Here is a 56,660-nt window from a genome sequence, read left to right as displayed (position 1 = left end):
GAGGCCGAACGGATCCTGGCGGCCCTGCGGTGACCGACGGTAGGGGCTCTAGGTGTTCTGCCCGGCCGGGTAGACGCGGACGTAGTCGACCACCATCTCCTGCGGCAGTACCTCGTCGTGCGGCCTACCCGGCCAGTCGCCGCCCACCGCGACGTTCAGCAGCAGGTAGAACGGCTGCTGATCGAAGACCCAGGTGGCACCGGCCGGAATGTTGCGCGGCGTGACGGTCTTGTAGACCGCGCCGTCCAGCAGGAAGTCGATCCGGTCCGGGGCCCAGTCGATCGCGTACGTGTGGAAGTCCGCCGACAGCTCCGAGCCGATGGTCTTCTCGCCGCCGCGACCCGTGGTGTCGTCCTCCGCATAGCCGGGACCGTGAATGGTGCCGTACACGGTCCGGGGATGGTCGCCGACGTTCTCCATGACGTCGATCTCGCCGTTGACCGGCCAGTCGCCCCGATTGCCCATCATCCAGAAGGCCGGCAGCAGCCCCGGACCCCGCGGGATCTTGATGCGCGCCTCGAATCGGCCGTACCTCTGGCTGAAAAGTCCTTCGGTCTTGATCCGGCCCGAGGTGTATTTACCGCCGGATTCCTTGCGCGCCGTAATGACCAGGTGACCCTCGCCGTCCAGCCGCACATTGTCGGTGCTGTCGGTGTAGGTCTGGTACTCATTGTTGCCCCAGACCTCGCCGTATCCGAGGTCGTAGGCCCATTTGCCGGCGTCCACCCCGCGTCCGGCCGGACCGTCGAATTCGTCGGCCCAGACGGGTTCCGCGGCGCCCGGGGGCTCGGCGGCGGAAGCGGAACCCAGCATCGGAACGACCACGGCAATGGTGGCGACCAGCCCGACCCCGAGTGCGGTCGCAACGGCAACGGTGCGTTTCCTGGGCATGGCACGCCTCCTCGGATTCGTACGATCGACCAGAACCGTTGTAGCGGATCACGGCAGCGCCGTCCCGCCGGAGAGTGCGAAGGCGCAGCAGTCCTGCCCCTTGAGCGTCGTCGGCCGCGACGTGGTGGCTCGGTGAGCCCGCTGGGTCTACCGGATGTTGTTGATCGTGCTCATCGCAGTCTGATGGCGCACTGACTGACGTTGCGAAAGATCGGTTCCCGGGAGGAGTTCTTCCTCCATTCGATCCTGGAGTTGACGGGTGGCCAGTTCTCGGGGATCGAGTTCGGTGGGTTGCGGCTTCAGCGACACCACGTCCGGTGGCCGGTCACCGGACGAATCTCCGGTCCTGATCGCGCACGAGCAGACTGTGCTTGTCGCCGTTCCCTCAGCTTCAGCTGCCGCAGGGCGACGACCATGCTGGGAATGGCGACGGCGAGCGCCACGGCGGAGACCACCACACCGGTCGCCCGGTCCCACGACCGGCGCAGTGATGCACCTCGCACTGCTTGCCCCTCACGTCAACGTCAGGTTTTAGCGTGGTGACATGCAGATCAACGGCACAAAAGCTCTCGTCACCGGCGCCAACCGCGGCCTCGGCAAGGCATTCGCCGAGGCTCTCCTCGCCCGCGGCGCCACCACCGTCTACGCCACCGCCCGCCGCCCCGACCGGATCACCATCCCCGGCGTGGTACCCCTCCGACTGGACATCACGGACCCGGCATCCATCGAGACCGCGGCGGCCGAGGTAGGCGACCTCGACATCCTGATCAACAACGCCGGCATCTCCACCGACGCCCCGCTGCTCGGCCCCTCCACGGACAACATCCGCCGCGAATTCGACACCAACTTCTGGGGCACCCTCAACGTCACCCGCGCCTTCGCCCCCAAACTTCCCGGCGGCGCCATCCTCAACGTCATCTCGGCGCTGAGCTGGTACGCCTTCGCCCCCGCCAGCAACGGCTACGCCGCGTCCAAGGCCGCGGAATGGTCTCTCACCAACGGCATCCGCCTCGAACTGGCCGACCAGAAGACCCAGGTCACCGCGCTGGCCCTGGCGATCGCCGACACCGACATGATGGCCGCCTACGACATCCCCAAACTCCCACCCCACGAGGTGGTCGCCATGGCCCTGGACGGCCTGGAAGCCGGCAAGCTCGAGGTGATCGCCGACGCTCCCACCGCCAACGTCAAGGCCTCCCTCTCCCGCGACCCCGCCCTGTTCTACGCCGACATCCCCGGTGCCCTCTTCGGCTGAGACGCACGCGGTGGGCGCGGCAGGGTGAGGCAGCCGGCCGGCCCCTGAGGAGAGAAGGCCATGGCAGCGCTCGGCGTCCGAGACGCGGTGCGGGGCTGCGGGTCACTCCCGGTGCCGGCCCAGGGGCGACCTGTCGCCGACGGACCACCTGTGGCCGAACGGATCGGTGAAGCCACCTTGGCGGTGCGTTCCCCACACCACGCGGTGATCCTCGACGCCCGACCCGGCGGTGGCGCCGGCGGCGACGGCGCGTTCGACGATGTGGTCGGGGTCGTCGGTGAACATCTCGACGCGGACACTCGTGACGCCCGCCCGGTCGGGACTGGTCTCCGTGGCGTTGCGCGGGTTGACCTCATGGAGGAAGAAGGGGGCGCCGGCAATCTCGAGGCCGACCACCCCACCCAGGTTCCACAGCTCGGTCGCGCCCAATGCCGTCTGGTACCAGGCCGCCGCCGCCTCGGCGTCCGGAACGATGAGCATCACCGAGATCACCAGCGGTACGGCGGGCGCACCGCCGCCGGACAGGACGGAACGATCGTCGGTCATGGGCACAGCATGCCGGAGATGATCGGTGACGTCCGACGTGGTCCGATCGCTCGAGTCGGCGACTGCCGTGGCCTCGGTCCTTCTGACCGGAGTCGCCGATCGACCTTAACCACCGGTAACTTCTTTGATGGCTCTCGATCTTGCAGCCGGTCTCCGCTAGGCTCACGACCCGTGCAAGATCAACGCTCAGTCCGACGCGGACGTCGAACAATATTGAAGCACGGCAACATCGCGCTTCTGCCGCTCCTCGCAGCCGTATTCGCGGCGGAGCCCGCCTTCCAGGCCCTTGCCTGGCGTTGCATTAGCCCATGGTAATCGCACTATCTCTACTCTGAGTGAGATTCCGGGGCTGCGGCAAGCCATCGCCTCGCAGCCCCGGACATTGTCCGGTGACCAGTAGTCGTGTGACTACATTAGCACGTGCGGGGCCGCGCGGGAAGCAGTCACCTCAAGCGGTCCAGAAGCGGCGGCGCATCGGGTCCGGACAGCTCCATGGCGATCGTCCGGCCCTCGGCCCTGACGCGAGCCGCTTCCGCCGTCCTTCCCGCCCCGTCGAGCGCGTCCGCCAGCACCGCCAACGCCTCAGCCCGGCGGAATGAGTCGCCGAGCTCCGTGCACGCGGCCAGCGCGGTCCGGGCATGCGCCACCGCGGTGGCCGGATCGCGGACGCGGACGATGTCAGCGTGGATGACCAGCGTGTCGCAGCGGCCGGGAGCATCGTGGATCCGCTCGTGGATGGTCATCGCAGCGGAGCAATGGCGCTCCGCCAGGTCCCACTCGGCCGCGGCGAGGTGGAACCGGCTCAGTGCGTTGTGGCTCTGCGCCTGCGCGCGCTCCGACGCGAGCTTCTCCCTGATCTCGAGCGATTGCCGGTACGCGCCCAGGGCGAGATCGGAACACCCGTCCTTCCGGTACGCATCGCCCAGCCGATGCAGCGTCGCGGCCTCGGCGAAGGCGTACCCCAGTCGTTGGAACGCCGCACGGGCCTCGTGGAACAGGGCGATCGCACGGCCGGTGTCGCCGAGGTTCAACAAAGCGCAGCCATGGTTGTGGACACACAGGTACTCGGCGTCCTGGTGCCCTGATTCCGCGGCACGGGCGCGTCCGGCGGTCAGCGGGGCGATGGCCCGGTCGTACTGGTGCAGCCCGAAAAGTGCATAGCCGAGGTTGGATAGGTTCGCTATCTCTCCGTAGGCGTGGCCGTCGCGACGAGCCTCCTCCGCGCCGAGCTGGTTCATCTGCACCAGATCCTCGTAGCCGCCGGCGCGGGTGAACAGGTCGTGCACCGCCGCCGGGATCTGCCACGCGTGACGGTGCAGGCCGTGGCGAGCCGCCATCCGCGCGGCTGTCGCGAGGTTCAGCCGCTCCGACCGGCACCAGGCGAACGCGGCGTCCTCCGTCGCGAACTCCATCACGTGCGGCGGCGCAGGCGGGAGATCCGGCACCGGCGGCAGCTGCGGCGCCAGGACGGCCGCGGCATTCGTGGCCGAACGCAAGAACCAGGTGAGCACCGCCGCCCGCGCCGCCGCGACGTCCAGCGGGTCCTCGGCCTCGCCGACCGCTTCGGCATACTGGCGTAGCAGGTCATGCAGACGGTAGCTCCGCGCGGTGTCGTAATCCACCAGGTTGGCCCGGGCGAGCACGTCGAGGATCCGCTCGGTTTCGGCGACGCCGGAGCCGGCCAGCGCGGTTGCGGCGTCCAGGCTGATGCGCGTGCCCGGGTGCAGGGCGAGGCGGCGGAACAGGCGCGCGGCGTCCGGCGTCAGAGCGCGGTACGACCAGCTGAAAACCACCCGCAGCGAGTCATCTTCGGCGTCCGCCCACAACAGGCGGTCGTGCAACTCGTCGACCAGCTCCGCGATCCCGGCGCGTGGACGTTCCGCCACCCGTACCCCGATGATCCGCAGGGCGAGCGGCAGGCCGGCGGCCAACCCGGTGAGCCGGCGCACCGCCTCGGGCTCGGCGGCGGCGCGCCGCTCGCCGATGATCTCGGTCAGCAAACTGGCCGCCTCGTCGTCGGTGAGCGGCTCACCCACCAGTTGGCGCACACCGTCGCGCACGGTCAGGCCGCTGAGCCGGTCACGGCTGGTGATGACGGTCAGGCAGGAGGACACGGCCGGGATCAGCGGGCGCACCTGGGCCGGCTCGGCGGCGTTGTCGATGACCAGCAGCACGCGCCGCCCCGCGAGCAACTCGTTGACGCGATGGCGCCGATCGTCGACATTCTCCGGGATGCGGTCGGGAGGCACGCCGAGCGCGTGTAGGAAGCGGGCCAGCGCCTCGCGCGGCGCGACCGGATCACCCGCACCGAACCCGCCTGCGTCGAGGTAGAGCTGCCCGTCGGGGAAGAGGCCCACATGGCGGTTTCCCCAGTGGACGGCCAGCGTCGTCTTGCCGATGCCGGGCATGCCGGTGATAACGACGGCGCGCGGGCGGCCGAGGCCCGGTTCGGCCAGCCGATCGAGCTCCGCGAGCAGACCGGCGCGGCCGACGAAGCCGGGGATGCCATACGGGAGCTGTCGCGGGCGCAAGTCGGGCGGGTGATTCCATTCGGCGCGGACGGCGTCGAGTTCGATGTCGGGGTCGGCGCGCATCTCCCGTCGATAGCGCTTGCGGAACTCGGCGAGATGCCGGCGTGCCGCGTTCTCTCGGCCGGCGGCGCACAGCGCGCCGATCCACAGCCGGACCAGGGCCTCGTCCAAATCGTATTCGTTCACCAGATCCTCGAGCTGCAGCAGCACGGCGTGGTGCCGTCCGATCCGCAGGCGGGCGCCGGCCAACTGGGTGTGTGCGTCGATCAGCGCATCGGTGAGCTGCCGCCGCAGGTGCTCCGCCGGTGCTCCGCGCAGGTCGGCCAGGGCGTCGCCACGCCACAGCTCGACCGCCCGTTCGAGGTCGGGCACCGCCGCGGCGGCGTCCCCGGCCATCAGTGCCGCGCGTCCTTGGTCGACCAGCGTGCGGAACCGGTGGAGATCTATCGACCGGGGGTCCACGTCCAGCCGGTAGCCGATTTCGGTCCGAGCCAGCTCGTGGTCGACACCGCTGCGGTCCAGGGCGGCCCGCAACCTGGCGACCAAGGGATAGAGCGCCGGTCGGCGGTCGGCCGTGCCGCCATCCGGCCACAGCAGTTCGATCAACCGGTCGACGCGCACCGGCCTGCCGACGTACAACAGCAGGAGCGCGAGCAGACCCCGTTGCTTGGCCGCGCCCAGCGGGATCGACGTGTCACCGTCGATCAGCTCGGTCCGGCCGAGAATGGCGAACCGCAACGCACACCCCCAGAGTGATGTGTCAAACACTCAGCGTGTTCATTGACATAAGCTTGCGTCAATATGGGATATCGCGCTGTGCGATACCGGACACGCCACCGCGAGTTCTGGTGCCATGGAGCCCCCCGCGGTCCTACGCGCACCCGCTCACGGCCTGGTCACGACGTCGTCCGCCTGGTCGGATGCGTGGCGATGAACATCAATGGACCGATGTGCCAATCGGGTCGACCGACAAGCGAGCAAGCCGCGGTGAATGCCGCACCGTGCCGGCGGTCGGACCGCACGGCGGTCCATCTCCGGTAGGCAGGCTGGTAGTTTTCGGGCCAGGCTGGATCGATGGAGATAAGAGATCATTCGTGGGTGGTCTCCCGTAACGATCTTGGAGCCGCGCTCCGACGCTGGCGTGAGCGCGCGTCCCCGCCGAGCGGGTTGCGTTCGGCCGCACGCCGGCGTACGCCCGGGATGCGCCGAGACGAGCTGGCCGCCATGGCCGGTGTGTCCGCCGAGTACGTCAAGCGCCTCGAGCAAGGGCACGGAAGACCGTCCGCCCAGGTGCTGTACTCGCTCGCCCGGGCCCTGCGCCTGTCCAGCACCGAATACGAGTACCTCTGCTCGGTCGCCGGGCACGTGCCGTCGCGCGCGGGCCGAGTACCGCATGAGGTGGGTTCCGGCGCGCGGCACCTGCTCGACCGGCTCGGTGACGTACCGATTCTGGTTCTGGACGCCGCCTGGACACTGCTCGCCTGGAACGCGGCCTGTGAGGCAATGTGCTACGTCTCGATGTCGGTTGACGGCCGGGATCGCAACATGGCCTGGCGCGCCTTCACCGGCATGGAGGGGTGGACCCGGGCGGGGTCTGCCGCGGAAGCGCGTTTTCAGCAGGCGATTGTCGCCGACCTGCGGGCGACCGCCCTGCGGTATCCGGACGACGACTGGGTCGCGGACCTGGTCGCCGACCTGAGGGCGGTGAGCGAACCGTTCGCCGCCATGTGGGAGTCGCCCGCGGACCACGAGGATCGGCGCCATCGGCTCACCCGACGCCATCCCGTCGTGGGGGAGATCACGGTCGACTGCGACATCATGACGATCCACGAGGGTGACCTCCGTGCGGTCGTGTACACCGCGGAGCCCGGCTCGGTCGACGCCGTACGACTGGCCGCCACCCGCACTCGGCGGGCCCATCCGGGCTGACGCTGCTCCTCACGCAAAGGACAAGTTCGCTGCCATGAACGAATCGCTGCTGGATGCTGCCCGCAAGACGGTGCCGACGCTGCGGGAGAACGCGGAGCGTACCGAACGCGACCTGACGCCGGCGCCGGACAGCGTGGCGGCGGTGCGGGCCGCCGGACTGTTCGCCCTCACCGTGCCGAGCGCGGCGGGCGGATCAGAGGCGGATCTACGTACGCAGGTGGAGGTGCTCGCCGAACTCGGACGCGGATGCCCCTCCATCGCGTGGGTCGTCGGCCTGAACGCCGCGAACAAGGGCGTGGCCCGGCTACTGCTGCCGGATGCCGCTCAGGAAGCCGTCCTCGCCGACCCGGACGCGGTGTTCTGCGCCACCCAGGTGGTGTCGCGCGAGAGCAGCGGCGTGCGGGTCCCCGGCGGTCTGCGGGTCTCCGGACGGTGGGCGATGGCGTCCGGCTCGGAGCTGGCGTCCCTGGCCATGGTCGCGGTGCCGCTGCCGGACGCTGCGACACCGGTGCCGGCCATGGCCCTGGTGCCGCTCTCCGACCTGTCGGTGGATCGGACCTGGCGCGCGGCCGGTCTCGGCGGTACGAGCAGCCATACCCTGGTGGCCGAGGACGTTTTCGTGCCGGACGGTTTCGTCACCTTCCCCGACGCTTTCCGGCCGATCCCGCCGGAAGCGATGTTCGCGGGCGGCCTGACGGTGCTCGCCCCGATGATCGGGGCGACCCGTGGGGCGCTGGACCTGGTCGCGGACGCGATCGCCGGCGGCCGGGCGCCGTACATGACCACCTACGCCCGGGTGGCGGACTCCCCGCTCGGGCGGTACTGGTACACCGAGGCGCGGCAGCGCGCCGATACGGCGATGCGGCGCACGGTCCGGGTAGCCGACGTCGTCGACGGGCTGCCGCCGGGCAGCGATCTGCCGGTGACCGAGCGGGCCGAGCTGCGGATCGAGCTGTCGACGGCGGCCCGCGAGTGCCGCGAGGCGATGGAGTTGCTGCTCGACCTGCACGGGGCGAGCGGGTTCGTGGAAGACAACCCGCTGCAACGATTGTGGCGGGACGTCGCCGTCGGCACCCGGCATCCGTTCTTCACGCCGTACATCCTGGCCGAGGACTACGGCCGGCTCTCGTTCGACGTGCTGCCGACCGCGTCGCTCGCCCTCTGAGGATCCGACCCCAGGAGGAGCTGACCGTGTGCCGGGATGCCACACGCGGAGTTGGTCGGCCGGCTGGTTGAGCAGGCCCGCTGCGCGGGCCTGCTCATGACCGGCGAAGGCGGTCTGCGGCAGAGGGGATCAGCAGGCGCCGGTCCGCCACTTCACCCTCGTCACGGAGAGGGGCACGTAGTAGAACGACTCGCCGGGGCGGGCGCAGTCCGTGCCGGTGAACGTCCTTCCGTCATAGAAGTAGGACCAGGTGATGTCGACGTTCCGGGATGTGTAGTTGTAGTAGTTGAACGCGGTGACGCTGCCGGACCAGTCGCTGTCGGTCATCAGAGACGGAGTCGCCGTCGGACCCTGCGGCGGGTGATCCGTGTTGGGCCAGATGCAGAGCATGCCCTGTGGGCAGTTGCCCGGCCCCCAGTATTCAACCGATGCTCTGGTGGTTGCCGCCGCGGCGGCGGGAGCGGTGGCGAGCACAGCGGTGACGGACGCGGCGACGGCGACGGATCTCAGCAGCATGGCACACCCACTTCGATGGACATCGATGACTTGCTCCGACATTATGGGTAGAAGGTTGAAGTGTCAACCTCCAGAATGGACCGTGCCCAGACGGCTCAACCGACCTGCCCATCCCGGCGGCGCGACGGCCTTCGTAGCCGAACGACTTACCGGCGGTCCCACGGCGACGTCTTGACCCGTTGGCGCCCGGCACCATCGGCCGGCCCCACACGACCTGGCCACGGACGCAGTCCTCGACCTGCCGGCGCACCGTCACCCTGGGGACGGTCGTGATCGCCGACGGGCTCTTCCGGCATCGGGACGAGATCGGCGAGGCCGGGGACCTGTCGGTGTTCCTGGAAGTCCCCTCGGCGTCACCGCCGGACGGATGGCGTACCGCGACGGCACGAACCCCGATCCGGAACACCCGCGCATGCGGCGCTACGCCGAAGCCTGCATACAAGATCAAAGTGGGCCGCCGGGGACTCGAACCCCGAACCTATGGATTAAAAGTCCACAGCTCTGCCATTGAGCTAGCAGCCCGCGGTAGAAGGGTACCTGTTTGGGCTTGCGAGAGCCTCAGCCGTCTGGCCTGTGCCGCTATTTGCCCTGGTCAGTGCTGTTCCCCAGCCGTGGGACACCACCACGCGCGACGGACGCCGGCGGTCCACCGAAACGGCGCCAGACCGTCCCCGCGCCGGCCGGACGCCACGCCTTCGCTCGGGTGGGCGGCTCGCTCCAGGCGGAGCCCTCGACGGTCGAGGTGCAGGACCACGCATAGGGTCCCCTGGTGACCGCGCAGCGACCGCTCGACAGCGAAGAACTGGCCAGCACCGCGCCGGAGCGGGAGGTTCTCGAGGCCTTCCTGGATGCCTATCGGGCCGAACTGGCCGGCGCACTCCGCGGTGTGTCGGAGGAGCAGGCCCGGCGACGGCTGGTTCCGTCCCGGACCACTCTCGTCGGCCTCGTCAAACATGCCGCCGCGGTGGAGCGGAACTGGTTCTTCCATACGCTGGCGCGGCTGCCCCGGGAGCAGATCGCCGGCAACTCCACCGGCGACGACGCCAGCTGGGACGTTCGCCCCACCGAAACGCTCGCGGACGTCGTGGCGGAGTACGAGGACGTCTGCCGGCAGTCGAGGCGCCTGGCGGCGGACGTCGACCTTGGTGACACCGTGCCTCATCCGCGGCTGGGCATGGTGTCGCTGCGTTACGTGTACGTGCACCTGATCCGAGAGCTGGCACGGCACTGCGGTCACGCCGACATCCTGCGCGAACAGCTCGGTGTCACCGCACAGGGCTAGCGACGCTCTCTCGGAGCACGGCAGCGGCCAGGGTGTCAGGGCGCCCGGAGGACGTCCGCGAGGCGCTGTTCGAGTCGGCTCCGGGCGAGATCGTCGCTGATCTCCACCCCGTGGTCACGCCATGGTTGGACGACCTTCACCGGGTCCGGCAGATGGCCGACGATGTCCATGACGTTCCAGTACCGGGCCTGGTCCTCGGCCGACCCGTCGTCAGCGTGGCGGCGGTATGCGTGGGTCCATTCGGCCGCCGCCGCGCAGCCGTGCAACATGGCCAGGTAGGTGGCGGTGTGCGCGACGTCCAGGTCCGCCGGGCCCCATGATGTCTCGACCCAGTCGACGACGCCGCTGATCCGGTCCGCCGACCACAGCACGTTCCCGGGGTGGAAGTCCCGGTGCAGGAATCTGCCGGCGTACCCCGGCGCGGTTTGCTCCAGCAGCTCGAACGCCTGATCCCACAGCGCCGGCCGGCGCGCCCACGGCGGCCTGACCCGTTTGCTCGGCGGCGCCCAGGATTGGTAGTCCCGGGGCCTGTCCGGTCCGGGGTCGAAGCGGTGGATTTCCGCGAGCGTCCGCGCCAAGGGTTCCACGACGTCGTCCGCGGCGGAGTCCAGGCGCAGGCTTCCGGGCAGCCAGGACATGAGATGGGCCGGCGCCCCGGCGGTGTCCCCGGACAGATCGAGGGCAATGCTGCGTGGCACCGGGATCCGGGATCCGGCCAGTTGGCGCTGCACGGTCGACTCCCTGGCGAGCAGCCCGGCCGCGTGCCGGCGCCAGGGCTCCTTCGTCATCAGCCGGAGAACAGCCTGCTCCCCGTCGTCTCCGGTCAGGGCCAGCATGGTCGAGGTCCAGCCGCCGGTGAGAGTTCGTACCCGGACTATCCGACGTTGCCAGGCCGCCTCGGCCCAGCCGATCTGATTCCCGGTAGCGGCAGTGGTCACGCCACCATCCTGCCGCCGCCGGTCCGGCCGCCGCACCGATCTGTCGTACCGGCGCAGTAACCTGCGCCGCATGAGTGGCCCGCCGACCCACCTCCAGGAGGACTCCGACGGGGACCGGAGCCCCGGCCTGCCGCCCGGGCGGACGGTGCACGAGACCCGGGACGGTGGGCCGGCCGAGCCTCTACTGTGGATCAGCGACGATCCGCCCGCGGCGGGTCTGTGGGGTGCCCTGCACGCCGTCCACGGACAGACCGGCCGGTGGCCGCTGATCCTGGGAAGTAGTCCGTACTCGCCGGGTAGCCCGTGGACGACCGGCGACCTCGACCGCAGCCTGGTCGAGACCGGGCCCGGCGATCACGACGCCGCCGCGCTGTTGGCCGGGTGGTGGGTGACGTACGCGACGGCGGAGGAGGACGAGGACGCCATCACCGCGTCGGAGCAGGTGGACGTCACGGCGCCGTTCGGGGACCGGTGGCCGGGGCTCGCGCCGCCCGGCACGCCGCAGGAGGATCCGGCGGTTCGGGCGGGCGAGTTCGCGGACCATCTGGTGGCTGATTCCTGGCTGACCGCACCGCGTCTGGGGCTGTGCGTCAGCGCACGCGGTGCCGACGCGGCGGCCGATCTCGGGTGGGGCGGCGCGTTGAACTACGACAACGACACGGCGAAGTTCAGCACCGTCCTGCGCAGCTGGGAGGGCCGGTTCGGGGCCCGGGTGGTCGGCATCGGCCCGGCCGAGCTCTACCTCAGCGTCGCGGCTCCGCCCACCGACCCGGACCATGCGCTGCTGGTCGCCGCGGAACACTTCGCGTTCTGCCCGGACAACGTGTGGCAGTCCGACCTGAACACCCTCGTCCGGTACGCCGGAAGCATCACTGACCGCGCCTGGTGGTCGTTCTGGTGGGACTGAGCCGCGACCGCCGAGCCTACTTCTCCACGTACTTGCGGAACGTCTCGTACAGCTGCCGTTCGTCGACCCCGCTGTAGATCGTGCGGTCACCGCGCAGCATGACCATGAACGGGCATTCGTCCTGTTCGCCGGCGACCTTCTTCTCGGCGAGTCTCTTGCCGGTCGCCACCTCGTACAGCGACAGGCGGTAGATGCCCTCGCGCATCGGCACGGTGGTCTTGGGCTCGTCGAACTTGCAGCTGCGGAGCTTCCTGCCGTTGTCGACGCGGTGCATGCAGGCGACCAGCCGGGCCTTCGCCGGGTCCTTCGGGTCCCACGCCTTCTGGGTGGCGCCCGGGTTCTGGTAGCTCGACATGTAGATCGACTGCGGCCGCCAGCCCAGCTCTTCCTCGTCCTTGATCTGCACGCCGACCGGGTTGGTGCTGCCGGCCTTGTACTTCGGCGACTGCGGGTAGTACCACTGTTCGCACACCCGGCCGAGGTCTTCTCTCGTCCGTACGGGGTACGAGCTGGCCCGCGGTCCCACGGGAGCGTCGTCGTCCGCTGCGTCCGACTTCCGCTTCGGGGTGTCGCCGGCGTATGCGGGCCGGGTGCCGTCCTCGGCCCGTTCCTGGGCGGCGTTGAGGTTGTTGGCCAGCCGGATCCCGCCGTAGCCGATGGCGCCGACGCAGGACGTGGCGACGAGCGCGACGGCGATCAGCGCCGGGATCAGCAGCGGCGAGCGCTTCTTCGGCGGCGGGCCGGCCGGCGGGCCGGTCGGTGGAGGGCCCGGCGGCGGAACCCACCCCGGCTGACCAGGCGGATCGGAAAAGTTGACCATGACATCCCCCGTTCATCGAGCCGCGATGATATCCGCAGGCCACGGCTCCGCGTGCACCGGACGTCGAGTTATGACGGATGTTGCGGGCAGATTACCGAGAACATAGTCTCCGATCTATGGGAGCGCTCCCACGCGAGTGAAGGCGCTCAATTTCTGAGCTTCGGAAGGTCCTCATGAATATGACCGGCAAGGCCGGTAGCCGCGGGCGCCTGCGTGCACCGCTGGCGATCGCCACCGCGGCCGCGGCCATGGTCGCCGCCGCGGTGACCGCCATCATGCCGCCCGCTGCTGCGGCGGCCCCCGCCAAGGACTGGCTACACGTCCAGGGCAATCAGATCGTCGACGAGGCCGGCAACCCGGTCTGGCTGACCGGCACCAACTGGTTCGGCTTCAACGCCTCCGAGCGCGTCTTCCACGGCCTCTGGTCGGCGAACGTCACCGAGGTCACGAAGTCGATGGCGGATCGGGGCATCAACCTGGTCCGGGTGCCGATCTCCACCCAGCTGCTGCTGGAGTGGCGGGCGGGCACGTTCGCACCGGCGAACGTCAACACGTTCGCCAATCCGGAGCTGGCCGGCAAGAACTCGCTGGAGATCTTCGACTACTGGCTCGCGTTGTGCGAGCAGTTCGGGATCAAGGTGCTGCTCGACGTGCACAGCGCCGAAGCCGACAACTCCGGCCACAACCACCCGGTCTGGTGGAAGGGCACGATCACCGCGGAGGACTTCTACCAGGCCTGGGAGTGGGTCACCGGCCGGTACCGCGAGAACGACACGATCGTCGCGATGGACATCAAGAACGAGCCGCACGGTGCGCAGAACGAAAGCCCGCGCGCCAAGTGGGACGGTTCGACCGACGCCGACAACTGGAAGTACGTCGCGGAGACCGCCGCCAAGCGGATCCTGGCGATCAACCCGAACGTGCTGGTCCTGGTGGAGGGCAACCAGGTCTACCCGCGGCCGGGCAAGGACTGGAGTTCCCCGAACACCAACCCGGACCTGACCCCGAACTTCTACAACACCTGGTGGGGCGGGAACCTGCGGGGCGTCGCCGACCACCCGGTCCAGCTCGGCGCCAACCAGGACCAGCTGGTCTACTCGCCGCACGACTACGGCCCGCTGGTCTTCGAGCAGCCCTGGTTCACCAAGCCGTTCGACAAGGACACGCTGATCGCGGACGTGTGGGGCCCGAACTGGTTCTACATCCACCAGAACAACACCGCGCCGCTGCTGATCGGGGAGTGGGGTGGCCGGCTGGGCCAGGACGCGCGCCAGGACCAGTGGATGACCGCGCTGCGCGACCTGATCGTGGAGAACAAGCTGCACCAGACGTTCTGGGTGCTGAACCCGAACTCCGGTGACACCGGTGGTCTGCTGCTCGACGACTGGAAGACCTGGGACGAGCAGAAGTACGCCCTGCTGAAGCCGGCGCTCTGGCAACACGGCGGCAAGTTCGTCAGCCTCGACCACCAGGTGCCGCTCGGCGGGACCGGTTCGACCACCGGGATCAGTCTGGCCCAGCGGTACGGCGAGGACCCGGGCCCCGGTCCCAGCTCGCCCGGTCCGAGTTCCCCCGGTCCCAGCTCGCCGGGTCCGAGCTCGCCGGCGCCCACCGGGTCCTGCACCGCGACGTACAAGGTCGTGAACAGCTGGGCCAACGGGTTCCAGGGCGAGGTGTCGATCACCAACACCGGCGCGAGCGCGGCCCGTGGGTGGGCGGTACGACTGGCCACCGGCACCGGCACCCGCATCGCCAACGTGTGGGGCGGCGTGCTGAGCGGTGACACCGTTTCCAACGCGACCCACAACGGGGCGCTCGCCCCGTCCGCGAGTACGACCTTCGGGTTCCTGGGCGAGGGCTCGTCGCCGACGGCGATCACCGTGGCGGGCTGCTCGGCCAGCTGATCCGACCCTGCGGAAGTGGACGGTCGGCGCTCTGCCGCCGGCCGTCCACGCCGGGGTCAGCGGCGGTGGAGCGTCATCTTCCGGAGAGTCTGCATCAGCATGAGGAAGGTCCACGGCCGTCGAGCCGGAGTGGACGGTGCCGGTTCGGCGGTGCCGTCGTCCGGCTCGCGCCGCGCCTGCTGCCGGCGGAAGTCCTGATCGAACTGCTTGACCTCATGGGCGATCCGGGCGCGCACGGACTCCGGCTCATGAGCCTCACGCCGCAACGTGTCGACGGCGGCACTCCACGCATCGGCCACCCGGCTGCGGTCATCGAGCGGGCGACGCGGCGGCAGCGTGCCGGACGGGACGTACTCAGCGCTGGGAATCTGCCAGTAGGCGTCATGGGCAGCTGAGCCGTTGTCCCGCTTGGCCCTGAATCGCGCCATCGGTCCCCCAATCAAAGTTTGACGCTATCACCGTCGGTGTGGCCCTGTCGCTCCTTCTTTCGGAGGAGTCCGTTATAGACCTGTACTTTCAAGGCGAAGCGGTACGACACATACATCAAGTTCACCGCGGAGATCAGGAAAAGGACTACCCACCACGGCTCGCTGATGCCAACGATGCTCGAGTGGAACGGGATGTGCCCGTGATGGGACGTGAAGTAGACAGCAATCGCTACTGCGGATACCACTGCCGTGACGATTTGTGACAGTCGGGCGAGCATTGACGATCCGACCAGAGATCGACTGTCGCCGGAGAAGCCGAACCAGGTCGCCGCGGCGGCGGGCAGGGCGAGCGCCAGCCCGGGCAGGCTCATCGACGGCGCCCCGCTGGTCGAGGCGAGCCGGCCCATGATGGCCAGGAGGAACGTCGAAACAAGTGCGGTCACCACCGCGGTGGCCCGCGATCCGGGCGGTACCTCTTTGAATCGGGCGAACAGTTCAAGGTCTTTGAAGCGCTCTTGACGACCGGCGCCGAAACCGCGTGTGTACAGATGGACGAAGCTCTGCCCCAATTTGGGGGTGACGCGATAGTGGCGGTCGATGTCGGTGAACCGTCGCCCTTTCGGAACGGCGATCATCCGGTGCGCGCAACCATTCGGGCCCGGCTCGGTCGGCTCCCAGGACCGCGATACGTCCGCCCGGCAGTGCCGGCACCGGAAGTTCTGATCGAGGACGTATTTGCTGGCCGGACCGTTGATGTAGAGGTGGAAGCTGCCGGCCGTGGCGGACAGGTGCACCGGCACGACCACCTGGTTCGGCTTCAGTCCGAGGAGGACCCGCATCCAGCCGAAGTTGAAGCCCGGCTCGCTGAGCGCGGACGGGATGAGCGTGCGCTCGTAGCGCAGCAGGGTCCGGCCGCCGGTGATCGCATCCTTCGGTACCACCGCGACGATCGGATAGGCCGCGCTCAGGGCGGCGACGTACCGGCGCAGCTCCTGCACGCTCTCCTTCTCGCCGTCCAGCCGGTACCGGTTGAAGGCGCTTCGCACCCGCGCGGCGACCTCCTCGTGGTCGACGGCGCCGCGCTTGGTCAGTTGCTCCAGCAGGATCAGTTCGAGCGCACGATGCTTCTCGGTCATGCGCGGTGCGATCGGCCAGGGCGGACGTCTGCGCGGCCGGCCGGACTGAATGGCCAACTGGAGCAGGAGCCGCAGGCCGGCCGCGACGAGTTCGGTCGACTCCTCGAACGAGAGATCGGCCAGTGGCTTGCCGGAACCGTCGGTGATTCTGAGGTTGTCGACCAACTGTCCCTTGGGCGGGCTGAACAGCAGGATGTACCGGGGTCCGCTGGTCGTGTCCTGCGTCGGCGGGAGCGAGTACTCGATCGCGATCTGTTGCGTGACGATCCGTTCCTCCAGGTCGATTCGCTCGGTGACCCGGGTGCGGTAGAGCGTCGGATCCGTGATCATCCGGACGAACGTCTCGACGGTGTGGTTGCCGAACGTGCCGTCCAGGTGGTCGACGACGGAGATCTGCAACCGCATCAGCCGGTCGATGCTCGGCTGCGGTGGCTCGATGGCGGCACCCGCGGGTCTCGCGTCGAGGGTGCGCCACAGCCGGCGGAAGAGGATCCAGGCCAGCCACAGTCCGATCGCCAGGCAGAGCAGGCGGAGGGTCAACTCGATGTCGTCCCGGCGATGCCGGAACGGCTCGCCGAGGAGTCCGCTGCTGCCGGCGAGCGCGAGGAACAGGAAGGTGAGGAGGCTGAGCGACACCGTCCTGATCGAGATCCGTCGCTTCACGGTTCGCCTCCGAGATAGTTGCAGAGCGCAACGAGCCAGTTACACCCTGGCAATCTCGGCGGACGTATGTCCATAGGTAAATGGGGCAGGCCGCCCGGACGCGCAGCCTGCCCCGAGCCGTCAAGCGGCAGCCGCCGCCTCCGCCAACTGGTCCGATGTGGGGCGTAGCCGCGGCGCGCCCATGGTCATCGCGATGTTGGCCGCGGCGAACACCGCGGCCACCAGCAGGCCGCGCTGGAATCCGCCCACCAGCGCCTCCTGCGCACCGGCTCCGCCGGCGACCAGACCCTCCACATGGGACGTCGCCAGGGTGGTGATGACCGCGAGTCCGAGCGCGCCCCCGACCTGGTACCCCGCGTTCACCACACCGGACGCCGCGCCGGCCTGGTCGTGCCGGACGTCGGCCACCGCGGCGATCGACGCGGGCGTACCGGTGGCGATGATGCCGATGCCGAACAGCATGATGCCGGGCAGCACGGACGTCGCGTACGAGCTGGTGGCGTCGGCCTGGGTGAGCAGGAGGAGCCCGGTCACGCTCAGGGCGGTGCCGCCGAACTGGACCGGCCGGGTGCCGAAGCGGGTGACCAGTTGCGCCGACACCACGGCGCTGGCGATGGCGGCGAAGCCCATCGGCAGGAACTGCAGGCCGGTCTCGAGGGCGGTGAGACCGCGCACCTGCTGCAGGAAGATCGCGGTGAGGAAGAACATCGCCAGGAACGCCGCGCCGTTGAGCGCCAGGGCCATTACCGACGTGGTCAGGCCGCGGGAGCGGAACAGGGTCAGGGGCACCAGGGGAGCGGACGAGCGGGCCTCGACCCGGAGGAACGCGCCGAGCAGCAGCACGCCGCCGGCCAGCAGTGCGATCACCTGGAACGAGGACCAGCCCAGCGGCTCCGCGCGGATCACGCCGAGCACGATGGCGAGCAGTCCGGCCGTGCTCAGCAGCGCGCCGGCGACGTCGAACGTCCGCCGTCCGCTCGACTCGGCCCGCGACTCCACGATGAAGATCGGCAGGATGACCGCCAGGGCAACCGCGATCGGCACGTTCACCAGGAAGATCCACCGCCAGGTCAGCGAGTCGACCAGGACGCCGCCGGCGATGACGCCGAGGGTGCCGCCGAGTCCGGCCAGGCCACCCCAGACGCCCATCGCGATGTTGCGGTCGCGGCCCTGCCGGTAGGTCACGGTGAGGATGGCGAACGCGGCCGGCGAGAGCAGTGCGCCGCCCAGGCCCTGCACCGCGCGCAGGACGACGAGCTGTTCCGGGTTCTGCGCCAGGCCGGCGAGCAGCGACGTCGCGCCGAACAGCACGAGGCCGACCAGGAACATCCGGCGGCGGCCGAGCAGGTCGGCCATCCGGCCGCCGAGGAGCAGGAAACCCCCGAAGATCAGGGTGTACGCGCTGACCACCCATTGCAGCCCGGCCGCGGTGAAGCCGAGATCCTGCTGTATGTCGGGCAACGCCACGTTCACGATGGTCACGTCCAGCACGACCATGAACTGGGCCACCGCCAGCACCGCCAACGCCGACCAGGGATTGCGTCTCACCACTCCACCTCCAGAAACGCCGTCCTGTGCGGCGTACATGTACACCGTATATGTACGGCGTACAGGAGCGTCAAGGGGAGTGATCGAATCGTCAGGAGCGGCGGATGCCCCGTACGCCCTGGACCAGCAGGTCGAGGTTGAGCGCGAAGTAGTCGTCCTGGCCGCGGCAGTTCAGCAGTGCCGGTGCGGCCGCGACGACGTTCGGATAGCGCGCCGGGGACAGCGTTTCCAGGTGGGCCCGCTTCCGGCGGTGCAGCTCGTCGGCATCCCGGCCCTCGACGTGCGGACCGGTGGCCGGATCGGCCGCGGCGAGCGTGATGATCGAGCACATCAGGAACGTGCCGACCTCGGCAGTCTTCTCCGCGGTGAAGCCCGCCTCACCGAGCAGGGCGAGCACCCGTTCGGCCAGTTCCAACCCGGCATCGGCGATCAGGATGCGGCGCAGGATCAGGCCGGCCAGCGCGGGGTGCGGCCGGACCGCCACCACGAACGCCTCGAGGATCTCGCGGAGCTGCACATCCCACGGGCCGCTGCCGGGCGCGGGCAGCTTCACCGACGAGATCAGGTGGTCGGCCAGGCCGTCGAGCAGCGCGTCCTTGTCGTTGAAGTGCCAGTACATGGCCATCGGCGTGACGCCGTTCTCCTGGGCCAGTCGCCGGATGGTGACCGCCTCCAGGCCCTCCGCGTCGGCCAGCGTCATCGCGCACTCGACGATCGCATCCCGGGTGAGACGTACGTTCCGCTTGGCCATCCGACAACTGTACGACGTACAAGGGGCATCGGCCCAGGCCGGACCGGCCGGCGCCGGGGGCGTATCAAGGTCATGTGCGAAAAGTGCCGGTGGCGCGCGTCGTCCGGGCTTGCGACGCTGAGTCCCGTGTATGACTACGACCTGGTGGTGCTGGGTTCCGGACCGAGTGGGCAGAAGGCCGCCATCGCGGCGTCCAAGCTGGGCAAGCGCGTGGGGATCGTGGACCGCCGGGACATGATCGGCGGGGTGTGCATCAACACCGGCACGGTGCCGTCCAAGACGCTGCGCGAGGCGGTGCTGTACCTGACCGGTCTCAGCCAGCGCGACCTGTACGGCAGCAGCTACCGGGTGAAGGACGAGATCACGGTCAGCGACCTGGCGGCGCGTACCCAGCACGTGATCGCCCGGCAGACCGACGTCATCCGCAACCAGCTGGCGCGCAACCACATCTCGATGATCACCGGCACCGGCCGGTTCGCCGATCCGCACTCGATCTGGATCGACGGCGGCTCGGCTCGGGAGACCAAGGTCAGCGCGGACAAGGTGATCATCGCGGCGGGCACCCGCCCGGCCCGCCCGAGCAGTGTCGAGTTCGACGACCGGACCATCGTCGACTCGGACGGTGTGATCAATCTGCAGGCCGTACCGCGGTCGATGGTGGTGGTCGGCGCGGGCGTCATCGGCATGGAGTACGCCTCCATGTTCGCCGCGCTCGGCACCAAGGTGACCGTGGTCGAACGCCGGGAGCGGATGCTCGACTTCTGTGACGAGGAGATCGTCGAGTCGCTGAAGTACCACCTGCGGGACCTGTCCGTGACGTTCCGCTTCGGCGAGGAGGTCGCCTCGGTCGAGCGGCACCAGACCGCCGCGCTGTGCGTACTGAAGAGCGGTAAGAAGATCGTCGCCGACACGGTGATGTACTCGGCCGGCCGGCAGGGCCAGACCGACGACCTCGGGCTCGAGGCGGCCGGGCTGACCGCCGACAAGCGCGGCCGGATCGCGGTGGACGAGCACTTCCGGACCGCGGTGGAGCACATCTACGCGGTCGGCGACGTGATCGGCTTCCCGGCGCTGGCGTCGACGTCGATGGAACAGGGACGGCTGGCCGCACACCACGCCTGCGGCGAACCCACCCGGGACATGCACGAGTTGCAGCCGATCGGCATCTACACGATTCCGGAGATCAGCTTCGTGGGCGCCACCGAGGACGTGCTGACCGACAGCGCGACCCCGTTCGAGGTGGGCATCGCCCGGTACCGCGAACTCGCCCGCGGTCAGATCGTCGGCGACTCGTACGGAATGCTCAAGCTGCTGGTCTCACCGGACGACGGCAAGCTGCTCGGCGTGCACGTGTTCGGCACCGGCGCCACCGAGATCGTGCACATCGGCCAGGCGGTGATGGGGTGCGGCGGCACGGTCGAATACCTGATCGACACGGTGTTCAACTACCCCACGCTGTCCGAGGCGTACAAGGTCGCGGCGCTGGACGCGGTCAACAAGATGCGCAACATCACCCGCATCGACGGTTAATAGACCCAGACGCGGGTCTTGACCGGCATCGCGTCGTTCGCCCAGATCCAGTTCATCGCGGCGATCGAGAGGCGCGCGCAGCCGTGCGAGGCCGGGTACGGCGGCACGTTGTGCGCGCCGTGCACCGCGATGCCGCCGTTGAAGTACTTCGGGCGCCACAGCAGGCCGAGCGGGGCGTCCCGCCAGCCGTCGATCTGCCGGGAGACCCGGAACCGGCCCGGCGGGGTGTCGGCCAGGTACGTCTCGCCGTCGTGCTCGTAGTTGTCGTTCGAGCCGGTCGAGGTGTTGAAGATCCGGGTGATCCGGCCGTCGTCCACGATCATCAGGAGTTGGCGCTTCAGGCTGATCTCGACGACGTGGCCCTTCGTGCTGCGCGCCTTCGGGCGTACCCCGCGCTCCACCGCCTTCCGGGTCCGGGGCCCGGCCACGCCGTCCCGGTTCAGGCCGGCGGTCTTCTGCAGCGCGTACACCGCCTGCTGGGTGGACGAGCCGAACCTGCCGTCCGCCTTGCCGTTCCAGTACCCCAGCTCGGTGAGGCGCTTCTGCAGGGCCACCACCTCCGGGCCCTTGTCGCCGTGGCGCAGTCGGTCCGGCTTGGCCGGCCGCTTGGCGGGCCGCTTGACGGGCGATTCGGGAGCCGACCGCGACGGCGACGCCGCCGGCGGCACCGACGGGGACGGCGGCGGCTCGGCGGGCCGGGCCGCCGAGGTGGTCGCGGCGGGTGCCGGCGCCGCGGTGCCGGTGTCGCCGTCGGCTCCGCAGCCCGCGGCCAGCGTGCCGGTCACGGCGAGGGCGGCCAGCCAGCCGATGGTGGTCTTGGTCGCCATCGGGCCACGGTAATGTGCGCCGGCCGGACGGTCCAGCCCTTGATTTCCGGCCCGGCATCACTCGTGCACCTGGATGAAACAGAGTCAAGTAGGCTTCGGTTATGTCATGGAAGGCCAGCGCCCGGCACGGCGTGCGGGAGGCTCCGGCGGGGCTCGCGCTGGTGCAGGAAGTTCTCAACACCCGGGCGACGATGTCGTACGGGCCGGACCTGCTGGCCGGGGCGGACGACGCGCAACGCTGGCTCACCGACGCGCTGGCCACCTGGTCCCGGGTGTCCGGCCTGCCGGCGCCGGTCCTGCTGCTGTCCTCCACCGACATGCGGTCGCTGCGCCGGCTGCGCACCACCTTCGAGAACGTGCTGCTGGCCGGCCGCACCGAACCCGACGGCGCGCTGCCGCCGGCCGACGTCCCGGTCAGCCTGGTGCCGGACACCGACGGCTGGGTCCGGATCGTGCCGACCGGTCGCGGCACCCGCTGGCTCGCCTCCGCGCTCTGGGCCGAGGCGCTGCTCGCCCAGCAGGCCGGCCTCTGGCCCCGGCTCAAGCTGTGCCACAACGCGGACTGCCGGGCCGCCTTCTTCGACACCTCCCGCAACAACAGCGGCGTCTGGCACGACGTCAGCACCTGCGGCAACACCGCGAACCTGCGGGCGTTCCGGGAGCGCAAGCGGCTGCTCGGCAACACCGGCGACCAGCCGCCGCGTTCCGATCTGCGCTGACCCCCCGGGAACCAGAACGCCGACGGGGGCGACTATGGGGGTATGGCGTGTGAACGGTGGCGGGAGATGCTCTCCGCACAGCTGGACGGCGAGGACGACCCGGCCGACCGGCCGCTGGTCGACGAGCATCTGGCCGGCTGCCCGGACTGCCGGCAGTGGCTGGACCGGGCGGCCACGGTCAACCGGCTGACCCGCACCTCCGTGGTGGCGGCGGTGCCGGATCTCAGCGCGGCGATCCTGGCGGCGCTGCCGCCGGTCGGCCCACCCCCGAGCCGGGCCCGGCGGCTGGTCCCGGCCCGCGGGCTGCTCTACGTGGCGCTCGCCGTGGTCGGGGCGGTGCAACTGATCCTGGGACTGGCGCAGGTGGGCGGCGGCGCGGCCGGCACCCATCTGCACGGTCTGGAGGCCACCCCGGGCCACCTGTGGCACGAGTCGGCCGCGTGGAACGTGGCGGTCGGCGCCGGATACCTGTTCCTGGCGCTGCGGCGGCACCGGCCGACCGGCCTGGTGCCGATGCTGAGCGCGTTTGTCGGCATGCTTCTGCTGCTGTCGTTCAACGATCTGACGGCGGGCCGGGTGGACGGCACCCGGCTGGTCAGCCACGGCTTCGTGCTGATCGGCTTCCTGCTGGTGGTGGCGCTGGCCCGGTCCGGCGCCGATCCGGTGGAACCGCCCGGGAGCCGGGCGTCGGGTGGCTCCGGCTGGCGGGCACGCTTCGACACCGAGGCCGAGGTGTCCACCGGCCCGGCGCTCCGGCTGCTGCCGCGTCCACCGGGCCCGCTGACCGCCCGCCACGACGGCCACCGCCGCGCGGCCTGACCCGGTTGGCCAGACCCGGTTAACCTGACCCGCGGGCTCAGCGCTGGGGCGGGCGGACGGACAGCTCGCGCCACTCGTCCGGGCCGATCAGCAGGGCGCGGACCATGTCCAGCGCGGCGTCCTCGCTGTCGTACTCGAAGAAGTGCGAAACGCCGTCCGTGCCGCCGGCGCGCTGTTCGACATACCACTGATCGCCGCTGGTCCGCAGGTACACGTCCTTGCGGGCGAGCCGTCCCCACTTGCCGTTCCACCAGTGCTTACGCTGTTCCATCCCGGCACTGTATCGAACAGGTGTTCGAACAGTGCCGGGAAGGGGTGATCTAGTGCTGCGGGGGGCCCTGCCGCTGGTCACGGCCGGCCATCAGGTCGTTGACCGTGCCCGGAGCGGCACGGCCGGTGACCAGCGCGTCGCGGATCTCGGTGAGCAGCTTGACCTCTTCGCTGGGGGCGGCCGGCGGCGGCTCCTCGCCGCGGGCGCGGCGCTCGGCCAGCTTGTTGAGCGGCAGGACGACCAGGAAGTACAGCACCGCGGCGGTGAGCAGGAAGGTGATCACCGCGTTGATGAAGGAGGCGTAGTCGAACTTGATGCCGTCGCCGACCGTCCAGGCCCCGGCGTTCAGGCCGGTGTCGCCGCCGAGGAGCTGGATCAGCGGCTTGAGGAAGGCGTTGGTGAACGCCGTGACCACGGCGGTGAACGCGGCACCGATGACGATGCCGACGGCAAGGTCCACGACGTTGCCGCGCATGATGAAGTCTCTGAAGCCCTTGAGCATGACCACTCCTGCCGAGAGGGATAGGTTCGCGGCAGGAGGTGCCCGCCGTAGTTGGGCAGCAAACTACAGCGGGTGGGGCTCAGTCGAGCGCAGGCTCCTGCGCCGACACCGCTTCATCGACGGTGGGGTAGGTGTGCAGCACCTCGACCAGGCCGCTGACCTCGAGGATGCGCAGCACGCCCCGCTGCGGTGCGGCCAGCCGGACCACGCCGCCGGCGTCGTCGGTGCTGTTCTTGGCCCGGACGAAGACCGAGAGCCCGGTGGAGTCGCAGAACGACACCTCGGCCAGGTCGAAGACCAGACGCGTGCGGCCCTTCTCCAGCAGGTCGCTGATCTGGTCCTGGAGCTGGGGGGCGGTGGCCATGTCGAGCTCACCGGCCACCGACACGACTACCATGTCGGCGCGCTGTTCGGTTTGTACCGTCAGGGACATTCAGGACCTCCAGTTATCTGCTGAACGGTACTCCACCCCGGGCTTCCCGGAGAACGGGGAGGTGGTTGTTACGCCCCCCAGGATTACTTCGCGTGTGGCAACTAATGAACCGCCCGATGGTAAAGTCCGCCCGTCGTGGGGGGCAACGATGGACATCGGGAGGCAAGCGGTGGCGCTGGGTTCGCACGAGGTGAGTCGCTTCGCGGAGCTGCTCGCTCAGCATGAGGACGCGCTGGTCACCACCTGGACCGACCAGGTCGCCGCCACGCTGCGCGGCCGGCTGAGCGCGGCGGAGCTGCACCGGCAGACCGCGGAACTGCACAAGGGCTTCCGGTCCGCGCTCGAGGGCGGCGCCACCAGCCTCGACGCCGAGGCCGCCGGTGAGCTGCGGGCGCTGCTCGGCGACCTGTCCACCAGCCGGGCGCGGCAGGGCTTCACCGCCACCGAGACGGCCACCAGCGTGTACGCGCTGAAGGACGCGGTGCTGCGGATCCTGGACGACAACGGCGGCGCGGACGCCACCACGCTGCGTGACTACCTGGGGTTCTCCGCGTTCGTCGACCGGGCCGGGCTGCTCACCTTCGACGCCTACGTGCGGGCCCGCGAGGAACTCATCTCCGACCAGGCCGAACAGCTGCTGGAGCTGTCCACGCCGGTGGTGAAGTTGTGGGAGGGCGTGGTCGCGGTGCCGCTGGTCGGCACGCTCGACTCGGCTCGCGCCCAGGTGGTGATGGAACGCCTGCTGCAGACGCTGGTGGACACCGGCTCGCCGTACGCGATCATCGACATCACCGGGGTGCCGGCCGTCGACACGCAGGTGGCCCAGCACATTCTCAAGACGGTGGTGGCGGCCCGGCTGATGGGCGCGGACTGCATCATCTCCGGCATCCGGCCGCAGATCGCCCAGACCATCGTGGCGCTCGGCATCGAGTTCGGTGACATCGCCACCAAGTCGTCTCTCGCCGACGCGCTGCGGCACGTGCTGCGCCTCACCGGCGAGGCCGCGCGGCGCGGTGGCCCGCGGGAAGGCTGACCGCCATGGAACGCGTACCGGTCCTGAAGATCGGCGACATCCTGCTGGTCTCCATTCAGATCGACATGGAGGACCAGGTCGCGCTGCAACTGCAGGAGGACCTGGCGGATCGGATTGTCGCCACCGGCTGCCACGGCGTGATCATCGACATCAGCGCGCTGGACATCGTCGACTCGTTCGTGGGCCGGACGCTGGCCACGATCGCCTCCATCTCCCGGGTGCTGGACGCGGAGACCGTGGTGGTGGGCATGCGCCCGGCGGTGGCCATCACGCTGGTCGAGCTGGGCCTGTCGCTGCCCGGCATCCGTACCGCGCTCAACGTCGAACTGGGCATGGAGATGCTGCGCCGGCCGCCGGGCGACGATCTGGCCTTCGCCGACGACGATCCGGCAGCCGTCCCGTGACGGCGAACGACGGAGGGCGGATCCCGGTCGCCTCGGACCAGGACGTGGTCCGGGTCCGCCAGCTCGTCCGGACCGTCGCGGTCGCGGTCAAGCTGTCCCTGGTCGACCAGACCAAGGTGGTCACCGCGGCCAGCGAGCTGGCCCGGAACACGCTGGTCTACGGCGGCGGGGGCACGGTCGAGGTCTCCCGGGCGGACAACGGGCGCCGGGCCGGGGTCCGGATCGTCTTCACCGATCAGGGGCCGGGCATCGCGGACATCGACCTCGCGTTCACCGACGGCTACACCAGCGGCGGCGGGCTCGGACTGGGACTGAGCGGGGCGCGCCGACTGGTCGACGAATTCGACATCGACACTGCCGTGGGTCAGGGTACGACCATCACCGTGACCAAGTGGTGCCGATGAACGGAGGCGCGGTGTCCGCACTGCCCGAGGGACTGCTCGGCGCGGGAGCCTGGTTCCGCGTCGAGGCCGCCGGCACCGCGTCCGCCGTCCGCCGGGCGGCCGAACGTCTCGCCACCGAACTCGCCATGCCCGAGCGCCGCATCGCGGACCTGTCGATCGTGGCCGCGGAGGCCGCGGGCAACCTGGTGAAGCACGCGGACGCCGGTGTCCTGCTGGTCCGCACGGCACGCGCCGAGGGCCAGGCGGGCGTGGAGATCCTGGCGATCGACACCGGGCCCGGCATGGCCGACGTCGACCACGCGGTCGGTGACGGACATTCCACGGCGGGCACGCTCGGCATCGGGCTCGGCGCGATCCTGCGTCAGGCGGACTGGGCCGACCTGCACTCCGTACCCGGGAAGGGCACGGTCCTGGTCGCCCAGGTCTGGCCGGGGCCGGCGCCCGCACCGGCCTGGGCCGCGGGGGTGACCCGGCCGCTGACCGGCGAGCCGGTCAGCGGCGACGCGTTCGCGGTGCGGGAGACGGGCGGACGGCGCCAGCTGATGATGTGTGACGGGCTCGGGCACGGCCGGTTGGCCGAGGCGGCGGCGGCCGCGGCGGTACGCGGTTTCGATCTGGCGCCGGACGGTCCGCCGGCGGTCGTGCTGGAGTCGCTGCACCGGGCGATCGGACACACCCGGGGCGCCGCGCTCGCGATCGCCGAACTGGACCCGGCCGCCCGCGTCGTGCGCTACGCCGGCCTCGGCAACATCTCCGGCACGGTGCTGTCGTCCGAGAGCCGTCGCGGCATGGTGTCGCTGCCGGGCATCGCGGGCCACCAGCGCCGCGCGATCCGGGAGTACGACTACCCGCTTCCGCCGGACGCCGTGGTGCTCATGCACTCCGACGGTGTGGTGGACCGCTGGGACCCGCGCGCCTATCCCGGTTTGCTGGCCCGGTCACCGCAGGTCGTGGCGGCCACCGTGCTGCGCGACGCCGGCACCCGTCGGGACGACGCCGGCGTACTCGTGGCGCGGTTGCCGTGACCACCCCGGAACCGCTGCTGCGGGTGCGGCTCCGCGTCGAGCAGGACATCTTCACGGCCCGCCAGCTGGGCCGGGAGGTGGCTCGCGCGGTCGGCATGGAGAAACAGGATCAGACCAGGTTAGCCACGGCGCTCAGCGAGGTATGCCGCCTGCTGGTGCAGGCGGACCGGGAGACGGACGTGGCGTTTGTCGCTTCCCCGGGTGCGAAACCTACGCTGCGGGTAGAGATGGTGGCCCCGCTGCACGACGAGCACGAACGGCTCGCCGAGCAGCTCACGCAGGTGGGGCGCCTGGTGGACATGTTGGAGGTACGCGATGACGGCACCGGAACGGTCGTGCGGATGTCCCGGCGGCTGCCGGCGAGCGCGCCGCCGTTGACCTCGGATCGCATGGACGAGATCCGCGCCGGGCTGGCCGACCACGTACCGGGTACCCCGCTGGACGAACTCGGGGTGCAGAACCAGCAGCTCATCGCGGCTCTCGACGAGGTGCGCGCGCAGCGCGACGACCTGGCGCGGCTGAACGCCGAGCTGGAGGAGACGAACCGCGGCGTGATGGCGCTGTACCACCAGCTCTCCGAGGAGCTGGAGGAGACGAACCGGGGCGTGGTCGCGCTCTACGCCGAGCTGGACGAGAAGTCCGTGCAGCTGCGCGCGGCCAGCGAGGCGAAGAGCCGGTTCCTGGCCAACGTCAGTCACGAGTTGCGGGCCCCGGTCACCGCGATCATCGGACTGGCCCGGTTGCTGGCCGACTCGTCGTCGGATCGGCTCACCGGTGAGCAGGAGCGGCAGGTGGACCTGATCCGCGGCTCCGCGACCGACCTGCTGTCCCTGGTCAACGACCTGCTGGACCTGGCCAAGGCGGAGGCCGGCCGGATCGAGCCGGCCGACTCCGACGTGGACCTGCGGGCGGTCTTCGCCCAGCTGCGCGGGACGCTGCGGCCGCTGGCCACCCGGCCGGAGGTGGAGTTCGTGGTGGAGGAGCCGGAGCCCCGGCCGCTGCGCTCGGACGAGGTGCTGCTCGCCCAGGTGCTGCGCAACCTGCTCACCAACGCGATCAAGTTCACCGCGGAGGGCTCGATCCGGCTCTCCGTGCGCTGGGTGGACGACGACGTCGAGTTCACCGTCGCGGACACCGGGGTCGGCATCCCCGCCGACCAGCAGGACCGGATCTTCGAGGAGTTCTACCAGGTCCCCGGCAGCCCCCCGTTGAGCGGTAAGGGGACCGGACTCGGTCTGCCCTACGCGCGGCGCCTCGTCGGCATCCTGGGCGGGGCGTTGCGGGTGTCGTCGGAGCCGGGACGGGGCAGCACGTTCACCGTTCGCCTACCCACCGTACGCCCATGACTCCGGCCACCGTGCTCGTCGTCGACGACAGCGCGACCAAGCGGTATCTGCTGGTCAGCTGGCTGACCCGGGCCGGATTCACGGTGCTGGAGGCGGAGACCGGTGGCGAGGCGCTGACCAAGCTGCTGGATGCCGACGTGGACCTGGTGGTCCTGGACGTCAAGCTGCCGGACATGAGCGGTTTCGATGTCTGTGAGCGGATCAAGACCGGTCCGGAGTACGGCGTACTGCCGGTGATCCACGTGTCCGCGCACGCGGTGGACGTGGTGGACCGCACCCAGGGGCTGAACCGGGGCGCGGACGCGTACCTGGTGGAGCCGATCGAGCCGGACGAGCTGATCGCCACCTCCCAGGCCGTGCTGCGCTACTACCGGGCCCGGCAGCGCGCCGAGTCGCTGGCCGCGCGCATGGTCCGGCTGGCCGAGACGACGCTGGCGATCAACTCCGCGTCCACCCTGGTCGGCCTGTTGCAGGCGGCCGCGGCGGGGGCGCACGGCATCTTCGGCGGTCCGGTGGTGGTGCTGGCCGAGACGTCGGACGGCGACTCGCTGGTGGCGGTGGTCGCGGCCGGCGAGGAGCAGCCGGTGGTCCGGCCGTGGACGCTGGACGAGCGCAACGTCGCGGTCGGTTCGCTGGTGCGTACGGACCAACCGGCCGACTGGGACGTGGTGGAATGGCCGGCGGACGAGTCGGTCGCGGTGGCCGCGGCCCGGCTGCGGATCGACCGGCCACCGGTGTACGTCGCGGTGCCGAGCAGTTCGCAGACGCCCGGGTTCCCGGTCCTGCGCCAGCTCGCCCAGGCGGTCGCGGCCGCGGTGGAGGCCCAGCGCTCGTACGACGAGGAGCACCGCATCGCGGTCACCCTGCAACGCAGCCTGCTGCAGTCCCGGCTGCCCGACGTGCCCGGCGTGGAGCTCGCGGTGCGGTACGAGCCGGCCGGCTCGCAGACCGAGGTGGGCGGCGACTTCTACGAGCTCACCATGCTCGACGGCCGGCTCCTGGTGGCGATCGGTGACGTGGCCGGGCACTCGCTGCACGCCGCCACGGTGATGGCCGAGATCCGGCACGCGGTCCGGGCGTACGCGGTCGAGGGTCACCCGCCGGGCGCCGTACTGGAGCTGGTCAACCGCTTCATGCGGACGGTGCTGCCGGCCGACTCCGCGACGCTGTGCCTGTTCACCCTGGAACCGGACACCGGCCGGATCCGCCTGGCCAGCGCCGGCCACCTGCCGCCGCTGCTGCACACGCCGGAGGGCGTGCGGTTCCTCCAGCCGCGCGGCCCGCTGCTCGGCATCAACGCGGCGCGACCGCCCGACCTGGAGTTCGTGTTGCCCCGGGGCGGCACCCTGGTGCTCTACACCGACGGGCTGGTCGAGCGCCGGGACGCGGACATCGACGTCGGCCTGACCGAACTCGCCGAGTGCGCGTCGCGGGTGGAACCGAGCCTGGACGCGTTCTGCCAGCGGCTGCTGGTCCGGCTGTCCGGCGCGGTCGAGCAGGCCGACGACATCGCGGTGGTGGCACTCCGCCGCACTTGACGGTCACTATTCTCTGAGTGAATAGTGTGCGGCATGTCCACGCCGCACGTTCTCCTCGGGCTGCTCGTCAACGGCCCGCGGCACGGCTATGACCTGAAGAAGGCACACGACGAACGTCTGCCGCAGGCCAAGCCGCTCGCCTTCGGGCAGGTCTACGCCACCCTGGGCCGGCTGGAGCGGGACGGCTACGTCGAGCAGTCCGGCCAGGAACGCGAGGGCGGCCCGGACCGGACGACGTACTCGCTCACCGAGGCCGGCCGTGCCCAGATCGACGACTGGCTGGCCCAGACCGAACGGCCCGCGCCGTACGTGAGCAGCACCCTGTTCAGCAAGGTCGTGGTCAGCCTGCTGGTCGCCGACGCCGACCGGGCCCGCGACTACCTGATCGCCCAGCGCGCCGCGCACACCGCCCGGATGCGCGAGCTGACCGCCGTCAAGACCACCCCGGGCGCCGGCCTCGGCGACATCGTCGCCGCCGACTACGCCATCGCCCACCTCGACGCGGACCTGCGGTGGCTCACCACCACCCTGCAGCGCGTCGCCGATCTCCACCGAGAGGTGCACGGATGACCACCCTGTTGCGAGCCGCCGAGCTCACCCGGGCCTACGGGCCCACGCAGGCGCTGCGCGGCGTCGACATCGACGTGGCCGAGGGCGAGATCGTCGCCGTCACCGGACCGTCCGGCTGCGGAAAGTCCACGCTGCTGCACTGCCTGGCCGGCATCCTGCGGGCCGACTCCGGCACGGTGCGCTACCGCGACCAGGACCTGAACCTGTGGTCCGAGGCCGACCGGTCCCGGCTCCGGCGCACCGACTTCGGCATCCTGTTCCAGTTCGGCCAGCTGGTGCCGGAACTGACCGCGGCCGAGAACGTCGCCCTGCCCCTGCTTCTCGCCGGCTCGGGGCGGCGAGAAGCGCGGCAGACGGCGGTCGGCTGGCTGGACCGCTTCGGCGTGGCCGACCTGGCCGACCAGCGACCCGGCGCCATGTCCGGCGGCCAGCTGCAACGCTGCGCCGTGGCCCGGGCGATGGTGACCGAACCCGCGGTGCTGTTCGCCGACGAACCGACCGGCGCCCTCGACGTGCTCACCGGCGAGCAGGTGCTCAACGAGATCGTCGGGGTCGCCCGTGCGCAACGCACGGCGGTCGTGCTGGTCACCCACGAGGCCCAGATCGCCGCGTACGCCGACCGCGAGGTCGTGCTCCGCGACGGCCGGGTGGACGCCACCGGCCTCGGCATCGGCGTCCGCTCGTGAGGCCGTCGACGGTCCTCCGGCTGGCGCTGGCCGGCAGCCGTACCGACCGGCTGCGCACGGTGCTCACCGCGGCCAGCTCGGCGCTCGCCGCGATCGCCCTGCTCGCCGCGGTCACGGTCGGCTCCATCACCACCAACGACCCCAACGGGCCCTACACCAGCCAGTTGCTCAACGAAGCCGGTCTGCGGCCCGGGGTGCTGGCGGCGCTGATCCTGCTGTCGATCCCGGTACTCGGGCTGGCCGGGCAGTGCATCCGGCTCGGCGCGCCGGCCCGCGACCGCCGGCTCGCCGCCCTGCGGCTGGCCGGCGCGACACCGCGGCAGGCCGTGCTGGTCGCGTCCGCCGAGACCGCGCTCGCCGGGCTGGTCGGATCGATCACCGGGTACGGGCTGTTCCTGGCGCTGCGCGCGATGCTGCACCGGCCCGACGCGGCCGGCCTCCTCCCGCTACCCACCGACGTGTGGCCCGCGGTCCTGCCCGCCGTGCTGGTGCTGGCCGCGGTACCGCTGGTCGCCGCGGCGGTCGGCACGCTGCTGCTGCGCCGCGTCGTGATCAGCCCGCTCGGCGTGGTCCGCCGGTCCCGCGAGCAGGCCCCGCGTCCCTGGCCGGGCGTACTCATCGCGGTCGGCCTGGCGCTGTTCGGCATCCCGAACTGGCTGGGCGACGACGTGCGGATCGCCGACGAGGTGCTGCTGCTGTTGCTCGGGTCCGGCGTCACCGTGGCGACGGTCGGCGTGATCCTGGGCACCGGCTGGATCTCCCACGTCAGCGGCCGCCTCCTGCTGCGCCTCGGCCGCCGGCCGGCGCTGCTGCTCGCCGGGCGCCGCCTGCTGTCCGACCCGTGGAACGGCAGCCGGACGTTCGCCGGGCTGCTCGCCGGCGTCATCGCCGGCGCGTTCGCGATCGGCTACCGCGCCATGCTGAGCACCGAGATGCTCGCCTACGACCGGATCAACGCCGGAGCGCCCGGCGGCCTCGAGATGGGCCTGGCCGGCGACGACGAGTTCTACCTCAACGCCGTCCGGCTGGTCATCGTCGCGGTCGCCGTCGGCGTGACCGTCGCGGCCGGCGGCATGCTGATCGCGCTCGCCGAGAGCATCGTCGCCCGGCGCCGGGCGTACGCGGCCCTGACCGCGGTGGGCGTGCCGCGCCGGGTGCTGAGCGAGGCGGTGCTCTGGCACACCGTGGCACCCCTGGTGCCGGCGCTGCTGGTGGCGCTCACCGTGGGCGTCGGGCTGGTCCGCCTGATCGCGACCGAGATCCGGCTGAGCGGCGGCGAGGCCGACGTGTGCCTCGGCGAGACCTGCGGCCCGGACGCCGCACTGACCCACGTGGTGTGGCCCGAGGTGGTCCTGCCGGTGCCCGTGCCACTGGCGGACCTGGCCGTGCTGGGCGGCGGGGTGCTGCTGGCGATGCTGGCCGTGGTCGGTGCCGGACTGCTGGTGCTGCGGTCCAGCACCGACCTGGAAGAGCTGCGGGCCGGCTAGGCCCCGGCCCTACCGAGCACCTCGAGGACCCAGGCGTTCACGAACGCCTCCTCCTTCCACGAGTCGTACCGGCCGCTGGGACCGGAGTGGCCGGCACCCATCTCGGTCTTCAGCAGGTATCGCCCGTCCGGTGCCACGGCACGCAGGCGGGCGATCCACTTGGCCGGTTCGTGGTACAGCACGCGGGTGTCGTTCAGGCTGGTCACCGCGAGGATCCGGGGATAGCGCAGCTTGCCCACGTTCTCGTACGGGCTGTACGACTTCATGTACGCGTACACCTCGGGGGACTCCAGCGGGTTGCCCCACTCCTCCCACTCGATGACGGTGAGCGGCAACGACGGATCCAGGATCGAGGTGAGCGGGTCGACGAACGGCACCTCGGCGACGATGCCGGCGAAGTCCTCCGGCGCCAGGTTGGCGACCGCGCCCATCAGCAGGCCGCCGGCCGAGCCGCCGCGCGCCACCAGTCGGTCGCCGGTCGTCCAGGACGCCTTCACCAGGGCCTGCGCGCACGCCACGAAGTCGGTGAAGGTGTTCTTCTTGGCCAGCATCTTGCCCTGCTCGTACCAGCGGCGGCCCATCTCACCGCCGCCGCGGACGTGCGCGATGGCGAACACCACGCCGCGGTCCAGCAGCGACAGGCGCGGGATCGAGAAGTACGGGTCGATGCTGGTCTCGTACGAGCCGTAGCCGTACAGCACCAGCGGCGCGGTGCCGTCGCGCGGGACGCCGGTGCGCGCCACGATCGAGATCGGCACCTTGGTGCCGTCGTCCGCGACCGCCCACTCCCGGAACTGCTGGTAGTCCTCGGGCCGGTAGCCGCCCAGCACCGGCCGCTGCTTGCGCAGCGTCATCTGGCGGGTCACCAGGTCCACGTCGTACACCGAGTCCGGGGTGACCATCGACGTGTAGGCGATTCGTACGCTGGTGGTGTCGTACTCGGGGTTACCGGCCAGGCCGACGCTGTACAGCGGCTCGGGGAACGCCATGTCATAGGTGTCGGTGCTGCCGTCGCCCAGCACCCGCAGCCCGGTGAGACCGTCGGTGCGGACCGAGAGCACCACGTGCCGATGGAACGCGTCGACCGACTCCAGCCGCGTGCCCGGCTGGTGCGGGATCAGCTCGACCCAGTCGCCGGGCGCGTCCGCCGAGGTGTACGACAACGCGAAGTCCTCGGCGTTGTCGTTGTGCAGGATCAGGAACCGGTGGCCGTGGTGCTCCACCGTGTACTCCACGCCCTGCCGCCGCGGGGCGATCACCACCGGCTCCGCGGTCGGCACGTCGGACGGGATGACGCGTACCTCGGACGTCACCTTGCTGTGCACGTCGATCAGGATGAACTTCTCGCTGCGGCTGAGTTCGACGCCCACCCAGAACCGCTCGTCGCTCTCCTCGTAGACCACCACGTCCTCGCTGGCCGGCGTGCCCAGCGTGTGCCGCCACACGCGGTACGGCCGCCAGGCGTCGTCCACGGTCAGGTAGAACAGTGTGGAGCCGTCCGCCGACCAGGCGCTGCCGTAGAACGTGCTGGGCACCTCGTCGGCCAGCGCCTCCCCGGTGGTCAGGTCCTTGACCCGGAGGGTGAACCGCTCGTCGCCGGCGAAGTCGGTCGAGTACGCCAGGCGGGTGCCGTCCGGCGTCACGTCGAACGTGCCCAGCGCCAGGAACTCCTTGCCCTCGGCCAGCACGTTGCCGTCGAGCAGCACCTCCTCACCCGGCACACCGGCGTCGGGTGCGTCGATCGCCGGCGGGTCGGTCTCGCCCGGCCGCACCGCAGTGCGGCACTGGATGCCGTACTGCTTGCCCTCCTCGGTGCGGGTGTAATACCAGTACCCGCCGCGGCGGCTGGGCACCGACAGGTCGGTCTCCAGGGTGCGCCGCTTGATCTCGTCGAACAGCGTGGTCCGCAGGTCCTCGAGATGCGCGGTGGCCTTGGCGGTCCAGGCGTTCTCCGCCTCGAGGTACGCGATCGTCTCCGGGTTCTCCTTGTCGGCAAGCCAGGAGTACTCATCGGTCACGGTGTCGCCGTGGAAGGTGCGTTCGGTGGGAACCTGCCGCACGGTGGGCGGGCTGTCGGGTGCTTCGGTGGTCACCCGGCCCAGGTTACCGGTCGGTCGGCGGCCCGCGACCGACGTGGCACAACCTGCCCAGAAGGATCATGGACCAGACCCTCCCCACCCCGATTAGAACACCTGTACGATATGCCAGAGTGGACGATCTTCAGCATGCTCGATACCGGGGAGTGATCATGTTCGTGGTGTTCGGATCACCCAAGGCCGCCGCATGAGCGGTTCGCTTCCCGCGCGTGAGCCCCTGCTCAACACGCTGATCGACATCTGCGGCCCGGATTTCGCCCGGGTCGCCCGTTCGACCGACGCCGTCGCCGGCCGACGCGCGAGTTTCGTCGCCGTGCCGGCCACCACCAGATCCGTGGCGGACACGCTCGGCCTGGCCGCGGAGCGCGGCCTGGCCCTGCTCCCGCGCGGCTCCGGCAGCAAGATCGACTGGGGTACGCCACCGCCCGGCGTGGACCTGATCGTCGACACCGGACGGCTGAGCGGCCTGTGGAACCACCGCCCCGGCGGGCCCACCGCCGAGGTCGCCACCGGCACACCGGTGCGGGCGTTGCAGGCCGCGCTCTCCCTGCACGGCCAGCGGATGGCGGTCGACCCGCCGTCACCGGGTGCCACGGTCGGCGGCCTGCTCGCGGTCAACGAGTCCGGCCCGCTGCGGCACCGCTTCGGCACGCCGGCCGAGCAGACCGACACCATCACCTATGTGAACCTCGACGGCACGGTCGCCGAGTCCGACGGCGAGCAGGGCCGTCCCGGCATCGCCGAGGTCGACGGGGTCATCATGTCGGCCACCGTGCGCCTCGAGCCGTTGCCGGCCGCCCGCCGCTGGGTCGGCATCCCGGTCTCCACCCCGCTGCAGGTGCACAACCTGGTCGAGGAGGCACTCGCACAGGACGTCACCCCCAGCGCGGTCGAGGTGGACCTGCCGACGCCGACCGGCCCGCGCACCTCCGCCCAGCCACCCGGCTACCTGGCGATCCTGATCGAGGGCGACGAGCCGGACGTCGAACGGCGCTCCGCCCGGCTGGCCAAGGCACTCGGCGACACCGCCGCCATCTCCGACCTGGCACCGGCCTGGTGGGGGCGCTACCCGTTCGGCCGCACCGACGTCGCCCTGCGGGTCTCGGTGCACATCGCCGACCTGCACGCCGCGGTCTATGCGCTGCGCGACGCCGCCGGTGTCCCGGTCCCGGTCCGCGGCTCGGCCGGCGTCGGCACGGTGCACGCGGTGCTGCCAGGTTCGTTCGAGCCGGAACGCATCGAGGCCATCGTCGACTCGGTCCGCAACGTCCTGATGGCCCGCAGCGGCCGCGCGGTGGTCATCTCCGCCCCACCCGACCTGGCCCGCCAGATCGACATGGCAGGCCGGCGCGACCTTTTCTGACCTTGTCCCGCCTTCCCGGGCGGTTCGTCGTTCCGGGGTGGTTCGCGTTGCCGGGGTGGTTCGCGTTGCCGGGGTGGTTCGCGTTGCCGGGCTGGTTCGCGTTGCTGGGGTGTCCACCTTCTTGGTGGCCCGCCACTCCTGGCGGCTTGCTGGCGCCCGGCGTGGGAGCGGTGGACGGCGGGTGACCGGGCGCACGTTGCCTTGACGCCGGTGGCAAGCCCTAGCGTGGCTTGACGACAGGCGGACGAGGAGGCTCCGATGCTGATCGGTGAGCTGGCCGAACGGGCCGGAACGAGCGCCCGCACGCTGAGGTACTACGAACAGCACGGCCTGGTCGAAGCCCAGCGAACGGCGAACGGGTACCGAAGCTACGACGAGGCCGAACTGCGCGTGGTCCACGAGATCCGGGCCCTGCTAGCCGCGGGCTTCGGGCTGGACGAGATCCGGCCGTTCGTCGCGTGCCTGCGCGCCGGCAACACCGCCGGACACGTGTGCCCCGACTCGGTGGCGGTGCTGCGGCGCAAGCTCACCGAGGTCGACACGTACATCGAACAGCTCACCGCCGTCCGTGACCGGATGCGCGGGCAACTCGCCCACGCCATCGAGCAACGGGAGAAGACATGTCTGAAGACGCGTTGATGACCCTGACCGACGCCACGTTCGACCAGGCGGTGGCGTCAGCGGACCGCCCGTTGCTGGTCGACTTCTGGGCGGAATGGTGCCCGCCGTGCCGACCGGTCGCCAAGAGCCTGGCCGAGCTGGCGGTCGAGCTGCAGGGCCGAGTCCTGATCGCCAAGCTCAACACGGACGAGAACCCGGAAATCACCCGCCGGCACCGCATCCTGTCCATGCCGACGCTGCTCATCTTCCGGGACGGGGCGGTGGTGAACGCGATCGTCGGTGCGTGGCCGAAGTCTCATCTGCGGCAGGCCCTGATCGGCGCACCGGAGGCTTACGTCAACCGGTGACCGTCGGCGTCCAGGAGTCCGGGTGCGGGGGACGCCGTTCCCGCCGCGGCACGGGTGCATGCGGGATCGGCTGAAGCGCACCGACTCGTCCCGCGAAGGGAAAGGCATAGACGTGGCCGATCGGCACGCGGCAGCGCGAGCGTGCGGTGTGGGGGTGCGGAGCGCGCCGGATTGTCACACGGTGTCCGGGCCTAGTGAGCGTGTGTGGTGTTGGGGCCCGGAGCGCGCCGGATTGTCACACGCTGCCGGGGTGGGGTGAGCGTGTGTGGTTGGGGTGCGGAGCGCGCCGGATCGCCACACGGTGCCGGGGTGGGGTGAGCGTGTGTGGTTGGGGTGCGGAGCGCGCCGGATTGTCACACGCTGCCCGGGCCCAGTGAGCGTGTGTGGTGTTGGGGCCCGGAGCGCGCCGGATCGCCACACGCTGCTCGGGTGGGGAAAGCGTGTGTGGTGTTGAGGATCGCCACACGTCTCTGGGGTCGGGTGCCTCGCGCCTGTGGACGGGCGGTTTGGAGTTCACCCTGGTTGACGTGACACGGCTCGGCGGCTGGGGGAGCGCGCCGGAGATCGCCTTGGGTCGGTAGTGCGGCGTCCGACGACGATTCGACGGGACGGGACGGGACGGGACGGGACGGGGCGTCGGCGTCTGTGCTCAGGTGCGGCTGGTCGTAGCGCGGCTGCATACGTGATGGCGGCTGGGCATGTAAGCCGGCGCTCGCAAAGGTGTGGAGTTGGTCCATCTACGACCCAGCACCACAAGATCTGTGACAATTCGAGCGGTGCCGTTTCGAGGCGCGCCGTGCGGAAGCCGTTCGGCCATGAGCGGGCGGCAAGTGCGGGCGCTCGGCACACAACCGTCCGATCTCGCTCGGATCGCGCGGTGCTCTGCACGGACCGCGGGATGCCTGCCCGGATCGCGCGGTGCTCTGCACGGACCGCGGGATGCCTGCCCGGATCGCGCGGAGCCCTGCCCGGATCGCGCGGTGCCCTGCCCGGACGGCGGGGTGCCTGCCCGGACGGCGGGGTGCACTGCGCGGATCGCGGGGCATTGCCCGAATCGCGCGTTGGCCTGCCCGGACTGCGAGGTGCCTGCCCGAATCGCGCGTTGGCCTGCCCGGACCGTCCGGCAACCTGCGCGGACCATGCGGCGCCCGGCACTCGGTGGGCGGTGACGGACGGGTGATCAGGTTGGTGCCGGGGTGGGACACCTGCGCCGGAGAGGTGTTACTGGCCCCAGCGGGCCTTCTCCAACATGGCCAGGGCCTCGGCCGCCGCATCGGTGCCGCCGCTGCGTAGGGCTCGGGCGGCCTCGTCCACCGTGTCGGTCAGGCGTTGCCACTGGGCGTCGCGTTCCCGGGTGGCTTCGGCCTGCGCCTTGAGCTGCTGCGACTTGGTCCACAGTTCCACGAAGATGGAGACCTTGGCGCGCAGGACCCACGGGTCGAACGGCTTGGTGAGGTAGTCCACGGCGCCGACCGCGTAGCCGCGCAGCGCCAGCTGGGCGTCGCGGTCGGCGGCGGTGAGGAACAGGATCGGCACGTGCCGTGTGCGTTCCCGGCGCTTGATGTGGCTGGCCGTCTCGAAACCGTCCATGTTGGGCATCTGCGCGTCCAGCAGGATGACCGCGAAGTCGTCGGTCAGCAGTTGCTTCAGCGCGGCCTCGCCGCTCTCCACCGCGACCGCCTGCACGGGCAGGCCCTGCAGAATGGCCTCCAGCGCGAGCAGGTTGTCCCGGCGGTCGTCGACCAGTAGTGCCTTGGCGCGATCAGCCACCCCGTCCTACCTCCCTACCGCCGCCGGTAACCGGACTACAGGTCATTACTCGTCTCCGTCTCGTCTGCGTTCACCCAGCGCGCCATCAGCTGGATCAGCTCGTCCAGGTCGACGGGCTTGGTGATGTAATCGCTCGCGCCCGCGGCGAGTGCGGACTCACGGTCACCGGGCATGGCCTTGGCGGTGAGGAACACTACCGGGAGATCCTGGAAGCGCTGGTTCCGGCGAATGCCGCGGGTCGTCTCGTACCCGTCCTGGTCCGGCATCATGGCGTCCATCAGGACGATGTCGACCTCGGGGTGCTCGGCCAGCAGCCGCACGCCGTCCACCCCGTTGTCCGAGTAGAGCACGTTCAGCCCGTGCATCTCGAGCGCGCTGGTCAGGGCGAACACGTTGCGGACGTCGTCGTCGACGATCAGCACCGTGGCGCCGTCGAGTTGGCGGCTGGCCGGGCTGACGACATGCCCGTTCTCGGTCTGCCGCTGGTTGATCGCCGGCAGGTCCATCAGCGCCGGCATCTCGATCTGTGGCGCACCTGAGCGGGACAGGTCCACGTTCGCCGGCAGGCCCGGCAGGGGCAGCGAGCGGATCGGATCGGGTACGAACGCGTCCGGCATGTAGAGCGTGAACGTGGAGCCCTGACCCGGCACCGACGACACGGCGATCGTGCCGCCCAGCAGCGCGGCGAACTTCTGGCTGATCGACAGGCCCAGGCCGGTGCCGCCGTACTTGCGGGTGGTGGTGCCGTCGGCCTGCTGGAACGGCTCGAAGATGATCGCCAGCGCCTCGTCGGAGATGCCGATGCCGGTGTCCGCGACGGTGAACGCGATGACCTGGTCCGCGGACCGCAGTGACGGCATGTCGAACTCGACGTCGGGCGGGGCGGCGTAGATGCTCAGCGTCACCGAGCCACGGTCGGTGAACTTGACCGCGTTGGAGAGCAGGTTGCGCAGGATCTGCTGGAGCCGCTGCGCATCCGTGACGATCGATTCGGGTACGTCCGGCGCGACCTGGACCCGGAACTCCAAGCCCTTCTCGTCGGCCTGCGGGGCGAACGCCTGCTCGACGTAGCTGCGCATCCCGTCGAAGTCGACCTGGTCGGGCTCGACGTCCATCCGGCCGGCCTCGATCTTGGAGAGGTCCAGGATGTCGTCGATCAGCGAGAGCAGGTCCGAGCCGGCGCTGTGGATCGTCCGGGCGAACTCGATCTGCTTGTCGGACAGGTTCCGCTCCGGGTTGTCCGCGAGCAACCGGGCCAGAAGCAGCAGCGAGTTGAGCGGCGTACGCAACTCGTGGCTCATGTTCGCGAGGAACTCGGACTTGTACGCGGAGGCCCGGGACAGCTGCTGCGCCTTTTCCTCCAGGCCGAGCCGCGCCATCTCGATCTCGCGGTTCTTCGTCTCGATGTTGCCCTTCTGCTCGCTGAGCAGCTTGGCCTTGTCCTCCAGCTCGGCGTTGGTGCGCTGCAACTCGGCCGACTGGTCCTGCATCTCCCGGGCCAGCCGCTGGGACTGGGCGAGCAGTTCCTCGGTGCGCCGGTTCGCCTGGATGGTGTTGAGCGCGACGCCGATGGTGGCGACGAGCCGCTCCAGGAACGTCAGGTGCAGTCCAGAGAACGTGGCCACCGACGCGAACTCGATCACCCCCAGCATCTCGCCCTCGAACAGCACGGGCAGGACCACGAGGTCGCTCGGCGCCATGGACATGAGACCCGAGCGCATGGTGAGGACGCCGTCGTGGGTGGCGCGGACCCGGATGGTGCGCCGGGACACGGCAGCCTGGCCGACGAGTCCCTCACCGGGCCCGAACATCACCTCGTGGTTGCGGGCGACGTAGCCGTACGACGCGGTGAGTCGCAACCGCATCACCGCCTCGGAGTTGTCGACCATGAAGAACGCGCCGAGCTGCGCGTCGACCAGCGGCGTCACCTCGGTCATGATCATGCGGCAGACCTCGCCGAGGTCGCGCTGGCCCTGCAGCAGGCCGCCGATCCGGGCCAGGTTGGAGTCCAGCCAGCCCTGTTCCGCGTTCGCCTTGGTGGTCTCCCGCAGCGTCACGATCATCTGGTTGATGTTGTCCTTCAGCTCCGCGACCTCGCCCTGGGCCTCGACCGCGATGCTCTGCGTCAGGTCGCCCCGGGTCACCGCGGTGGACACCTCGGCGATGGCGCGCAGCTGGGTGGTCAGCGTGGAGGCCAGCTGGTTGACGTTGTCGGTGAGGTCCTGCCACGTACCCGAGACGCCCTTGACCTCGGCCTGGCCACCCAGCTTGCCCTCGATGCCCACCTCGCGGCCGACCCGGGTGACCTCGGTGGCGAACGAGGAGAGCTGGTCGACCATGGTGTTGACGGTGTTCTTCAGTTCCAGGATCTCGCCGCGGGCGTCGACGGTGATCTTCTGCGACAGGTCGCCCTTGGCCACCGCGGTGGTGACCGAGGCGATGTTGCGGACCTGGGCGGTGAGGTTGGACGCCATGTAGTTGACGTTGTCGGTGAGGTCGCGCCAGGTGCCGGCGACGCCGCGGACCTGGGCCTGGCCGCCGAGCTTGCCCTCGGAGCCCACCTCGCGGGCCACCCGGGTCACCTCGTCGGCGAACGACGACAGCTGGTCGACCATCGTGTTGACGGTGTTCTTCAGCTCCAGGATCTCGCCCTGCGCATCCACCGTGATCTTCTGCGACAGGTCGCCCTTGGCCACCGCGGTGGAGACCTGGGCGATGTTGCGGACCTGGGCGGTGAGGTTGGACGCCATCGAGTTGACGTTGTCGGTGAGGTCGCGCCAGGTGCCGGCCACGCCGCGGACCTGGGCCTGGCCGCCGAGCTTGCCCTCGGTGCCGACCTCGCGGGCCACGCGGGTGACCTCGTCGGCGAACGAGGAGAGCTGGTCGACCATCGTGTTGACCGTGGACTTCAGCTCGAGGATCTCGCCGCGGGCGTCGACGGTGATCTTCTGGGAGAGGTCGCCCTTGGCCACCGCGGTGGTGACCGAGGCGATGTTGCGGACCTGGCTGGTCAGGTTGGACGCCATGTAGTTGACGTTGTCGGTGAGGTCGCGCCACGTACCCGAGACGCCCTTGACCTCGGCCTGGCCACCCAGCTTGCCCTCGGAACCCACCTCGCGGGCCACCCGGGTCACCTCGTCGGCGAACGAGGAGAGCTGGTCGACCATCGTGTTCATGGTGTTCTTCAGTTCGGCGATCTCGCCGCGGGCGTCGACGGTGATCTTCTGCGACAGGTCGCCCTTGGCGACGGCCGTGGAGACCTGGGAGATGTTGCGGACCTGGTCGGTGAGGTTGGCGGCGAGCTGATTGACGTTCTCCGTCAGGTCGCGCCAGGTGCCGGAGACGCCGCGGACCTGAGCCTGGCCGCCGAGCCGGCCCTCGGTGCCCACCTCGCGGGCCACCCGGGTGACCTCGTCGGCGAACGAGGAGAGCTGGTCGACCATGGTGTTGACGGTGTCCTTGAGTTCGAGGATCTCGCCCTGCGCGGCCACCGTGATCTTCTGCGACAGGTCGCCCTTGGCCACCGCGGTGGAGACCTGGGCGATGTTGCGGACCTGGCTGGTCAGGTTCGACGCCATCGAGTTGACCGAGTCGGTCAGGTCCTTCCAGGTGCCGGCGACGTTGGGTACGTCCGCCTGGCCGCCGAGCTTGCCCTCGGTGCCCACCTCGCGCGCCACCCGGGTGACCTGCTCGGCGAAGAGCCGCAGCGTGTCGGTCACGCCGTTCATGGTGTCGGACAGCTCGGCCACCTCGCCGCGCGCCGTGACGGTGATCTTCTGGGACAGATCGCCCCGGGCCATCGCGGTCGCCACCTGGGAGATCGACCGCACCTGGTGGGTCAGGTTCGACGCCATCGTGTTGACCGAGTCGGTCAGGTCCTTCCAGGTGCCGGCCACGCCGCGGACGTCCGCCTGGCCGCCGAGCCGGCCCTCGGTGCCCACCTCGCGGGCCACCCGGGTCACCTCGTCGGCGAACGAGGACAGCTGGTCCACCATCGTGTTCACGGTCCGGCCGATGCGCAGGAATTCACCCCGGAGGGGACGTCCGTCCATCTCCAGCGCCATGTGCTGGGACAGGTCGCCCTCGGCCACCGCCACGATGACCCGGGAGATCTCGGTGGTGGGCCGGCCCAGATCGTCGATCAGCGAGTTCACCGAGCGGGCGGTGTCGGCCCACGCGCCGTCCAGCCCCTCCTCGTCGAGGCGTTCGGTCAGCCGGCCGTCCCGGCCGACGATCCGGCTGATCCGGCGTACGTCCAGGTTCTGCCGCTCCTGGAGCGACACCACCTCGTTGAACGCGTCCGCGACCTCACCGCCCGCCCCGGGCCACCTCGGCAGCCGGACCTTGAGATCGCCACGCCGAACCCGCTGCAGCGCAGCCGCGAGCTCTCGGAGGAGGGCGGTCTCGTCGGCGGTGCCGACAACGACCTCGTTAGCCGCAGTCATGCTGTCCTCACTCGCTGTCCGGATGGCGGGGGCGATCCATCATCTCTCGCCCGACCGGGTCAATGCGAGATGCGCCTTTGTGCGAACCCGGCCCGACAGGGGAGGATGCAGTCGTGTCGGTGGAGGCCAGGGCTGGTTCGCTCATCCGTCGTGTCCGGCTGCCCAACGACCGGCGCACCCCCGCTGCGGCCCGCGCCCTGGTGCGGTCCGTGCTCGAGGAGGCCGGCCTCGACGCGCTCCTCAACGAGGCTCTGCTACTGACCACGGAACTCTCCACCAACGCCGTGGTGCACGCCGGCACCGAGCTGGACATCGAGGTGACCGCGGACCAGAGCGGGCTCACCGTCACGGTGACCGATTTCGCCCCCGGCCCGGTCGAGCAGCTGGCCGTCGGCCCCAAGAACGACAGCGTCGACATCGGCGAGGTGGCGGAGCGCGGGCGCGGCCTGCTCCTGGTCGACCACTTCGCCAGCCGCTGGGGCACGGTGCACGAGGGCGAGGGCAAGGGCGTGTGGTTCCGCCTGGAACGCCGGGCCGGGCACGTCTCGGCGATGCCGGCCGAGACGGTGGCGGAGGACGACACCCCGAGCGTCGGTGCGCTCACCGCCCTGCTGCAGATGAGCCCGGCCCGCAACACCGAGGGCGCACTCGCCGACTTCGCCACCGAGCTGCTGTCCCAGCTGGCCCGGCTGACCGGTGCGGCGGGCGGCGTGGTGCGGCTGGACCGCGGCGACGGCAACGGCCGGCAGGTGCTGGCCCGGTTCGGCCGGGCGCCGCGCGACAACGCCGCCACGATCCGGGTGCCGCTGACCGCGCAACGGCCGTACGCCGGGGAGCTGGAGCTGGACGCCTCGCCGCTCGGCTATGCGCCGCCGCTGGCCACGATCGTCGCCGAGCGGCTGTCGTTGCACCTGGAGAACGACCGGCTGCGCGACGCCGACGTGCGGCGCCAGACCTGGCTGACGTTCCTGGCCGAGGCCAGCGAGCTGCTCGCCCAGTCGCTCGACGTCAACCTGACCATGGCGCTGATCCCCCAGCTGGTGGTGCCGCGGCTGGGCCAGTGGTGCGCGGTGCACACCACGGACGCGTGGGGCCGCCTGCAGCTCGCCGCCGCCACCCACGCGGACGAGGCGGCGCTGCCGCAACTGCACGCCACGCTGGCCGAGGACGGATCGGACGCGATCCTGGCGCGGCTCGAGGAGGCGTCCCGGCTCGGCACCCAGATCATGTTGGGTACGCCGTCGGAAGGGATCGCCGTGCCGCTGGTGGCACGCGGCCAGCGGCTCGGCACGCTCGCCGTCGGCCGGCACGTCAAGCACCGGCACGACGCCGACGAGGTGGCTGTGCTGGAGGACGTCGCCCGGCGCGCCGCGCTGGCCATCGACAACGCCCGCATCCACGACGAGCGCCACAAGGTCGCCCGCACGCTGCAGGCCTCGCTGCTGCCGCCGGCCCTGCCGCACGTGGACGGCGTCGGTTTCGCCGCCGAATACGTGCCCACCGGCTCGGAGGTGGGTGGCGATTTCTATGACGTGGTCCCTTCCGGTGAGAACAGCTGGGTGGTCGTGGTCGGCGACGTCTCCGGCAAGGGCGTGCAGGCCGCGACCGTGACCGGACTGGTCCGCGACGTGATCCGGATTCTGGTCGACGACGGCAAGCCGATGACCGAGATCCTGGACCGGGTCAACCGCACGCTGGTGCAGCGCGGCGGCGGACGTTACTGCACGCTCGCGATGGCGTCGGTGGTCCGGCGGCCGAACGGCTCGCTCGACGTCTGCCTGCACCTGGCCGGGCACGACCGGGCGGTGCTGGTCCGGGCGGACGGCGCCAGCTCGTTCGTGGGTGAGGGGGGTACGGCATTGGGCCTCCTGGAGACGATCACCTCGCCGGACGTCGCGGTGACGCTGCGGCCGGCCGACTCCCTCATCTTCTATACCGACGGTGTGACAGAAAGACGGCGCGGACGCGAGCTGTACGGCACCGAGCGGCTGCGCGCGGCGGCGGAGCCCCTGGCCGGCTACCCGGCGGACGTGATGGCGGCCCGGCTGCGGTCCACCGCGATCAACTTCTCGGTCGAGGAACCGCGCGACGACATCGCGATCCTGGTCCTGCGCAACGACGCCTGAAATTGTCGTACCCGGTTGGCAGGGTGGCGCCATGCCGAAAACCCAGTACTACACGGCCACCACCGTCGACGGCTTCATCGCGGACGAGAACAACTCGCTGGACTGGCTCTTCGCGGTGGAGGGCGACTCCGACAACCCGTTCGCCGAGTTCTTCGCGGACGTCGGCGCCTTCTGCATGGGCGCCACCACCTACCTGTGGGTCCTCGAGCACGACGCGCTGCTCGACCGGCCGCTGAAGTGGGCCGACTACTACGGCGACGTGCCCTGCTGGGTGTTCACCCACCGCGACCTGCCACGGATCCCGGGTGCCGACCTGACGTTCGTCAGCGGCGACGTCCGCCCGGTGCATGAGGCGATGACCGCGACCGCCCGGGACAAGAACATCTGGGTGGTGGGTGGCGGCGAGCTGGCCGGTTCCTTCGCCGACGCCGGCCTGCTCGACGAGCTCATCCTGGGGGTGGCGCCGGTGTCGCTGGGCGCGGGCGCGCCGCTGCTGCCCCGGCGGATCCCGTCGTCCCGGATGTCGCTGGGGAAGGTGGAGCAGCGTGGGCCGTTCGCCTACCTGACCTATCAGATCGGTCCGCCGGCCTGATCGTCAGCCCTTCCGTTTCGCCGTATTTGTCGGCAAAGACGTGGCATGGTGTTTGTCGTGGCGAAGACGCAGTACTACACGGCGACCAGCATCGACGGCTACATCGCCGACCCGGAGAACTCGCTGGACTGGCTGTTCGAGGTGGACGAGGGCACCGACAATCCGTTCGGCGCGTTCTTCTCCGGTGTCGGCGCGTTCGCCATGGGCGCGACCACCTACGAGTGGATCCTCAAGAACGACAACCTGCTCGAGGAGCCGCAGAACTGGCACGACATGTACGGCGGCATGCCGTGCTGGGTCTTCACGCATCGCGACCTGCCGCCGGTTCCGGACGCCAACATCTTCTTCGTCAGCGGTGACGTGCACCGGGTGCACGAGGCGATGACCGTGGCCGCTCAGGGCAAGAACGTCTGGCTGGTCGGGGGCGGAGACCTGGTCGGTGAGTTCGCCGACCTGGACCTGCTCGACGAGATCATCCTGGCGGTCGCGCCGGTGACGCTGGGTGCCGGCGCGCCGCTGCTGCCGCGCCGGCTGACCTCGCAGACGCTGGCGCTCACCCACGTGTCGCAGATCGGGCAGTTCGCCTATCTCACCTACGCGGTCGGGTCATTGGCCCGGTTTGCCCGGCACGCCGCCGCGGACATCGTGGCCCGGGAGCACGCCCCGGAGCACACCCAGGGCGCGCCAGCCTGAACGAAGGCGCCGGGCGGATCGGATGCCGGGCGGATCGGGTGCGGGGCGGATCAGGTTGCCGGGCGGATTGCGGGCCGGGCGGATCAGGTGCCGGGCGGATTGCGGGCCGGGCGGATCAGGTGCCGGGCGGATCACGGGCCGGGCGGATCAGGTGCCGGGCAGATCGGATGCCGGGCGGATCAGGTGCGGGGCCGATTACAGGCCGACGGAGACGGATCAGGTGCCGGGCGGAACACCGGCCGGCGGAACAGAGGCGGGCAGGACAGGCGCCGGCGGAACGGAGGCCGGCAGAAGGGCCTCGCCCGCTCAGGTGGAGCTGCTGATCATCAGCGCCGAGCGCAGGCCGGTGATGTCCAGCACCCGCATCAGGAAGTCGCCGACGTTGGCCAGCGCCAGCACCGTGCGGGCGTGCTGCGCCTTCCGGCTCAGCACCACCAGGGTGCCCAGTCCCTGTGAATCGCAGAACGTCACACCCGCCATGTCCAGCACGATCCGGGCCGGCGGATCGGCCAGCGCCTCGTTCACCAGGGTGGCGAGCTGGTTGACCGTGAGCACGTCGATCTCCCCGGCGAGGACGAACGTGACCTCGTCGGGCGCGTGCTGAACTGCGATGGACAGCTCCGGTCGCTCCACGTTCTCACCCTATCGCGACCGCCCATTTCCGGCCTGTCGGACGACGTCCGGTCCGGGTCGCGCGCCGGTGCTTCCGTGACATGAACAACCCTCTTGCGGCGGATGTCAGACCCCGCTGACACAATGGGATGCGCTGTGACCACGACATACCCAGCCGCGGGCCCTTTTCCCGAGGACGCCCCGGCCTCCCAGGCCCTGTTCGACCGCGCTCTGGCCATCGTGCCGGGCGGGGTCAATTCACCCGTGCGTGCGTTCCGAGCGGTCGGCGGCACACCCCGGTTCATGGCGCGCGGCGCCGGGCCGTGGCTGTTCGACGCCGACGGCCGGCGGTACGTCGACCTCGTCTGCTCCTGGGGGCCGCTGATCCACGGCCATGCCCACCCGGAGATCGTCGCGGCGGTCCAGCGTGCCGCCGCGGACGGGACCAGCTTCGGCACGCCCACCGCCGGTGAGGTCGACCTCGCCGAGGAGATCGTCCGTCGCACCGCCGTCGAGCAGGTGCGCCTGGTCAACTCCGGCACCGAGGCGACGATGACCGCGATCCGGCTGGCCCGCGGATACACCGGCCGCACCCGGATCATCAAGTTCGCCGGCTGCTACCACGGGCACGTGGACGCGCTGCTGGCCGCGGCCGGCTCGGGCGTCGCCACGCTCGGACTGCCCGATTCGCCCGGCGTGACCGGGGCGGCGGCGAGCGAGACCGTCGTGGTGCCGTACAACGACATCGCCGCCGTGGAGGCCGCGTTCGCGGCGCAGCAGCCGGGTGCCGAGATCGCCGCCGTGATCACCGAGGCGGCGGCCGGCAACATGGGCGTCGTCGCGCCGCGGGACGGGTTCAACCAGCGGCTGGCCGAGATCGCGCACGCGCACGGCGCGCTGCTGATCGTCGACGAGGTGATGACCGGCTTCCGGGTGTCCGCGGGCGGCTGGGCCGGGCTCGATCCGGTGGACGCCGACCTGTTCACGTTCGGCAAGGTGATGGGTGGCGGCCTGCCCGCCGCGGCGTTCGGCGGGCGGTCCGAGATCATGTCCCGGCTCGCCCCGGCCGGCCCGGTCTACCAGGCCGGCACGCTCTCCGGGAACCCGCTGGCCTGCGCGGCCGGCCTGGCGTCGCTGCGGCTCGCGGACGCCGCCACGTACCAGCGCCTGGACGAGCTGGCGCAGACGATCGGCGCGCTGGCCGCCGACGCGCTCACCGTGGCCGGGGTGCCGCACCGCCTGTCGTACGCGGGCAACATGTTCTCGATCTTCTTCACCGATGCCGACGTGCGCGACTACGACTCGGCGAAGACCCAGGACGCCGCGGCGTTCAAGGGGTTCTTCCACGCGATGCTGTCGCGCGGGGTCTACCTGCCGCCCAGCGCGTTCGAGTCGTGGTTCGTGTCCACGGCGCTGGACGACGCGGCACTGGAGCAGATCGCCGAGGCCCTGCCGCATGCGGCACGCGCCGCGGCCGAGTCGGGGAGTCGATCAGCATGAGCGAGCCGACCAGGACCACCGTGCACGTGGTGCGGCACGGCGAGGTGCACAACCCCGACAAGATCCTGTACGGCCGGCTGCCCGACTTCCACCTGTCCGAACTCGGGCGGCAGATGGCCAAGGCGGACGCCCAGGCGCTGGTCGACCGGGACGTCACGCACGTGGTGGCCAGCCCGCTGGAACGCGCACAGGAGACCGCCGAGCCGATCGCGGCCCAGTTCGGCCTGGAGATCGCCACCGACACCCGGCTGATCGAGAGCGCGAACTACTTCGAGGGTAAGAAGGTGTCGCCGGGCGACGGATCGTTCCGCAACCCCCGCCACTGGTGGGTGCTGCGCGACCCGATCACGCCGTCCTGGGGCGAGGCCTACCTGGTGATCGCGCAGCGGATGTTCGCCGCGGTGCAGGCCGCCCGGGTGGCGGCCGAGGGGCACGAGGCGGTCTGCGTGTCGCACCAGCTCCCGATCTGGACCCTCCGGCGGTACGTGGAACGCAAGCGCCTCTGGCACGACCCGCGCCGGCGTGAGTGCGGGCTGGCCAGCCTCACCTCGTTCCGGTTCGTCGGCTCCAAGGTGGTCGGCATCGACTACGCCGAGCCGGCGGCGCACCTGGTCGCCCTGTCGCCCGGCGCCCGGACCGCCAAGGGAGCCTGACGTGCGCCGCCTCGCCGCCGCACTGGCCGCCGCCGCGCTCGCGGCCGGCGCGCTCGCCGGGTGCGGGGGCGGGAGCTGGACCGACCGGTGCACCACCACGAACGGCATCATCGAGTGCGCGCCCGGCGAGCGCCAGCAGGTCGACCAGGTCACCGGCGAGCTGCTGGCCGGCGGCAGGTACGACGTCACGGCCGACCGGGGCAAGGTCGTGGTGGTCAACTTCTGGGGTTCCTGGTGCAACCCGTGCCGCGCCGAGGCCGACGACCTGGAACAGACGTACGTGGCCACCAAGGACAAGGGCGTCACGTTCATCGGGGTCAACTCGCGTGACGACCGGGATGCCGCGAAGGCGTTCGAGCGGGGCCGGTTCACGTTCGCCAGCATCTTCGACCCGAACGGCGAGGTCGGGCTGCAGTTCGACGTCACCCAGGTCAACATGCCGTCGACGCTGGTCCTGGATCGGCAGGGCCGGATCGCCGCGGCGAAGCGCGGGGCCACGGTGGTGTCGGAGCTGCAGCCGCTGGTCGAGCGGATCGCGGCCGAGGACGGCGCCGGGCCGGCCGCCGGCCCGCAGCCGAGCCGGAGCGCGGGCTGATGGGCGAGGCGTTCGCCGAGGCCGCCAGCAGCGGACCGATGCTGCTGGCCATCGGTGCCGCCGCCCTCGCCGGTCTGGTGAGCTTCCTGTCGCCGTGCGTGCTGCCGCTGGTGCCCGGCTACCTGTCCTACGTCACCGGGCTGGCCGGCGCCGACCTCGACGCCGCGCTGGGCTCCCGGCCCGACCCGAAGCCGGCGGCGGATCCGGTCGACGGGCCGGTCGACCGGCCGGCCCGCGGACAGGTCGGTGGACAGGTCGACGGGCCGGCCGGCGGCGGTGCCGTCGCGGTGGCCGCACCGCCCGCGGCGCGGCGCGCGACCGGGCGTGGCCGGGTGCTCGCCGGCACGGCGCTGTTCGTGCTCGGCTTCACGGTGGTCTTCACGCTGCTGGCCACGCTCGTCGCCAACATCGGCATCGCGCTGCAGACCCACAAGCGCGTCCTGGACGTCGTCCTCGGTGTGCTGGTCATCGTGCTCGGCCTGGCGTTCCTCGGGCTCGTGCCGGGCATGCAGCGGGAGGTGCGGATCAACCGGTTGCCCGCGGCCGGGCTGGTCGGCGCGCCGATCTTCGGGGCGCTGTTCGCGCTGTCCTGGATCCCCTGCGTCGGACCGACCCTGGGCGCGGTCCTCGGGCTGGCCACCACCAGCGGGCAGACCGATCGCGCGGTGGTGCTCGCGGTCGCGTACAGCCTCGGGTTGGGTGTGCCGTTCGTTCTGTTCGGGCTGTTCTTCCGCAAGCTCCTCGGCCTGTTCCGGGCGGTCCGCCGCAACAGCCGCTGGGTCACCCGGATCGGCGGCGCGCTGCTCATCGTGGTGGGGCTGGCGCTGGTCACCGGCGGCTGGGACGACTTCCTGATCTGGCTGCGCACCACGGTCGACTTCGACGCCGGGACGTTGCTGTGACCGTCGTGGAGGAACGTCCGGCCCCGTCCGCCGCGCCGCCGCCGCGGCGCGGCAACCCGGTGTGGGCGCTGCTGCGCAACTCGTGGCGGCAGCTGACCAGCATGCGGACCGCGCTGGTGCTGCTGTTCCTGCTGGCGGTGGCCGCCATCCCGGGCTCGGTGCTGCCGCAGCGGTCGGTGAACCGCGAGAACGTCGCCGGCTACTTCCGCGACCATCCCGATCTGGCGCCGGTGCTGGACCGCCTGGGCGGCTTCGACGTGTACGCGTCGCCCTGGTTCGCCGCCATCTACCTGCTGCTCTTCACGTCGCTGGTGGGCTGCGTGGTACCCCGGCTGGCGGACCACGTGCGGGCGCTGCGCACCGTACCCCCGGATGCGCCGAAGCGGTTGGACCGCCTGCCGCAGCACGCCTCCGGGCAGCTTGCCGACGACCCGGCCGCGGCCGCCGCGAGCGTCGCCGCGATGCTGCGCCGGCGCCGCTTCCGCACCCGGGTCCGGGAGCGGGACGGCGGCGTGTGGACGGTCGCCGCGGAGAAGGGGTACGCCAAGGAGAGCGGCAACCTGCTGTTCCACTTCGCGCTGCTCACGGTGCTGGTCGGCGTGGGTTTCGGGCACTGGTACGGCTGGCACGGCAACCGCCTGCTGGTACAGGGCGCCGACCGCGGGTTCTGCAGCCTGGTGCCGCAGTTCGACGAGTCGTCGCTCGGCCCCCGGGTGACTCCGGGCGACCTGCCGAGGTTCTGCCTGCAGCTCACCGACTTCACCGCGTCGTTCCAGGACAACGGGACGCCCAGGTCGTTCCGGGCGGCGGTGGTGGTGGAACAGGACGGCACCACGGCGAACCGCACGTTCACGGTCAACGACCCGCTCCGGCTGGACGGCGCCAACGTGTACCTGCTGGGGCACGGCTACGCGCCGGTCCTGCGGTACACCGACCGGTACGGCCAGCAGCAGACCAAGGTGGTGCCGTTCCTGCCCACCGACGGCATGCTGACCAGCGAGGGTGTCGCCACGTTCCCGGACGTCAACATCGACCCGAAGACCAACCGGCGGGACAGCACGCTGCAGGTCGGCTTCGAGGGCGTGTACCTGCCGACGGTGAACCCGGACGGCAGCCCGACCTCGGGATTCCCGGCGGAGCGTGCGCCGCGGCTGTTCCTCACCGCGTACCGCGGCGATCTCGGGGTGGAGGCCGGGCTGCCGGGCTCGGTCTACGCGCTGGACCGCTCCCAGATCCTCAGCGGTGAGCTGAAGCAGGTCAGCGGCACCCGGCCGCAGACGATGAAGCCGGGCGACGCCTGGATCCTGGACGACGGCACGAAGCTGGAGTTCCTCGGCACCCGTCCGTTCGCCACGGTGAGCGTGCGGTACAACCCGACCCAGTCACTGGTGCTGGTCGGCGCCGTGGCGGGCCTGCTGGGGCTGATGCTGTCGCTGGCCGGGCGCCGGCGGCGGCTGTGGTTCCGGATGTCGCCCCTGGCCGGGTCCGAGGGCGCTCCCGCCGGTACCGTGATGGATGCCGGTGGCCTGCCGCGCACCGACTACCCCGGCTTCGGCGAGGAATTCGCCCGGGTGGTGTCCACCGTCCGGGGGGACGGCGGCGAGAAGAACGAGGAGACCGCGTGATGGCGGAGTTGTCGAACCAGCTCATGGCGCTGACCGTGCTGGCCTACCTGGCCGCCATGGTGTGCCACGCCGCCGAGTACGCGTTCGGCGACCGCAGCCACATCGGCCGCGCCGCCGCCCGCCCGGCCCGCCAGCTGGTCGGGGCCGGCGCCCCGGCCACCGAGGGACCGCTGGTCCTCGTCGAAGGGCCGGCGGATGCCGAGGCGGCGGAGCCGGCGGAGGTCGCGGCGGAGCCGGCGGTCGTCGCCGAGCCGTCGCGGAACCGTGGTGACCTGGCCGGCCGGATCGCGGTCGGATTCACCGTCCTCGCCGCGCTGCTGCACCTGGGCACGCTGGTCACCCGCGGAGTCGCGGCGGACCGGATGCCGTGGGGCAACATGTACGAGTTCACCCTCTCCGTGACGTTCGTCGGCGCGGCCACCTGGCTCGGCCTGCTGAGCCGCCGGCCGGGCATCCGGCACCTCGGCCTGTTCGTCGCGCTCGCCCTGGTGGTGCTGCTCGGCGCGAACGGGCTGATCGCCTACACCCCGGTCGGCCCGCTGGTGCCGGCACTGAACTCGTACTGGTTCATCTTCCACGTCTCGACCATCATCCTGTCCACCGGCATCCTGCTGCTCGGCGCCGTCCCGGCCGCGATGTTCCTGATCAAGACGGGGTACGACAACGGCGAGCGGCGGTTCCCGTACCCGCTGGGCGCCCGCGTGCCGGCCGCGGAGACGCTGGAGCGGCTGACCTTCCGCCTGCACGCGTTCGCGTTCCCGCTGTTCACGTTCGGCGCGCTGATCGCCGGGCCGCTGTGGGCCGAGGCCAGCTGGGGCCGCTACTGGGGCTGGGACCCCAAGGAGGTCTGGGCGTTCATCTCCTGGATCGTGTACGCCTGCTACCTGCACGCCCGCGCGACGCCGAGCGTGAAGCGCACGACCGCGACCTGGATCGCGCTGCTCGGCTTCCTCACCATGCTGATGAACCTGTTCGGCGTGAACCTGTTCTTCGAGGGCCTGCACTCGTACGCCAACGCCGGCTGACCCGTCCTCAGCGGCTCTCCTTCGAGCAGCTGCCGGCCCGCCAGGTGTCGTACCGGGTGGTCCAGTCCAGACAGAAGCTGCGGCCACGCTGCTGGACGGAGTCCGCGGTGAGCGTCGGCACGTCCGCCCGCCAGTACCGCCCGTTCCCACCGGACGGACGCAACTGCACGTTGTCCACCGTCACCTGAGGCACGTCGATCCGTCCCCGGCGCCGCGAGTCGACGTGCACCTCGACGTACTGCTCGACGTACGCGGTCCCGCCGATCGGCAGCTTCTGCGCGGTCAGCAGGTTCCACCGGTTGTTCCACCACAGCCACGCCTGCCAGATGCCGCCCGAGTCGGTGTGCACGTCGATCCAGATCCGGTCACCCGGACGCACCGCGTACTGCGGGTAGAACTGCCAGGTCCGGCTGTTCGTGTGGTAGGTGTAGATGTGCTGGCGCCCCGCGCCGGCCCACCCGGTCTCCGCCCATCCGGCCTCCAGCCACGCGATGCGACCGCCGCCCATGTCCTGCTTCGCCATGAACCGTGCGGCCACGAAGTCGTACGAGTAGGCCCGCACCGTGCTGTTCACCACGGAGACCCGGCCGTAGACGCCGGCCCACTCGCCGGCCGTGCCGGCGCCGAGGTGGTGGTAGCCGCCCGCGGTCGAGTTGTCGCGCATCTGATCCACCTGGACGGCGGACTCGGGTGCGCGGCCGGTGTCCGCGCGGCACGCGCCCGGGGTGTGTGGCCCGGCGGGCCGGGTGGGCGGCCGGTTGGATGCGGTGCCGGGTGCGCACTCGGGTAGGCGGGACCGGGACCACGCCGGCCCGGTCACACCGAGCGCGGCCACCAGGCCGGTCAGTCCGGCCAGCGCGCACCAGCGGACCAGGAAACGCTTCTTCACTACAGCACCTCGTCTGAGCAGGGCAAAAGTAACCACTGGCTCAACGCCGGACCGCGATCAAGGGTGACGAGCACGGGCACTACAGTGACGGCTCCGAATGTGAGCAGGGGGACCGGTGAATCAGCCCGACCAGCAACGACCAGGCCCGTCCGGTGGCAGCCAGGTGGCCACCGGCGTGGTGATCGTCGGTCTGTCCGTGACGGTGATCCTCCTGATGCTGGCTTCGGTACTCGGCAGCATCCTGCGGTCGTCGGGGCCCGAGGACGAGATGGAGACCCAGATCGCGGAGATGCTGGCCGAAGGGCCGGTGCCGGGAGAGGAGATGCCGGACGTCCCGCTCGGCGCCGAACTGACCGTGATCAACCCCGACCCGTGGCAGGTCGGCCGCGAGGAAGAGCTGATCATGCGGAGCGGGGACGGCGAGGTGCGGGTGCGGATCGGCCAGGTGACCCGGGGTACGGGAAAGTGCTCGGATCGGCCGTACCTGCGGGTGACCCTCACCGCCCGCGGCGCCGGTGCCGCGGGCGGTGAGGTGAAGCCGGCGTGGTTCCACCTCGGCACCGACGATGCCACGGTGGTCCCGCTGCTGACCGCGTGCAGCAGCAAGCCGGTACCGGTCGGGACCGGCGGGACGCACACCGTCGAGCTGGCCTTCGCTGCCACCTCGGCGAGCCAGTTGTACGTCCGCCCGAAATCCGATGTCACCGAGGCGGTGTGGTTCCTGACGTAGGTCAGTCGCGCGGGCCGGAGCGCACCGGGTCGCTCCAGTCGAAGGTGCCGCCGGTGTTCCGGTGCACCAGCAGGCTTCCCGACCGGTCCTTGCTGAGCAGGCTGTCGTGGGTGTCTCCGGTGACGCGGAACCGGGTCAGGTCGCTCCGGTTCGCCCAGCCGGTGCCGGCGTCGGTGATGACGACGCCGGCGTCGAAGGACTGTGCGGCGGCGTTGCCGGCGTAGAGCAGGAGTTGACCGGCGGCGTTGACGGTGACGAGGTCGTCGTAGTCGTCGTTGGTGAATCGGCCGACGGTGATCTGGGTGCAGCAGTTCCAGCCGCGGCCGTAGGTGACGCCCTCGTTGAACCGGGTGCCGGCGGCGGTTCCGGTGTAGAGGATGAGTTGGCTGTTGGTGTCGTTGACGGCGAGCAGGTCGTCGTACTGGTCGCGGTTGACCCGGCCGATGGTGAGGTCGCGGAAGGTGCCCCAGCCGGCCCCGATCTCGGTCTTGGTGGTGGCGGGGGTGCCGGTGGCGTTGCCGGGGTAGAGCCAGAGTTTGCCGGTGGCCTGTTCGATGGCGGCGAGGTCGTCGTACTGGTCACGGTTCATCTTGCCGACGACGAGTTCGCGGTAGCCGATCCAACCAGCACCGAACTGGACCCGCGGGCCGTACGTATCGGCGGAGGTGCCCGGGTGCAGCCACAGGATGCCGGCGGAGTCCGTGCCGAGCAGGTCGGCGTACTCGTCACCGTTGAAGCGGCCACTCACCAGGTTCGACAGCTCGTACGGTTGCGGCGCCCAGACGGTGCCCGGCGGCTGCACCCGGGCGGCCCAGCTGCCGGCCTCCGTGCGGGGGTGCACCCAGGGCTGACCGGTGGCCCGGTCGACCGCCAGCAGGCCGTCGAGTCCCGAGCCGTCGAACCGGCCGGCGGCAAGGTACGAGTAGGCCGACCAGCCGGTGCCGGCGCCGGTGATGACGACACCGGCGTCGAAGGACTGTGCGGCGGCGTTGCCGGCGTAGAGCAGGAGTTGACCGGCGGCGTTGACGGTGACGAGGTCGTCGTAGTCGTCGTTGGTGAATCGGCCGACGGTGATCTGGGTGCAGCAGTTCCAGCCGCGGCCGTAGGTGACGCCCTCGTTGAACCGGGTGCCGGCGGCGGTTCCGGTGTAGAGGATGAGTTGGCTGTTGGTGTCGTTGACGGCGAGCAGGTCGTCGTACTGGTCGCGGTTGACCCGGCCGATGGTGAGGTCGCGGAAGGTGCCCCAGCCGGCCCCGATCTCGGTCTTGGTGG

General features: G+C 70.7%; 52 protein-coding genes and 1 tRNA gene (1 of these 53 running past the window's edge). 32 read left to right on the top strand and 21 right to left on the bottom strand.

Annotated elements, in window-relative coordinates:
- Positions 1-33 carry the end of a copper homeostasis protein CutC gene (locus tag LDL48_RS35565; protein WP_225259540.1) on the top strand. Its footprint begins 687 nt before the window's first position, so 33 of the gene's 720 nt are visible here — the last part of the coding sequence; its start codon lies off the left edge, out of view; its stop codon occupies positions 31-33.
- 15 nt (positions 34-48) lie between these two features.
- On the opposite strand, the gene LDL48_RS35560 is transcribed toward LDL48_RS35565, so the two are convergent.
- Positions 49-891 (bottom strand): glycoside hydrolase family 16 protein, encoded by an 843-nt coding sequence (locus LDL48_RS35560; protein ID WP_225259539.1) that lies wholly within the window; start codon positions 889-891, stop codon positions 49-51.
- A 544-nt stretch (positions 892-1,435) separates the two neighbouring features.
- Between LDL48_RS35560 and LDL48_RS35555 the strand changes: the two genes are divergently transcribed.
- Entirely contained in the window at positions 1,436-2,146 is a 711-nt protein-coding gene (locus LDL48_RS35555) for an SDR family oxidoreductase (RefSeq protein ID WP_225259538.1), read from the top strand.
- Between the two features lie 102 nt (positions 2,147-2,248).
- Here LDL48_RS35555 and LDL48_RS35550 read toward each other — a convergent pair whose 3' ends face one another.
- Together LDL48_RS35550 and LDL48_RS35545 are read right to left on the bottom strand one after the other, a co-directional pair.
- On the bottom strand, positions 2,249-2,692 hold the full coding sequence (locus tag LDL48_RS35550) for a VOC family protein (protein ID WP_225259537.1): 444 nt from the start codon (positions 2,690-2,692) through the stop codon (positions 2,249-2,251).
- Between the two features lie 443 nt (positions 2,693-3,135).
- Positions 3,136-5,961, bottom strand: a complete 2,826-nt coding sequence (locus LDL48_RS35545) for an AfsR/SARP family transcriptional regulator (RefSeq protein WP_225259536.1) — start codon at positions 5,959-5,961, stop codon at positions 3,136-3,138.
- Between the two features lie 336 nt (positions 5,962-6,297).
- Here LDL48_RS35545 and LDL48_RS35540 point away from each other — a divergent pair, with 336 nt between their 5' ends.
- Both LDL48_RS35540 and LDL48_RS35535 read left to right on the top strand, forming a co-directional pair.
- Positions 6,298-7,152 carry a helix-turn-helix domain-containing protein gene (locus tag LDL48_RS35540; RefSeq protein ID WP_225259535.1) on the top strand — a complete coding sequence of 285 codons (855 nt, stop codon included), beginning with the start codon at positions 6,298-6,300 and terminating at the stop codon, positions 7,150-7,152.
- Between the two features lie 34 nt (positions 7,153-7,186).
- On the top strand, positions 7,187-8,317 hold the full coding sequence (locus LDL48_RS35535) for an acyl-CoA dehydrogenase family protein (protein ID WP_225259534.1): 1,131 nt from the start codon (positions 7,187-7,189) through the stop codon (positions 8,315-8,317).
- A 129-nt stretch (positions 8,318-8,446) separates the two neighbouring features.
- Here the strand turns inward: LDL48_RS35535 and LDL48_RS35530 are convergent, their stop codons facing one another.
- Together LDL48_RS35530 and LDL48_RS35525 are read right to left on the bottom strand one after the other, a co-directional pair.
- The gene (locus tag LDL48_RS35530) at positions 8,447-8,644 is read right to left on the bottom strand and encodes a hypothetical protein (RefSeq protein ID WP_225259533.1); all 198 of its coding nucleotides are present in this window, start codon (positions 8,642-8,644) and stop codon (positions 8,447-8,449) included.
- A 639-nt stretch (positions 8,645-9,283) separates the two neighbouring features.
- Positions 9,284-9,355: transfer RNA gene (locus tag LDL48_RS35525), tRNA-Lys, on the bottom strand.
- Positions 9,356-9,602: 247 nt separating this feature from the next.
- Between LDL48_RS35525 and LDL48_RS35520 the strand changes: the two genes are divergently transcribed.
- Positions 9,603-10,115, top strand: coding sequence for a DinB family protein (locus LDL48_RS35520; protein WP_225259532.1), 513 nt, complete (start codon positions 9,603-9,605; stop codon positions 10,113-10,115).
- Between the two features lie 35 nt (positions 10,116-10,150).
- On the opposite strand, the gene LDL48_RS35515 is transcribed toward LDL48_RS35520, so the two are convergent.
- Positions 10,151-11,053 (bottom strand): aminoglycoside phosphotransferase family protein, encoded by a 903-nt coding sequence (locus LDL48_RS35515; RefSeq protein ID WP_225259531.1) that lies wholly within the window; start codon positions 11,051-11,053, stop codon positions 10,151-10,153.
- Positions 11,054-11,123: 70 nt separating this feature from the next.
- Between LDL48_RS35515 and LDL48_RS35510 the strand changes: the two genes are divergently transcribed.
- Positions 11,124-11,960: a DUF4253 domain-containing protein gene (locus LDL48_RS35510; protein ID WP_225259530.1), complete on the top strand. Its 837-nt coding sequence runs from the start codon at positions 11,124-11,126 to the stop codon at positions 11,958-11,960.
- A gap of 16 nt (positions 11,961-11,976) precedes the next feature.
- On the opposite strand, the gene LDL48_RS35505 is transcribed toward LDL48_RS35510, so the two are convergent.
- The gene (locus LDL48_RS35505) at positions 11,977-12,780 is read right to left on the bottom strand and encodes a hypothetical protein (protein WP_225259529.1); all 804 of its coding nucleotides are present in this window, start codon (positions 12,778-12,780) and stop codon (positions 11,977-11,979) included.
- 179 nt (positions 12,781-12,959) lie between these two features.
- Between LDL48_RS35505 and LDL48_RS35500 the strand changes: the two genes are divergently transcribed.
- Positions 12,960-14,684 carry a cellulase family glycosylhydrolase gene (locus LDL48_RS35500; RefSeq protein ID WP_225259528.1) on the top strand — a complete coding sequence of 575 codons (1,725 nt, stop codon included), beginning with the start codon at positions 12,960-12,962 and terminating at the stop codon, positions 14,682-14,684.
- A 56-nt stretch (positions 14,685-14,740) separates the two neighbouring features.
- Here LDL48_RS35500 and LDL48_RS35495 read toward each other — a convergent pair whose 3' ends face one another.
- The 4 genes from LDL48_RS35495 to LDL48_RS35480 all read right to left on the bottom strand — a co-directional run bounded on the left by LDL48_RS35495 (position 14,741) and on the right by LDL48_RS35480 (position 19,210).
- Positions 14,741-15,112 (bottom strand): hypothetical protein, encoded by a 372-nt coding sequence (locus tag LDL48_RS35495; protein WP_225259527.1) that lies wholly within the window; start codon positions 15,110-15,112, stop codon positions 14,741-14,743.
- Positions 15,113-15,123: 11 nt separating this feature from the next.
- Entirely contained in the window at positions 15,124-16,911 is a 1,788-nt protein-coding gene (locus LDL48_RS35490) for a hypothetical protein (protein ID WP_225259526.1), read from the bottom strand.
- Between the two features lie 120 nt (positions 16,912-17,031).
- Positions 17,032-18,459 (bottom strand): MFS transporter, encoded by a 1,428-nt coding sequence (locus LDL48_RS35485; RefSeq protein ID WP_225259525.1) that lies wholly within the window; start codon positions 18,457-18,459, stop codon positions 17,032-17,034.
- Positions 18,460-18,550: 91 nt separating this feature from the next.
- On the bottom strand, positions 18,551-19,210 hold the full coding sequence (locus LDL48_RS35480; RefSeq protein WP_225259524.1) for a TetR/AcrR family transcriptional regulator: 660 nt from the start codon (positions 19,208-19,210) through the stop codon (positions 18,551-18,553).
- 126 nt (positions 19,211-19,336) lie between these two features.
- On the opposite strand from LDL48_RS35480, the gene sthA reads away from it, so the two are divergent.
- The gene (gene sthA, locus LDL48_RS35475) at positions 19,337-20,740 is read left to right on the top strand and encodes a Si-specific NAD(P)(+) transhydrogenase (protein WP_225259523.1); all 1,404 of its coding nucleotides are present in this window, start codon (positions 19,337-19,339) and stop codon (positions 20,738-20,740) included.
- On the opposite strand, the gene LDL48_RS35470 is transcribed toward sthA, so the two are convergent.
- Entirely contained in the window at positions 20,737-21,567 is an 831-nt protein-coding gene (locus tag LDL48_RS35470; protein ID WP_225259522.1) for a L,D-transpeptidase family protein, read from the bottom strand. The two genes, sthA and LDL48_RS35470, sit on opposite strands and share 4 nt — an antisense overlap.
- 101 nt (positions 21,568-21,668) lie before the next feature.
- Here LDL48_RS35470 and LDL48_RS35465 point away from each other — a divergent pair, with 101 nt between their 5' ends.
- The gene (locus LDL48_RS35465) at positions 21,669-22,286 is read left to right on the top strand and encodes a CGNR zinc finger domain-containing protein (RefSeq protein ID WP_225259521.1); all 618 of its coding nucleotides are present in this window, start codon (positions 21,669-21,671) and stop codon (positions 22,284-22,286) included.
- Between the two features lie 42 nt (positions 22,287-22,328).
- Positions 22,329-23,105: a zf-HC2 domain-containing protein gene (locus LDL48_RS35460; RefSeq protein WP_225259520.1), complete on the top strand. Its 777-nt coding sequence runs from the start codon at positions 22,329-22,331 to the stop codon at positions 23,103-23,105.
- A gap of 37 nt (positions 23,106-23,142) precedes the next feature.
- Here the strand turns inward: LDL48_RS35460 and LDL48_RS35455 are convergent, their stop codons facing one another.
- The 3 genes from LDL48_RS35455 to LDL48_RS35445 form a co-directional block, all read right to left on the bottom strand.
- Positions 23,143-23,376: a hypothetical protein gene (locus LDL48_RS35455; protein ID WP_225259519.1), complete on the bottom strand. Its 234-nt coding sequence runs from the start codon at positions 23,374-23,376 to the stop codon at positions 23,143-23,145.
- A gap of 49 nt (positions 23,377-23,425) precedes the next feature.
- Complete coding sequence (mscL, locus tag LDL48_RS35450; RefSeq protein ID WP_225259518.1) at positions 23,426-23,878, bottom strand: large conductance mechanosensitive channel protein MscL; 453 nt, start codon at positions 23,876-23,878, stop codon at positions 23,426-23,428.
- Between the two features lie 79 nt (positions 23,879-23,957).
- On the bottom strand, positions 23,958-24,311 hold the full coding sequence (locus LDL48_RS35445; RefSeq protein WP_225259517.1) for an STAS domain-containing protein: 354 nt from the start codon (positions 24,309-24,311) through the stop codon (positions 23,958-23,960).
- Between the two features lie 148 nt (positions 24,312-24,459).
- Between LDL48_RS35445 and LDL48_RS35440 the strand changes: the two genes are divergently transcribed.
- Genes LDL48_RS35440 through LDL48_RS35400 form a run of 9 tightly spaced genes read left to right on the top strand, consistent with a single transcriptional unit; the run spans position 24,460 to position 32,804 of the window.
- Positions 24,460-25,344 (top strand): STAS domain-containing protein, encoded by an 885-nt coding sequence (locus tag LDL48_RS35440; RefSeq protein ID WP_225259516.1) that lies wholly within the window; start codon positions 24,460-24,462, stop codon positions 25,342-25,344.
- A gap of 5 nt (positions 25,345-25,349) precedes the next feature.
- The gene (locus tag LDL48_RS35435; RefSeq protein WP_225259515.1) at positions 25,350-25,748 is read left to right on the top strand and encodes an STAS domain-containing protein; all 399 of its coding nucleotides are present in this window, start codon (positions 25,350-25,352) and stop codon (positions 25,746-25,748) included.
- Positions 25,745-26,152, top strand: a complete 408-nt coding sequence (locus LDL48_RS35430) for an anti-sigma regulatory factor (RefSeq protein ID WP_225259514.1) — start codon at positions 25,745-25,747, stop codon at positions 26,150-26,152. The genes LDL48_RS35435 and LDL48_RS35430 overlap by 4 nt, the downstream gene beginning before the upstream one ends.
- Complete coding sequence (locus LDL48_RS35425; RefSeq protein ID WP_225259513.1) at positions 26,149-27,177, top strand: SpoIIE family protein phosphatase; 1,029 nt, start codon at positions 26,149-26,151, stop codon at positions 27,175-27,177. The genes LDL48_RS35430 and LDL48_RS35425 overlap by 4 nt, the downstream gene beginning before the upstream one ends.
- The gene (locus tag LDL48_RS35420; protein WP_225259512.1) at positions 27,174-28,523 is read left to right on the top strand and encodes a sensor histidine kinase; all 1,350 of its coding nucleotides are present in this window, start codon (positions 27,174-27,176) and stop codon (positions 28,521-28,523) included. Before LDL48_RS35425 ends, LDL48_RS35420 begins: the two co-directional genes overlap by 4 nt.
- Positions 28,520-30,061, top strand: a complete 1,542-nt coding sequence (locus LDL48_RS35415) for a SpoIIE family protein phosphatase (protein WP_225259511.1) — start codon at positions 28,520-28,522, stop codon at positions 30,059-30,061. The genes LDL48_RS35420 and LDL48_RS35415 overlap by 4 nt, the downstream gene beginning before the upstream one ends.
- A 33-nt stretch (positions 30,062-30,094) precedes the next feature.
- Positions 30,095-30,631 carry a PadR family transcriptional regulator gene (locus LDL48_RS35410; RefSeq protein ID WP_225259510.1) on the top strand — a complete coding sequence of 179 codons (537 nt, stop codon included), beginning with the start codon at positions 30,095-30,097 and terminating at the stop codon, positions 30,629-30,631.
- Positions 30,628-31,317, top strand: a complete 690-nt coding sequence (locus LDL48_RS35405; protein ID WP_225259509.1) for an ABC transporter ATP-binding protein — start codon at positions 30,628-30,630, stop codon at positions 31,315-31,317. Before LDL48_RS35410 ends, LDL48_RS35405 begins: the two co-directional genes overlap by 4 nt.
- The gene (locus LDL48_RS35400; RefSeq protein ID WP_225259508.1) at positions 31,314-32,804 is read left to right on the top strand and encodes an FtsX-like permease family protein; all 1,491 of its coding nucleotides are present in this window, start codon (positions 31,314-31,316) and stop codon (positions 32,802-32,804) included. Before LDL48_RS35405 ends, LDL48_RS35400 begins: the two co-directional genes overlap by 4 nt.
- Here LDL48_RS35400 and LDL48_RS35395 read toward each other — a convergent pair.
- The gene (locus LDL48_RS35395; protein ID WP_225259507.1) at positions 32,801-34,897 is read right to left on the bottom strand and encodes a S9 family peptidase; all 2,097 of its coding nucleotides are present in this window, start codon (positions 34,895-34,897) and stop codon (positions 32,801-32,803) included. The two genes, LDL48_RS35400 and LDL48_RS35395, sit on opposite strands and share 4 nt — an antisense overlap.
- 190 nt (positions 34,898-35,087) lie before the next feature.
- On the opposite strand from LDL48_RS35395, the gene LDL48_RS35390 reads away from it, so the two are divergent.
- The 3 genes from LDL48_RS35390 (at position 35,088) to trxA (ending at position 37,231) form a co-directional block, all read left to right on the top strand.
- Positions 35,088-36,263: an FAD-binding oxidoreductase gene (locus LDL48_RS35390; protein WP_225259506.1), complete on the top strand. Its 1,176-nt coding sequence runs from the start codon at positions 35,088-35,090 to the stop codon at positions 36,261-36,263.
- Between the two features lie 258 nt (positions 36,264-36,521).
- Entirely contained in the window at positions 36,522-36,902 is a 381-nt protein-coding gene (locus tag LDL48_RS35385) for a MerR family transcriptional regulator (RefSeq protein WP_225259505.1), read from the top strand.
- Positions 36,884-37,231 (top strand): thioredoxin, encoded by a 348-nt coding sequence (gene trxA, locus LDL48_RS35380; protein ID WP_225259504.1) that lies wholly within the window; start codon positions 36,884-36,886, stop codon positions 37,229-37,231. The genes LDL48_RS35385 and trxA overlap by 19 nt, the downstream gene beginning before the upstream one ends.
- A 1,221-nt stretch (positions 37,232-38,452) precedes the next feature.
- Here the strand turns inward: trxA and LDL48_RS35375 are convergent.
- Both LDL48_RS35375 and LDL48_RS35370 read right to left on the bottom strand, forming a co-directional pair.
- Complete coding sequence (locus tag LDL48_RS35375) at positions 38,453-39,001, bottom strand: response regulator (RefSeq protein WP_225259503.1); 549 nt, start codon at positions 38,999-39,001, stop codon at positions 38,453-38,455.
- A 35-nt stretch (positions 39,002-39,036) separates the two neighbouring features.
- Positions 39,037-43,446, bottom strand: coding sequence for a hybrid sensor histidine kinase/response regulator (locus LDL48_RS35370; RefSeq protein WP_225259502.1), 4,410 nt, complete (start codon positions 43,444-43,446; stop codon positions 39,037-39,039).
- Between the two features lie 113 nt (positions 43,447-43,559).
- On the opposite strand from LDL48_RS35370, the gene LDL48_RS35365 reads away from it, so the two are divergent.
- The 3 genes from LDL48_RS35365 to LDL48_RS35355 are packed head-to-tail and all read left to right on the top strand — an operon-like array spanning position 43,560 to position 46,857.
- A complete protein-coding gene (locus LDL48_RS35365; RefSeq protein ID WP_225259501.1) occupies positions 43,560-45,572 on the top strand; it encodes a SpoIIE family protein phosphatase in 2,013 nt (670 codons plus the stop codon).
- Between the two features lie 31 nt (positions 45,573-45,603).
- Positions 45,604-46,164, top strand: coding sequence for a dihydrofolate reductase family protein (locus LDL48_RS35360; protein WP_225259500.1), 561 nt, complete (start codon positions 45,604-45,606; stop codon positions 46,162-46,164).
- 57 nt (positions 46,165-46,221) lie between these two features.
- Entirely contained in the window at positions 46,222-46,857 is a 636-nt protein-coding gene (locus LDL48_RS35355; protein ID WP_308016533.1) for a dihydrofolate reductase family protein, read from the top strand.
- A 306-nt stretch (positions 46,858-47,163) separates the two neighbouring features.
- On the opposite strand, the gene LDL48_RS35350 is transcribed toward LDL48_RS35355, so the two are convergent.
- Positions 47,164-47,490 carry an STAS domain-containing protein gene (locus tag LDL48_RS35350; protein ID WP_225259498.1) on the bottom strand — a complete coding sequence of 109 codons (327 nt, stop codon included), beginning with the start codon at positions 47,488-47,490 and terminating at the stop codon, positions 47,164-47,166.
- 123 nt (positions 47,491-47,613) lie between these two features.
- On the opposite strand from LDL48_RS35350, the gene hemL reads away from it, so the two are divergent.
- Genes hemL through ccsB form a run of 6 tightly spaced genes read left to right on the top strand, consistent with a single transcriptional unit; the run spans position 47,614 to position 53,769 of the window.
- A complete protein-coding gene (gene hemL / locus LDL48_RS35345; protein WP_225259497.1) occupies positions 47,614-48,969 on the top strand; it encodes a glutamate-1-semialdehyde 2,1-aminomutase in 1,356 nt (451 codons plus the stop codon).
- Positions 48,966-49,622, top strand: a complete 657-nt coding sequence (locus LDL48_RS35340) for a histidine phosphatase family protein (protein WP_225259496.1) — start codon at positions 48,966-48,968, stop codon at positions 49,620-49,622. The genes hemL and LDL48_RS35340 overlap by 4 nt, the downstream gene beginning before the upstream one ends.
- A gap of 1 nt (position 49,623) precedes the next feature.
- The gene (locus tag LDL48_RS35335) at positions 49,624-50,217 is read left to right on the top strand and encodes a TlpA family protein disulfide reductase (RefSeq protein ID WP_225259495.1); all 594 of its coding nucleotides are present in this window, start codon (positions 49,624-49,626) and stop codon (positions 50,215-50,217) included.
- Positions 50,217-51,119, top strand: coding sequence for a cytochrome c biogenesis CcdA family protein (locus tag LDL48_RS35330; RefSeq protein ID WP_272493125.1), 903 nt, complete (start codon positions 50,217-50,219; stop codon positions 51,117-51,119). Before LDL48_RS35335 ends, LDL48_RS35330 begins: the two co-directional genes overlap by 1 nt.
- Entirely contained in the window at positions 51,116-52,744 is a 1,629-nt protein-coding gene (gene resB, locus LDL48_RS35325; protein WP_225259494.1) for a cytochrome c biogenesis protein ResB, read from the top strand. Before LDL48_RS35330 ends, resB begins: the two co-directional genes overlap by 4 nt.
- Complete coding sequence (ccsB, locus tag LDL48_RS35320) at positions 52,744-53,769, top strand: c-type cytochrome biogenesis protein CcsB (RefSeq protein ID WP_225259493.1); 1,026 nt, start codon at positions 52,744-52,746, stop codon at positions 53,767-53,769. The genes resB and ccsB overlap by 1 nt, the downstream gene beginning before the upstream one ends.
- 7 nt (positions 53,770-53,776) lie before the next feature.
- Here the strand turns inward: ccsB and LDL48_RS35315 are convergent, their stop codons facing one another.
- Positions 53,777-54,658 (bottom strand): hypothetical protein, encoded by an 882-nt coding sequence (locus tag LDL48_RS35315; protein WP_225259492.1) that lies wholly within the window; start codon positions 54,656-54,658, stop codon positions 53,777-53,779.
- Between the two features lie 115 nt (positions 54,659-54,773).
- Here LDL48_RS35315 and LDL48_RS35310 point away from each other — a divergent pair, with 115 nt between their 5' ends.
- On the top strand, positions 54,774-55,388 hold the full coding sequence (locus tag LDL48_RS35310) for a hypothetical protein (RefSeq protein ID WP_225259491.1): 615 nt from the start codon (positions 54,774-54,776) through the stop codon (positions 55,386-55,388).
- 1 nt (position 55,389) lies between these two features.
- On the opposite strand, the gene LDL48_RS35305 is transcribed toward LDL48_RS35310, so the two are convergent.
- Positions 55,390-56,660: VCBS repeat-containing protein (locus LDL48_RS35305; protein ID WP_372472263.1), on the bottom strand; the 1,271-nt coding region annotated here is incomplete at its 5' end.

Origin of the sequence: Jidongwangia harbinensis, from assembly GCF_020216025.1 — a bacterium.
Taxonomy (GTDB): domain Bacteria; phylum Actinomycetota; class Actinomycetes; order Mycobacteriales; family Micromonosporaceae; genus Actinoplanes; species Actinoplanes harbinensis.
Note: the sequence above shows the minus strand (reverse complement) of the source record. Positions and strands in the feature narration are given on the sequence as shown.

Bases quoted from the DNA above. Each gene is read 5' to 3' on its own strand.
- LDL48_RS35560 (WP_225259539.1), bottom strand. From the start codon at position 891: ATGCCCAGGAAACGCACCGTTGCCGTTGCGACCGCACTCGGGGTCGGG.
- LDL48_RS35555 (WP_225259538.1), top strand. From the start codon at position 1,436: ATGCAGATCAACGGCACAAAAGCTCTCGTCACCGGCGCCAACCGCGGC.
- LDL48_RS35550 (WP_225259537.1), bottom strand. From the start codon at position 2,692: ATGACCGACGATCGTTCCGTCCTGTCCGGCGGCGGTGCGCCCGCCGTA.
- LDL48_RS35540 (WP_225259535.1), top strand. From the start codon at position 6,298: ATGGAGATAAGAGATCATTCGTGGGTGGTCTCCCGTAACGATCTTGGA.
- LDL48_RS35535 (WP_225259534.1), top strand. From the start codon at position 7,187: ATGAACGAATCGCTGCTGGATGCTGCCCGCAAGACGGTGCCGACGCTG.
- LDL48_RS35530 (WP_225259533.1), bottom strand. From the start codon at position 8,644: ATGACCGACAGCGACTGGTCCGGCAGCGTCACCGCGTTCAACTACTAC.
- LDL48_RS35510 (WP_225259530.1), top strand. From the start codon at position 11,124: ATGAGTGGCCCGCCGACCCACCTCCAGGAGGACTCCGACGGGGACCGG.
- LDL48_RS35505 (WP_225259529.1), bottom strand. From the start codon at position 12,780: ATGGTCAACTTTTCCGATCCGCCTGGTCAGCCGGGGTGGGTTCCGCCG.
- LDL48_RS35500 (WP_225259528.1), top strand. From the start codon at position 12,960: ATGACCGGCAAGGCCGGTAGCCGCGGGCGCCTGCGTGCACCGCTGGCG.
- LDL48_RS35495 (WP_225259527.1), bottom strand. From the start codon at position 15,112: ATGGCGCGATTCAGGGCCAAGCGGGACAACGGCTCAGCTGCCCATGAC.
- LDL48_RS35480 (WP_225259524.1), bottom strand. From the start codon at position 19,210: ATGGCCAAGCGGAACGTACGTCTCACCCGGGATGCGATCGTCGAGTGC.
- LDL48_RS35470 (WP_225259522.1), bottom strand. From the start codon at position 21,567: ATGGCGACCAAGACCACCATCGGCTGGCTGGCCGCCCTCGCCGTGACC.
- LDL48_RS35465 (WP_225259521.1), top strand. From the start codon at position 21,669: ATGTCATGGAAGGCCAGCGCCCGGCACGGCGTGCGGGAGGCTCCGGCG.
- LDL48_RS35460 (WP_225259520.1), top strand. From the start codon at position 22,329: ATGGCGTGTGAACGGTGGCGGGAGATGCTCTCCGCACAGCTGGACGGC.
- LDL48_RS35455 (WP_225259519.1), bottom strand. From the start codon at position 23,376: ATGGAACAGCGTAAGCACTGGTGGAACGGCAAGTGGGGACGGCTCGCC.
- mscL (WP_225259518.1), bottom strand. From the start codon at position 23,878: ATGCTCAAGGGCTTCAGAGACTTCATCATGCGCGGCAACGTCGTGGAC.
- LDL48_RS35445 (WP_225259517.1), bottom strand. From the start codon at position 24,311: ATGTCCCTGACGGTACAAACCGAACAGCGCGCCGACATGGTAGTCGTG.
- LDL48_RS35440 (WP_225259516.1), top strand. From the start codon at position 24,460: ATGGACATCGGGAGGCAAGCGGTGGCGCTGGGTTCGCACGAGGTGAGT.
- LDL48_RS35435 (WP_225259515.1), top strand. From the start codon at position 25,350: ATGGAACGCGTACCGGTCCTGAAGATCGGCGACATCCTGCTGGTCTCC.
- LDL48_RS35425 (WP_225259513.1), top strand. From the start codon at position 26,149: ATGAACGGAGGCGCGGTGTCCGCACTGCCCGAGGGACTGCTCGGCGCG.
- LDL48_RS35415 (WP_225259511.1), top strand. From the start codon at position 28,520: ATGACTCCGGCCACCGTGCTCGTCGTCGACGACAGCGCGACCAAGCGG.
- LDL48_RS35410 (WP_225259510.1), top strand. From the start codon at position 30,095: ATGTCCACGCCGCACGTTCTCCTCGGGCTGCTCGTCAACGGCCCGCGG.
- LDL48_RS35405 (WP_225259509.1), top strand. From the start codon at position 30,628: ATGACCACCCTGTTGCGAGCCGCCGAGCTCACCCGGGCCTACGGGCCC.
- LDL48_RS35390 (WP_225259506.1), top strand. From the start codon at position 35,088: ATGAGCGGTTCGCTTCCCGCGCGTGAGCCCCTGCTCAACACGCTGATC.
- LDL48_RS35385 (WP_225259505.1), top strand. From the start codon at position 36,522: ATGCTGATCGGTGAGCTGGCCGAACGGGCCGGAACGAGCGCCCGCACG.
- trxA (WP_225259504.1), top strand. From the start codon at position 36,884: ATGTCTGAAGACGCGTTGATGACCCTGACCGACGCCACGTTCGACCAG.
- LDL48_RS35370 (WP_225259502.1), bottom strand. From the start codon at position 43,446: ATGACTGCGGCTAACGAGGTCGTTGTCGGCACCGCCGACGAGACCGCC.
- LDL48_RS35360 (WP_225259500.1), top strand. From the start codon at position 45,604: ATGCCGAAAACCCAGTACTACACGGCCACCACCGTCGACGGCTTCATC.
- hemL (WP_225259497.1), top strand. From the start codon at position 47,614: ATGGGATGCGCTGTGACCACGACATACCCAGCCGCGGGCCCTTTTCCC.
- LDL48_RS35340 (WP_225259496.1), top strand. From the start codon at position 48,966: ATGAGCGAGCCGACCAGGACCACCGTGCACGTGGTGCGGCACGGCGAG.
- LDL48_RS35330 (WP_272493125.1), top strand. From the start codon at position 50,217: ATGGGCGAGGCGTTCGCCGAGGCCGCCAGCAGCGGACCGATGCTGCTG.
- ccsB (WP_225259493.1), top strand. From the start codon at position 52,744: ATGGCGGAGTTGTCGAACCAGCTCATGGCGCTGACCGTGCTGGCCTAC.